The following is a 56073-nucleotide window of genomic DNA, read 5'->3' as shown; positions in this document are numbered from 1 at the left end:
GGGACATCAAGATCTCGGTGAAGCACAACGACCCGGTGGTGATGGTCCGGGCCTACCGGCAGCTCGCCGAGCAGTGCGACTACCCGCTGCACCTGGGGGTCACCGAGGCTGGGCCGGCGTTCCAGGGCACGATCAAGTCGGCGGTCGCCTTCGGTGCGTTGCTGGCCGATGGGATCGGCGACACGATCCGGGTGTCGCTCTCCGCCCCGCCGGTCGAGGAGATCAAGGTCGGCGCGGCGATCCTGGAGTCGCTGGGGCTGCGTGAGCGGGGCCTGGAGATCGTCTCCTGCCCGTCCTGCGGCCGGGCCCAGGTGGACGTCTACAAGCTGGCCGAGGAGGTCACCGCCGGCCTGGAGGGGCTGCCGGTGCCGTTGCGGGTGGCCGTGATGGGCTGCGTCGTCAACGGGCCGGGGGAGGCCCGGGAGGCGGATCTCGGCGTCGCGTCCGGTAACGGCAAGGGCCAGATCTTCGTACGGGGCCAGGTGATCAAGACCGTACCCGAGGCGCAGATCGTGGAGACCCTGATCGAGGAGGCGCTGCGGTTGGCCGACGAGATGGGTGCCGAACTGCCTGACGACCTTCGTGACCTGGTGCCGGGCGGCGCGACGGTGACGGTGCACTGACCCGTACTCGATTGGTTTTTTGATTGCCTTGAGGAGGGCTGACCCGGAGGAACGGGTCGGCCCTCCTTTCGTATCCCGGGATCGACTTTACAAACCGTACGTCCGTCTTGTTAGAGTCCTGGCGTGCTGCGACGACTCCTTCCCGAACCGGGTGCGGCCCGGATCCTCACCCTCGCCACCGCCGTCAACACGGTGGGAAACGGTGTCTGGCTTACCGCGAGCGCCCTGTTCCTGACCCGCTCGGTCGGGCTGTCGGTGGCACAGGTCGGTCTCGGGCTCAGCGTCTTCGCACTGGTCAGTCTCATTGCCAGCACCCCGATGGGTTACCTCGCCGACCGGTACGGCCCACGGCGGATCCAACTCACCGCCCTGATCGTCGGTAGCGGAACGACCGCCCTGCTGGCCACCGTACGGTCGTTTCCGGAGTTCCTGGCGGTCGGTGCCGGCACCGCCCTGGCCAACGCCGCCTACCGAGGGGCCCGGGGCGCCGTGATCGCCGGAGCCATACCCGCCGATCAGCGGGTCCGCACCCGCGCCTACCTGCGGGCCACCACCAACGTCGGGGTCTCGGTCGGTGCCGCCCTCGCCGGAATCGGCATCGCCACCGACACCCGGGCCGGGTACGTGACGCTGATCCTGATCAACGCGGTGAGCTACCTCGGGGCGGCGGCGATCCTCACCCGCCTCGCCCCGATCCCGCCGGTCCCGGCACCAGCGCACGGCCCCCGGCTGATCGCCCTGCGGGACCGTCCGTTCCTCGCGTTCACCGTGCTCGACGGGCTGATGTCGATGCACTTCGGGCTGCTCAACATCGCCCTGCCGCTGTGGATCGCCCAGCACACCTCCGCCCCGCGCTGGCTCATCTCCGTACTGATATTGGTGAACACCACCATGGTGGTGCTCTTCCAGGTCCGGGCCTCCCGGGGCACCGAGCAGCTCACCGGGGCGGCTCGCGCATCCCGCCGAGCCGGGCTGGCGATCGCCGCCGCCTGCGCGCTCTTCGCCGCCAGTGGCTCGGTGCCGACCGGTATCGCCGTAGTGCTACTCGTCGCCGGGGCGCTCGTCCACGTGATCGGCGAACTGTGGCACTCCGCAGCCGGCTGGGGCATCTCGTTCGGGCTGGCCCCGGCCCACGCCCACGGGCAGTACCAGGGGGCGTACGCGATGGGCATGGAGCTGGGCGGGATGCTCGCCCCAGTCGTGGTGACCGCGCTCGCCGTCGCCTGGGGTGCGCCGGGCTGGTTGGTGCTCGGCGTCCTGTTTGTCGGGCTGGGTCTCCTGATACCGCCGGTGGTGCGCTGGGCGGCGCGTACCCGGCAGCTGGAGCCGGAGGCCGAGCCGGTCGGGGTGGCCTGACCAGGAACGTCGCCGGAATGGGCCGCCCTGCACGGCGTCGGCCCTGTCTGGCCGCTACCGATCTGGCACCCTGAGAGGGTGCTGACGGTGCCGGTACGGCAGTTGGGGGAAACCGAACGCGGAGCGGTCGAGAAGCTTCTCGATCTCGATCCGATCGCGAGTGCCCAGGTGGCTGAACAGGTCGCCGCGAACGGTCTGTCCTGGTGGCGGGCCGAAGGTCGGGTCTTCGGCTACGGCGCCCGCCGCCGGGTCGAGGCGCTCTGCTGGTTCGGCGGCCACCTCACACCGGTGCTCGCCGACACGCCAGCGATCGCGGCGTTCGCGGAGCTACTCGCCGCCGAAGACCGGATCTGCTCGTCGATCGTCGGCCGGGCGGACGCCGTACTGGATCTTTGGGGTCGGTTGTCCCCCCACTGGGGGCCGGCCCGGGACATCCGCCCCAACCAGCCGCTGCTGGTCGCGGATGCCGTACCGGAGATCGCTGCCGATCCCGAGGTGCGCCTGGTGCAGCCGGCCGAGGTCGACCTGCTCCTGCCGGCGGCGGTGGCGATGTATACCGAGGAGGTGGGCGTCTCGCCGTTCGCGGAGGACGGCGGGATCGGCTACCGGCGGCGGGTTACCGACCTGGTACGCACCAAGCGGGCATACGCCCGATTCGTGGACGGTCAGGTGGTCTTCAAGGCGGAGTTGGCCGTCGTCACCCGACGTACCGCCCAGATCCAGGGCGTTTGGGTGGCACCCGAGTGGCGAGGGCGCGGCGTGGCCGGGCCGGCGATGGCAACGGTGGTACGCGACGCGTTGGCCCGGGTGGCGCCCACCGTCAGTCTCTACGTCAACGACTACAACGCCCCGGCCCGTCGCGTGTACGAACGGTGCGGATTCCGCTCGGCCGGCAGCTTCGCCACCGTACTGTTCTGAGCTTCCAACGTGAGCCCTGCGCCCTGAGCCGCGCGCCATGGCGTTGCGCGGCGTGCGGCGTAGCGGGGCGCGCGGCGTGCGGGGTGCGGCGTTGTGCGTTAGGAAGGGCCCCTTCCTATGCAAAAAGCGATAAGAAGGGGCCCTTCCTAACATCAGGCGGGGGTGGGGGCTGGGATGTCCGGTCGGGTGGGGGCGGAGGCGGGAGCCTCCTCGTCCAGCTCGCGCCGGCCGGCCGAGTCGTACGCGGTCCGATCCAGGATGCCCTCCCGAGCGGCGACCACGGTCGGCACCAGCGCCTGCCCGGCGACGTTCGTGGCGGTACGGATCATGTCCACGATCGGGTCGATCGCCAGGAGCAGTCCGGCCCCGGCCAGCGGCAGGCCCAGCGTGCTGAGGGTGAGGGTGAGCATCACGATCGCCCCGGTCAGGCCGGCGGTGGCGGCCGAGCCGACCACCGACACGAAGGCGATCAGCAGGTAGTCGACGGGCTGTAGTGCCACCCCGAAGACCTGGGCGACGAAGATGGCCGCCAACGCCGGGTAGATGGCGGCGCAGCCGTCCATCTTCGTGGTGGCCCCGAAGGGTACGGCGAACGAGGCGTACTCGCGGGGAACGCCGAGCCGCTCCACCGACCGCTGGGTCACCGGCATGGTGCCCACCGAGGAGCGGGAGACGAACGCCAACTGGATGGCCGGCCAGGCCCCGGCGAAGAAGCGCAGCGGGTTGAGCCGGCCGGCGGCGATCAGCACCAGCGGGTAGACGACGAAGAGCACGATCGCGCAGCCGACGTAGACGGCGGTGGTGAAGGTCGCCAGTGGGGCGAGCAGGTCCCAGCCGTACGCCTCGACGGCGTGGCCGATCAGCCCGAGGGTGCCCAGCGGGGCGAGCCGGATGACCCACCAGAGCGCCTTCTGGACGATCTCCAGCAGGGCCCGGTTGAGGTTCACGAACGGTTCGGCGGCCTGGCCGACGAGCAACGCTGCGAATCCGACCACCACGGCGAGGAAGACGATTTGGAGCACGTTGCCTTCGACGAACGCGCCGACCGGGTTGGTCGGGATGATGCCGGTGAGGAAGTCGGTCCAGGATCCGGTCTTCTTGGGCGCGGTCGCGCCGGCGATGTCCAGGGTGACGCCCCGACCGGGGTTGGTGATCAGGCCCAGGCCGATGCCGACGGCAACCGAGACCAGGGCGGTGATGGCGAACCAGAGCAGGGTCTTACCGGCCAGCCGGGCGGCGTTGGTCACGCCGCGCAGGCTGACCACGCTCACCACGATGGCGGTGAAGACAAGCGGGGGTACGGCGAGTTTCAGCAGTTGGACGAAGAGGCTGCCGATGGTGTCGAGGGTGGTGCCGAGCCAGGAGATGTCGTTGGCTCGGGCCAGATAGCCCAGGCCGACGCCGAGCAGCAGGCCGAGCAGGATCTGGAGGGAGAAGGGCACCTTGCGAAAGAGCGAGGGCACCCTGCGGGTAGCAGCGGCCGAGGAACCGGTGGACATGTCATCCCAAGAAGTCTGGTCCGGAAAGGCGTCCGGAGGCGGCGAGGTCAGCGGTCAGCGGGGTGGCTGAACGCGACAGATGCCGCTGGCCTGTAGTCGCAGATCGACATACAGGCGGGTGGTGAGAGACCAGACATTGAGCATCGTCGGTGATAGTACGTGACGATGCCCCTGGTCGGAAGGGACAGCGGCCGTGAGGCTCCTTACTGCGATTCGTGGAACAACCGCCCCGCCGATCGGTGTTGGCTCATCTCCGTCCCGCCGACCGGTGTTGGATCATTTCCGTCCCACCGGTCGGTGTTGGATCACTTCCGTTTCGTCGGTCCGCGTCGGATCATCATTTCCGTTCTGCCCGTCCGCGTTGAACTATTACCGTGGCGGCGGCGATCACCCAGAGCATGATCAGCGCCAACAGCAGCCGCTCCACCACGCCGACCAGCATGCCTCGGCCGACCAGCAGGATGCCCAGGCCGACCGTCGCCGACAGCGGCAACGCTATGGCGGCGGCACCGCCGGAGAGCAGACGCAGCGCCCGGGACGCAGTGGGCGACACCAGCACCGCCAGCATGGCGAGTACCGCCGCCGCCACTGCGGCGATGCTCGCCCCACCGTGCACCAGGTCGGCGACGGTGGCCCGCTCGAACGGTGGCAGGGGGCAGCCGTCGGAGCAGGTCACCGCTCCGGAGACCACGGTCAGTAGGCCGCCGGTCAGCAGCAGGGCGGCGGCCAGCCGCGCCGCCGGCCGGAGCACGGTGCCGAGCAGGAGCAGGGCGGCGGCGAGGCCGAAGATGCCCAGCCGGAAGGTCGTCGCGTACGAACTGGCCGCCACGCCAGCCTCACTGACGTACCCGGTCAGGCCCGGACCCGGACCGGCGACCACCGCGACCACCACCGCGACGCTGCCGCCGACCGCGCAGCCGGCTGCCGCAGCGGCCATGATCCGGGTACGGATGCCCGGCGCAGCAACCCCCCGAGTACGGCTGCCGTCAGCATGCCCGCTGTCAGTACGGCCGCAGTCAGCCCCACGCCTGCGGTCAGCCACGTCCGTGCGGGGTGACCCAGCCAGACTCGTCGGGACCCAACGGCACGATCCCGGTCGGGTTGATCGCCGGGTGGGTGCAGTAGTAGTGCGCCTTGATCTGGTCGAAGTCGACAGTGTCGCCGAAGCCGGGGGTCTGGTACAGGTCCCGGGCGTACGCCCACAGCACCGGCAGTTCGGTGAGCTTGTTGCGGTTGCACTTGAAGTGGCCGTGGTAGACGGCGTCGAACCGGACCAGCGTGGTGAAGAGCCGGATGTCGGCCTCGGTGATCGTGTCGCCCATCAGGTAGCGGCGGTCGGCCAGCCGGTCGGAGAGGGCGTCGAGCCGGGCGAAGAGCTGCCGGTACGCCTCGTCGTACGCGGCCTGGGAGGTGGCGAAGCCGCACCGGTAGACGCCGTTGTTGACGTCCTGATGGATCTGGGCCATCAGCTCGTCCATCTCCGGGCGCAGCGCCTCCGGGTAGAGGTCCGGGGCACCGGGCCGGTGCAGGCTGCGCCACTGGGTGGAGAGGTCGAGCGTGATCTGCGGGTAGTCGTTGGTGACCACCTGGCCGGTGACGGTGTCGACCAGGGCCGGGACGGTGACCCGGCCGGCGTAGTCCGGGTCGGTGGCCAGGTAGACGTCGGCGAGGTATTCCACCCCGAGCACCGGGTCCCGGCCGTCCGGGTCGAGGCTGAACCGCCAGCCGCGATCGTCGCGGATCGGGTCGACCGTGCCGAGGGAGATCGCCTCGTCGAGGCCGAGTAGCCCTCGGACGATCCGGGTACGGTGCGCCCACGGGCAGGCCCGGCACCAGATCAGCCGGTAGCGGCCCGCCTCCAGTGGCCAGCGGCCCTGCTCGTCGGGGCCGCCGCCAGGCGGGGACTGGGAGTCGGGGGTCACCCGTCCGGTGAACCGGTTGGGCTGCCGGACGAACTCACCGCTGCGTGACGTTTCCCGGGCGAACTGGGGCTGAGCCATGCCGACAAATCTATCCCGACTGTCGGCCCACCACCGGTGTCCCCAGTTCCCGCCGGAGCGGGCACCGGGCCTGACGTCCGGATATCGCATGGCTATCGTGCCTGACATGACTGCGGCATTTCTCGTTTCCGGCGTACGCACCCCCATCGGCCGGTACGCTGGCGCGCTGGCCGGGGTACGACCGGACGATATGGCGGCCCACGTGATCCGGGAACTCGTGTCCCGACACGCCTCGGTGGACTGGGCGAGCGTCGACGACGTGGTGTTCGGCTGCGCCAACCAGGCGGGCGAGGACAACCGCAACGTGGCCCGGATGGGCGCGCTGTTGGCGGGGCTGCCCGAGGAGGTCCCGGGCGTGACGGTCAACCGGCTCTGCGGCTCGGGGTTGGAGGCGCTGGCTTCGGCGGCCCGGTCCATCGTCGCCGGGGAGGCCGACCTGGTCGTCGCCGGTGGTGTGGAGAGCATGAGCCGGGCACCGTTTGTCATGCCCAAGGCGACCAGCGCGTTTGCCCGTACCGCCGAGGTCTATGACACCACCCTCGGCTGGCGGTTCGTCAACCCGCTGATGCAGCAGGGGTGGGGGACCGACTCGATGCCGGAGACGGCCGAGAACGTGGCGGCGGAGTACGGCATCGACCGGGCCAGCCAGGACGCGTTCGCGCTGCGGTCGCAGCAGCGGGCCGCCGCCGCGCAGGCCAACGGCCGGCTGGCGCAGGAGATCGTGCCGATCGAGGTGCCCGAGGGTCGTCGCGGCACCCGGGTAGTGAGCGCCGACGAGCACCCCCGGGAGACCTCGCTGGAGCGTCTCGCCGCGCTGCCCACCCCGTTCCGCGAGGGCGGTACGGTCACCGCCGGCAACGCCTCCGGCCTCAATGATGGTGCGGTGGCGTTGTTGGTGGCGAGCGAGGCGGCGGTGCACCGGTACGGCCTGACTCCGCTGGCCCGGGTTGTCGGCGCGGCTGCCGCCGGGGTGCCGCCGCGGGTGATGGGCGTCGGCCCGGTGCCGGCGACCAACCGATTGTTGGGTCGGCTAGATCTACGGATGACCGACGTCGACATTATCGAATTGAACGAGGCGTTCGCCGCGCAGGCAGTGGCGGTGCTACGGGAATTGGGCGTGCCGGAGGATGCCGAACACGTCAACCCCAATGGTGGCGCTATCGCCCTCGGCCATCCGCTGGGGGCCAGCGGGGCCCGGTTGGCATTGACCGCCGCCCTGGAATTGCATAATCGCGGAGCCCGTCGCGCACTCTGCACCATGTGCATCGGAGTCGGCCAGGGCATTTCCCTGCTCCTTGAATCTGCCTAGACCTACCCAGCCCACCCCTCCCCGTTGATCACCCCGTTCTCCCCGTTGATCAAGAGATTTAGGTCAGAAAGAGTCGCCCCGCATGACGCAAACCTCTTGATCAACGGGGAAGGCAGGGGAGGCGGAGGAGGTGGGGAAGGCGGGGAAGGCGGGGAAGAAGGCGGGAAGAAGGTGGGGCGGGGTGGTTAGGACGGTGGGCGGATGTGGACGGTCCAGTAGGGCAGGTCGGAGTGGTGCTCGACCAAGGTGACCGGCTCGCCGCAGGCATCCTCGATGACGTCGACCGCATCGTCCAGGTCAAGGGCGTCGTGTGCCAGATCGTCATCCAGGTAGACCCGTAGGCCCACGTCGTACCGGTGTTGTCCCAGCGACTCGGCAGCATCGGGGGAGACCAGCACCACGGTGTATCGGGCGGCTTCCCGTTCGGCATTGCTCGGCGCTACCGGCCGATCCGGCCGCCACCGGAAGCGTTCCACCACGGACGGAATCGGCCCGGGGGAATTAGCCGGATCGTACGGCTCGGCCCAGGGGATCAATACGCGCCTCGGCATCTGCTTTTCCGTCGCCGTCCGGTCGTCGTTCTTCACCTGCTCGCCACGTGCCGGCGGTGCGCCGTCTGCCTTTTGCCCGTCGGACGCCAATTGATCAATCGGCAACTTGGGTCCCTCCAATCGCTGACCAAAGCCCTATTGCGTTGTCGTGCAATTCCTGTTTAGGGTTTCGTCCGCACGCATCGGAGTCAACGGATTGCGGAGGGTGCAAAATGGTGCGGCAACATTTGCCCACGGTGGTCGGCCGAGGGCTCGGCGGTGAGTTGCGGCAGCTCCGCAAGGCACGGAGCCTGACCGCGCTGGTGGTGTGCAAACAATTGGGCTGGCAGCCATCGCGGCTGTCCAGAATGGAGACCGGGCAGCAGAGCATCCGTCCTGAGGATGTCGCCTCGCTGCTGGTGGTCTATGGCGTGATCGGGGCGGAACGCAAACGGCTGCTGGCCATGACCGAGCGGGCGCACGAGCGCGGCTGGTGGGAGCAGCTCGGCCCGGGGCTCACCTCGTGGTCGAAGACCTTCTTCCAACTGGAGACACAGGCCAGTCGGCTGGCGGATTGGGAGCCGATGCTGGTGCCCGGCCTGCTGCAAACCGAGGACTACACCCGGGCGGTGATGCGGGCGATTGGCATTCCGGAGGCCGAGGCGCGGGTGCGGGTGACCGCCCGGCAGAGCCGGCGGGCGATCCTCAAACGTCCGCAGCCACCGCAATTTCACGCCATTGTGGACGAGACTGCGCTGCGCCGGGTGCTCGGTGATCGGCGGGTGATGGCCCGGCAGTTGCGGCACCTGATCGAGCTGGCGGAGAGTCCGTACGTAAGGCTGCAGGTGTTGCCGTTCGGCGTCGGCGGGCACCCCGGGCTGGACGGGCCATTCCTGATCCTCGACTTCGAGCGCGAGCCGTCCGTGGTGCACCTGGAGCAGAAGATATCCAGTGGGTTCCTGGAGGAGCCGGAGCAAGTGGCCACCTTCCGGCAGGTGGCGGATAGACTGGCGCGGATGGCGCTTAGCCCGGCCCGGTCGGTCGATTTTATTGCGCGGGTCGCAATCGAGCACGAGCGAGAGTGAGCCCGAGATGATCACTCCAGAGCTGTCCGGTGCGGTGTGGCGCAAGTCCAGCCGCAGCGCAGGCGACACCAACTGTGTCGAGGTGGCCGAGGTGCCGGCGGTGTGGCGCAAGTCCAGCCGCAGCGGCTCCAACGCTAACTGTGTGGAGGTGGCCGAGCTGGTGCAGGCGGTCGCCGTACGTGACTCCAAGGACCCGTCCGGGCCGGTACTCGCCTTCGCGCGTGACGCCTGGGCGAACTTTGTCGCTGGCGTACCCGATGGGGGTTTGGACAGCGGGCGACCTACGGCTTGACCCTCGACCCGGTCGAGGCCCGATTCTCTCCCCGGACGAGTTGACCGACCGGAGGAGCGGGCAGTGAGCGACAAGCCAGACGAGATCATCGCCGAGATGGGCGCAGCGGTCGAGCTGGGACGGGCGGGGCAGACCGGGCCGGCTCGGGAGCAGCTCACCGCGCTCTGGGAGCGGGTCGGGTCCGACGGTGACCCGTTCCACCGGTGCGTGGTGGCCCACTATCTGGCTGACCTGCAGGACGACCCCGCCGACGAACTCGCCTGGAATTTGCGGGCCCTCGAAGCGGTCGACACCCTCACCGACGAGCGGGTACGGCAGCACCACGACTCGTTGGCGGTCCGAGGACTTCTGCCGTCGTTGCACCTCAACCTGGTCGAGGACTACCGCCGGCTCGGCCGGCTCGACCAGGCTCGCGAGCACCTGGACCGCGCCCAGGAGAGTCTGTCGGCGCTGGGCGAGGACGACTACGGCAACATGATCCGCGATGGGGTCCGACAGGCCGCCGAGGCGCTGACGGCGAACCTGCCGGGTGGCAGGTCGAGCTGAATTCCGTGTAATGAGTGGTTGTTGATGGAGTCCTTAGGAGCAGGGCTAGGGTTTACCTCCGTGGACGCCGCTGATCTTGATTACCGGGCCCGGACGCTCACTGGCTGCATTCCCCCGGACCTGGTCTCCCGACTTGTCGAACTCGGCCTTATCCGGGAGGTGGAGTTCCAGGCTGGCCGCGGGGAGTGGTTCTGCGCGAGAGAGTGGGCACGGCTACTTGCCGGACAGGACCGGCAAGCGGAGGCGTTGGAGGTGCTCGCTCCGTACGTCGCCACCGGTTGGTGGAAGGCTGCCGAGACCATGGCTGAGCTGTTGGAGGGGTGGGGTAGGACCGAAGAAGCGATTGCGCTGGCCCGCCCGTATGCAGAGGCCGGAGACCGGCTGGCGCTGGACTTCTTCGCCCGTCTGCTTGCCCGGCACGGTCGAGGTGATGAAGCGTTCGCCCTGCTCCGCCCGCATATCAAGGACTGGTTCCTCGCCACTGCCCTGGTTGACATTGCCGAGGGCGCGGGCCAGGACGAGGATGCGGCCGCGCTGCTGGCCGCCCGCATCGAGGCAGGACAGGAACACGAATGCAATGCCCCGTCGTGCCGCCGCCGCGACGTCGAACCGTGGGACGCCGTCGACCTGCTCGCCGCGATCCGGGAACGCCAGGGTCACATCGACGAAGCGATCACCCTGCTGCACACCCGAGACACCACCTCGGTCAACGGCCGCGACCAGCTGGCCGACCTGCTGGCCCGGCACAACCGGATCGACGAGCTGCGGACGTATGCAGCAACCGAGTACCACGGGCACGCCGCGCAGCGTCTCGCGCAGTTGCTGGAGGAGCGTGGGGACGTGGAGGGTGCGATCGCCGTGTACCGGCAGCCGGGGGACTCGCCGGCTCGCCAACTCCACGGGGCAGTGCAGCTCGCACAGCTTCTGGTACGGCATGGCCGGGGTGACGAGGCGACGGAGGTATTGCGCTCGCTCGCGGACTCGCCCGGCGGCGCGGAGGACTGGATCGTTGACGAGCTGTGCACCCACTACGCCGACCAGGGGCGCGCCGAGGACGGCCTGGCCTACCTTGACGCCCTCAAGGTGCGCAGTGGCGGAGAGGATTGGGAATTCTTTCGGATGCGGCTGCCTCTGATGGTCGCGTGTGGCCTACGCGAGGAGGCAATCGAGCAGGCGCGAGCGCACCCCGAAGGCGGAACCTGGTATGCGTCCTCGTCTATCGCCGAGCTACTGGCCGCCGCTGGACGCATCGAGGAGGCCGTCGCCATCCTCGAACAGCAGAAGCGCGGTGTCAGTAGCGTTCTGGCCAGGCACCTTATCGACCTCGGCCGTGTCAAGGCCGCCATTGCGCTTCTCCAACAGCACGAGCCCAGGCCTGCCAAGCAGCTCTGGACTGGCGAGCCCGCCGACGTACCCCCATTCTGATCCGCGATCATTTCGACGCAGCACGAGTCGAACGTCATGTCGCTCAGCCCGGTGTCCATACGAGAATCCCTGAACGGACACCCGCCCACCATCCACCCCTCTGCTTCGAGAGCGACTTTCAGCCCTGAGTGATGCGGTTCTTTCCGGATCCCTGGAGGCTGGAGGCCCGTGGGTTCAGGGTGAACTCGTTGGGTTGTGCTGCTCGGCGAAGGCGCATAACTGGTCGATGACGCAGTGCTCGTATGCCGGATCGAGCTGCAGCCATGGCAGGTGGGCGACCCACCTTTGCCAGAGTCCGCCGGGCGCGAGATACCGGTCGGCGTGGTGGGTGCCGTGCCGTGCGTCGAGGTGGAGGAGGGCTCCCAGGGCGTCGGGCTGGTCGTAGCGGTGGTCCAGTTCGGGGAGGTGGTGGTCGAGGTAGCTGATCAGGATCGCAGCGTCTTCGTGGGTGCCGAACCTGGCCAGCGCGAAGCAGTAGCCCTGGCCGGCGTAAACGACCTCGCTGGCCAGGAGTAGTTCTGCGATGAGTGGCCGGAACGTGGTTCTGTGGGCCATCCCGACCAGCCAGGCGGCTGTGATGCGTTCCCGCCAGCCGCCTTCGAACAGCACCCTCAGGTCATCGTCGCTGATCGCGGCGGCGTCCTGGGCGAGTCGGCGGCCGACTTCGGCGGCGTCCTGTTCGTGGAGAGTGAGGACTCGGTAAGAGAGCAGTTCATAGCGGCGACCGGGCACTACGTAACGGTGGACGAGGTCGCGGAGCTGGGGGTCGGAGTGCGCGAAGCGCATCATCGAGTCCTCGGGAGCGAGTCATTAGTTTCGGCAGCGTACTTCTCCGCTGTGACCATCGGCAGGGCGTGAGGTGTGCGGCGGCGCGGAGCGGGGCGTCGGCACGGCGAACCGCCATGCGGGTGTGAGAGAGGTGACTACGCCCCGCGCCGCCGCGCGGTGCCGGGCTTCCGAGGACCCGGCGTCGGACCCGGGGAGGGGTCCAGGGGGTGGGCCCGGGGAGGGGCCCGAGGGTCGGGCCGGCCGGGGCGCGCTCAGTCTGGCGCGGAATCACCCGGCAGGACCACGACCCCGGTACGCCGCCGTGCTCGGCAGCGGCGCGTGGTGTCGTACGCCTGTGGTGTCACGCCTATGAGCATGCCGGCGGCGGCGACGCGGAGCAACGCAATTACCGGCTTTCTGGCCGGCGGGTATTGACCATCTTGATCCCCGGGTCAAGACTTTCCCCTAGTCGCACCGATGCGCCGACCCATGTGAGGAGGTGCGCGGTGGCCGTTACGCCCGAGACCGTCGCGGGGCAGCCGATGGACGACGACAGCCGGCGGCTCGCCGAACTCGGCTACAAACAGGAGCTTCGGCGTACGTGGAGCGGCTTCTCCAACTTCGCCATCTCGTTCTCGATCATCTCGATCCTGGCCGGCTGCTTCACCACGTTCGGCCAGGCCTGGAACAACGGCGGACCGGTCGCCATCTCCTGGGGCTGGCCGCTGATCTCGCTCTTCATCCTGGTCATCGGGTTCTGCCTGGCCGAGCTGGTCTCCGCCTACCCGACGGCGGGCGGGATCTACTGGTGGGCGGCGAAGATGGGGCGGCCGGTGCACGGCTGGTTCACCGGCTGGCTCAACCTGATCGGCCTGGTAGCGGTCACCGCCTCGGTCGACTACGGCTGCGCGACCTTCCTCAACCTGACCCTGTCGGCGCTCTTCGACGGCTGGGCAGGCACACTCCAGCAGGCGTTCGGCCTCTTCGTGGTCATCCTGGTACTGCACGGGCTGATCAACATCTTCGGGCACCGGATCATCGACCTACTCCAGAACGTCTCGGTCTGGTGGCACGTTGCCGGAGCGACGGTAGTGGTGGCGATCCTGGTGTTCGTACCGGACGATCACCAGAGTTTCCAGTTCGTCTTCACCGAGCGGTTCAACAACTCGGGATTCGCCGACGGCGGCACCGGCGGCTGGACGTTCTGGTTCTACATTCTGCCGCTGGGTTTCCTGCTCACCCAGTACACGATCACCGGGTTCGACGCGTGTGCCCACGTCTCCGAGGAGACCCGGGGCGCGTCCCACGCGGCGGCCCGCGGACTCTGGAAATCGATCTTCTATTCGGCCATCGGCGGCTGGATCCTGCTGCTGGCCTTCCTCTTCGCGGCCACCGACGTTGACGCGATCAACGCGGCCGGCGGATTCTCCGGAGCGATCTTCGAAAGCGCGCTGACCCCGTTCTTCTTCAAGACGGTCATCATCATCTCCACCGTCGGCCAGTTCTTCTGCGGGATGAGCTGCGTGACCAGCATGAGCCGAATGGCGTACGCCTTCAGCCGCGACCGGGGCGTCCCCGGCTGGCGAATCTGGTCCAAGGTGGACCGCAACGGCACCCCGGTCAACGCGATCATCGGCGCGACCGGTGCCGGTCTGCTGCTGACCCTGCCCGCGCTCTACTCCAGCGCCGCCGGGGTACCGGTCGCCTTCTACGCCGTCGTCTCGGTCGCCGTCATCGGCCTCTACCTGTCATTCGTCATCCCGATCGCGTTACGCCTGCGGCTCGGCGACCGGTTCACCCCCGGCCCGTGGACGCTGGGCCGCCGATACAAGATCCTCGGCTGGATCGCCGTGATCGAGATCGCCGTCATCTCGGTCTACTTCGTCCTGCCGATCGTGCCGGCCGGAGTGCCCGGCAACGCCGGGTTCAGCTGGTCCGCCGTCAACTACGCCCCGCTCGCCGTCGGCGGGGTGCTGCTGCTGGTCGCCGTCTGGTGGTACGCCTCGGCGCGTACCTGGTTCACCGGCCCCCGCCGTACCGTCGACGACGAGGAGACCGCATGAGACGTACTCCGGCACTGACCCTCGAAGAACTGCGGGTGGCGGTCGACGGCGGCGAAATCGACACGGTGGTCCTCGGCCTGGTCGACATGCAGGGCCGTCTCCAGGGCAAACGGTTCCACGCACCCCACTTTCTCGACGAGGTGGTCGAGCACGGTGGCGAAGGATGTAACTATCTGCTGGCCGTCGACGTCGAGATGAACACCGTCGACGGGTACGCGATGTCAAGCTGGGACCGCGGCTACGGCGACCTCACCATGCGGCCGGACCTGACCACCCTGCGCCGGATCCCGTGGCAGCCCGGCACCGCGCTGCTGCTGGCCGACCTGGTCTGGTCGGACGGGTCGGCCGTCGTCGCCTCGCCCCGACAGGTCCTGCGCCACCAACTGGATCGGCTCGCCCGACACGGGCTGACCGCCTTCGCCGGGACCGAACTGGAGTTCGTGCTCTACCGAGACTCGTACGAGGACGCCTGGCGGCGCGGCTATCGCGACCTGACCCCGGCCAACCTCTACAACGTCGACTACTCGTTGCTGGGCACCGCCCGAGTCGAGCCGCTGCTGCGCCGGATCCGGGTCGAGATGGCCGGGGCCGGGCTGGTGCCCGAGGCCGCCAAAGGCGAGTGCAACCTCGGCCAACACGAGATCACCTTCCGGTACGCCGACGCGTTGACCTGCGCCGACAACCACGCGATCTACAAAAATGGGGCAAAGGAGATCGCCGCGCAGGAGGGCATGGCGATCACCTTCATGGCCAAGCCCAACGCCCGGGAGGGCAACTCCTGCCACATCCACTTTTCGTTACGGTCCACCGACGGCCAGCCGGTGTTTTCCGGTACGTCCCGTGACGGTCAGACGAGGCTGCCCGCTTCGTCGGCCGGCGGGTCGGGGCTCTCCGAGATCGGGCAGCGGGCGCTGGCCGGACTACTGGCCACCATGGGCGACTTCAGCCTGCTCTCCGCCCCGAACATCAACTCCTACAAGCGTTACCAGTCGGGCTCGTTCGCCCCGACCGCGCTGCGCTGGGGCACCGACAACCGCACCTGTGCACTGCGGCTGGTCGGCCACGGGCCCGGACTGCGGGTAGAAAACCGGGTACCCGGGGCCGACGTCAACCCGTACCTGGCGCTGGCCGGGTTGGTCGCCGGGGTCGTACATGGCATCGAGCATGATCTCTCGCTGGAACCCGAGTTCAACGGCAACGCGTACGACGACACGACCGCGCCCCGGGTGCCCGGGACGTTACGGGACGCGCTCGCCCGCTGGGAGGAGTCGCCGATCGCGCGGGCCGCCTTCGGCGACGAACTGGTCGCGCACTACGCCAACAACGCACGGGTGGAGTTGGCCGCCTTCGACGCGGCAGTGACCGACTGGGAGATGTTCCGTGGCTTCGAACGCCTCTGAAGTGGTTGTGAATGCCGCTGAGCAGGCGTCGGCCGGGATGGTGGCGCAGCCGTCGATCGAGGTGGTCGACCCGGCCACCGGGCAGCCCATGACGACTGTGCCGGCGACCACGGTCGAGGAGACCGACGCCGCGATCGGCCGCGCCCGTACCGCCTTCGAGAAGTGGCGGAAGGTGACCCCGGGCGACCGGGCCCGGCTGCTGCGCCGGTTCGCCGCCGAAGTCGACGCACACCTCGAGGAACTGGCCCAGTTGGAGGTGGGCAACTCGGGGCACACCATCGGCAACGCCCGCTGGGAGGCGGGCAACGTCCGCGACGTACTCGACTACTACGCCGGGGCACCGGAGCGGCTGACCGGCCGGCAGATTCCCGTACCAGGCGGGTTGGACGTCACCTTCCACGAGCCGCTCGGGGTGGTGGGGGTGATCGTGCCGTGGAACTTTCCGATGCCGATCGCCGGCTGGGGATTCGCTCCGGCGCTCGCGGCCGGCAACACGGTGGTGCTCAAGCCGGCCGAACTGACCCCGCTGACCGCGATCCGACTCGGCGAACTGGCCCGGGACGCCGGCCTGCCCGAGGACGTCCTCACCGTACTGCCAGGTCGGGGTGCGGTGGTGGGGGAGCACTTCGTCAGCCATCCCGAGGTCCGCAAGCTGTGCTTCACCGGCTCGACCGAGGTCGGCAAGCGGATCATGGCCGGCTGTGCCGCCCAGGTGAAGCGGGTGACCCTGGAGTTGGGCGGCAAGAGTGCCAACATCGTCTTCGCCGATGCCGACCTGGAACGGGCGGCGGCCAGCGCGCCGTACGCCGCTTTTGACAACGCCGGCCAGGACTGCTGCGCCCGCTCTCGACTACTGGTCCAACGCCCGGTCCTGGACCGCTTCCTGGCGCTGCTCGAACCGGCCGTACGCGGCTTCCGGGTGGCGGACCCCAGGCTGGAGTCCACCGAGATGGGCCCGCTGATCTCGGCCAGCCAGCGGACCCGGGTCGCGCCGTACGTCATGGACGCGGAGACCGCCTTCACCGGCTCCTGCCCGGCCGGCGATGGATTCTGGTTTCCGCCGACGGTCCTGCTGGCCCGGTCGCCGGCCGACCGGCACTGGCGGGAGGAGATCTTCGGGCCGGTCATCTCGGTGCTGCCCTTCGACGACGAGGCCGAGGCCGTCGCGCTGGCCAACGACACCGAGTACGGCCTCTCCGGCTCGATCTGGACCCGGGACGTGGGCCGGGCGCTCCGGATGGCCCGCGCGGTGGATTCGGGCAACCTGAGCGTCAACTCCCACTCGTCGGTGCGCTACTGGACCCCGTTCGGCGGGATGAAGCAGTCCGGCCTGGGCCGGGAACTCGGCCCGGACGCGCTGCACGCCTTCACCGATGTCAAGAACGTCTTCGTCGCGACCGACGAGTGATCAATGAGCGGCCAACGAGTGGCCCGACGAGTGACCGGGGAGTGAGTGTGCGGGATCGACTGGCGGACCGGGTGGCGGTGGTCACCGGAGCGGGCAGCGGGATCGGGCTGGCCACCGTACGGCGGTTTGCCGCCGAAGGCGCGCGCGTGGTGTGCGTCGACATCGATGCTGGGTCCGGGCAGGCCGCCGCCGAGGAGGTCGGCGGGGAGTTCGTGGCCTGTGACGTGGCCGACGAGACCCAGGTGCGGGAGCTGTTCGACGGGGTGGCCGAACGGCACGGCCGGGTCGACATCGCCTTCAACAATGCCGGCATCTCCCCGCCGGACGACGACTCGATCCTGGTCACCGGTCTGGAGGCGTGGGAGCGGGTGATCCGGGTCAACACGACGAGTGTCTACCTCTGCTGCCGGTACGCGATTCCGCACATGCAACGACAGGGCAAAGGGTCGATCATCAACACCGCGTCGTTCGTGGCGTTGATGGGTGCGGCCACGTCACAGATCGCGTACACCGCCAGCAAGGGTGGGGTGCTCGCGCTGACCCGGGAACTGGGCGTCCAGTTCGCCCGGGAGGGCATCCGGGTCAACGCGCTGTGCCCGGGACCGATCGCCACCCCGCTGCTGCTCGACCTGTTCGCCAAGGATCCGGAGCGGGCCGCCCGCCGGCTGGTGCACGTACCGATGGGCCGGTTCGGTGAGCCGAGCGAGATCGCCGCCGCCGTGGCCTTCCTGGCCAGTGACGACGCGTCGTTCATGACCGCTGCCCAGTTCGTCGTCGACGGCGGCATCACCGGCGCGTACGTCACCCCACTCTGACCGCGCTCGCTTGCGAGAAACCGCGACCGCACTCGCTGGTTAGGAAGGGGCCCTTCCTAGGCAGAATGCGATAACAAGGGGCCCTTCCTTCGCAGGGGGTGGGGTGGGCGGCGATAGGCTGGCGGCATGACCGTCCGCGCGCCACTCACCCCAGGAACGCTCTCCCCATGGCGACCCGTGCCGTCGCACATCGTCCGACCGGAGTACGTGGGTAAGAAGCGGCCCAAGGAGTGGCGCGGCTCGCACGTACAAACGCCCGAGACGGTGGAGAAGATGCGGGTCGCCAGCCGGCTCGCCGCACAGGCCACCCAGCTCGCCGGGGAGCACTGCAAGCCGGGTGTCACCACCGACGAGATCGACCGGGTGGTGCACGAGTTCCTCGTTGACCACGATGCCTACCCGTCCACCCTCGGCTACAAGGGCTACCCCAAGTCGTGCTGCACCAGCCTCAACGAGGTGATCTGCCACGGCATCCCGGACTCGACGGTGATCCAGGACGGCGACATCGTCAACGTCGACGTCACGGCGTACATCGGTGGGGTGCACGGCGACACCAACGCCACCTTCTGCGTCGGTGAGGTCGCCGAGGAGGTCAGCCTGCTGGTCGAGCGCACCCGCGAGGCGATGATGCGGGGCATCCGGGCGGTCGCCCCGGGCCGGCAGATCAACGTGATCGGCCGGGTGATCGAGTCGTACGCGAAGCGGTTCGGCTACGGCGTGGTACGCGACTTCACCGGCCACGGCATCGGCGAGTCCTTCCACAGCGGCCTCTACGTGCCGCACTACGACAGCCCTCGGCCGACCGACGTGATGGAGCCGGGGATGACGTTCACCATCGAGCCGATGATCACCCTCGGCACCTACGAATATGACATGTGGGACGACGGCTGGACGGTGGTCACCAAGGACCGCCGCTGGACGGCACAGTTCGAGCACACCATCGTGGTCACCGAGGATGGCCACGAGATCCTGACCCTGCCGTGACCGAAGCGACCGAAGTGACTGAGACTCCTGCGGCTCTGATCGAGCACCACCATGCCGACGTGTCCGGCGGCTGGCTGCGGCCGGCCGTCTTCGGGGCAATGGACGGCCTGGTCACCAATATTGCACTGATCGCCGGCGTGGGTGGTGGCGGCGTCTCGCCGCGCAACATCGTGCTGACCGGCGTCGCCGGGCTGGTCGCCGGGGCCATCTCGATGGGCCTCGGGGAGTACACCAGCGTCCGCTCGGCCAACGAGCAGGTCGCCGCCGAGGTGGCCAAGGAACGCCGCGAGCTGGAGCGTCATCCCGAGGCCGAGGCTCAGGAACTGGCCGACATGTGGATCAAGCGTGGTCTGCCCCGGCACCTGGCCGAGCAGGTCGCGACGGTGATCAGGAACAACCCGGAGGAGGCGCTGCGGGTACACGTCCGTGAGGAGTTGGGCGTCGACCCGGACGATCAACCGAGCCCATGGGCGGCGGCCATCTCCTCGTTCGTGTGCTTCTCGATCGGGGCGTTGATCCCGCTGGCGACGTACCTGCTCGGCTTCACCAACCTGTGGTTGGCGCTCGGCGTCGGTGGTCTCGGCCTGTTCGCGGCAGGTGCCATCGTCGCCCGTTACACCAACCGGAGCTGGTGGATCAGCGGCACGCGGCAGTTGCTGCTGGGTGGGGCCGCGGCCATCATCACGTACGGGGTGGGCAAGCTGATCGGGGTCAGCGGCGCGATCGGCTGAGCGCCGTCCCGTAACGGGGTGGCGCGGGTCTCAGCCGAAGCGGCGTAGCTCCGGCCAGAGCTGTGACCAGGGACGGTCGAGCCCTCGGCAGAGCCAGATCGACTGGCCCTGCTCCTCGTTCTCCACGCCGTACCCGTTGTCGTGGCGGGCCACCACGGTCGCCGAAGCGCAGTGCGGGGCCAACTGCCGGCCAACCCGCTCGCCGACGGCGATCACCGGCCCGGTGGCACTGTCCGCCGGGGGACCCCACCGCCAGAAGTTCAAATGACCGCTGTACGGGGTGGGCAGCCCGAGCGGCCGTCCGTACCTGTCGATCGCACCGGCCTCGCCGTAGTTGCTGGTCAGAATGACGGCGGTGGCCTGTTCGGCGGCGGGCAGCGAGCGGTGCACGTCCGCCACCGTGGCGACCAGTTCCGGCCAGCCGACGGTCTCGCCAGCGTCGTAGTTCATCATCGCCTGTGGCGTGTGCGGCAGCACCCGGACCGGATAGATCGGCAGCGCGATGGCGATGTTGGCCACGGTGTTGAGGACCAGGCCGCCGGCCAGCACCACCCGGCGGGCCTGGCCACCCCGGGCGAGCCAACCGACGGTGGCGATCGCCCCGGCGGCGAAGAGCGCCGGGTACGCCCCGGCCGGGTAGTACTCCCGTCCGCCGGTGGCCAGGACCAGCCCGAGCACGATCAGGTACGCCCAGCCGAGGAAGCGGTACGGCCGGGCGTCAGCGGTGCGGAGCAGCCGCCAGAGTCCGGCGATCCAGATCACCGCCAGCGGCGGCCCCATGATCAGAAACTGCGATGCGAGCACGCCGAGCGGACCGTCGGTGTCCGCCCGGATCACCTCGGACATCTCGAGTTGCGGCCAGCCGTGGGTGGCCTGCCACCACAGGTTCGGTGCCCACAGCAGGACGGCGATGGCCGCCGCGACCCACACCGCCGGCCGGCGCAGGAGTTCCCGGGGTCCGCTGATCAGGACCGCGACGGCGAGCCCGGCCGCGAACAGCAGGGGCAGGCTCTTGGCCAGCAGCCCGATGCCGAGCACCGGACCCAGGGCCAGCAGCAGTCGGTCCTGGCGGGTACGCACCCATCGGGCCAGCAGCCAGGCGATGCTGGTCCAGCAGAGGATGTCGTACGGAGTCGTGCTGAGCAGGTGTCCGGAGACCAGGGTCACCCCGGTGGTGGCCCAGGCGATCGCGGCGAGCAGTTGCGCCCGGCGATCGCCGCCCAGTTCGCGGGTGAGCAGGCCGACCAGAAACACCGTGACCCCGACGACGAGGGCAGTGGGCAGCCGCAGTGCGGTCAGGGAACCACCCGACAGGCTGTCGGTCAGTCGGGCCAGGGCCGGCAGCAGCGGTGGCTGGTCGTCGTACCCCCAGGCCAGGTGTCGCCCGGCGACCCGGTAGTAGAGCTCGTCGCGGTGGTAGCCGTACCGGCCGCTGGCGGCCAGGAGCACCGCGCTGGTGAGCCCAGCGGCGGCGACCAGCGGGGCCATCTCCTGCCAGGCCTGCTTTCGCATGCCCGGAATTATCGACGACCGTCGTCCTAACTGGAAGACGTGCCGGTCACCGAAGCGAGCTGGAAGCTGCGTCCGTCACTTCGGGGCGAGGCGGAACACCCGGATCTGTCGACCCTCGGCACGCTCCACATAGGTCTGGTAGGCCGGCCAGCGGGTGATCAGCAGCTGCCACAGGCGATCCCGCTCCGCCCCGGTGGCCAGCTGTGCCCGTACCGGGATGGTGCGGCCCTTGAGGGTGACGGTGGCTGACGGATCGGCCAGCAGGTTGAGCACCCAGGCCGGCTGATGCGGCTGCCCCCAGTTCGAGCCGACCACCGCGAACCCGTCGCCGTCGCGGACGCACACCAGCGGGTTGCTCCGGGGCTGCCCGGACTTGCGGCCGGTGGTGGTGATGATCAGCGACGGGACGAGTCCCAGGCCGACCACTCGACCCTTGGTGAGCCGCCCGACCAGGCGGTCGACGGGCATCAAGAACTTGCCAGTGGCGGCGAACCATCGCTGGTGGCCGAGGCGGCGGACCAGGCTTCCGAACGCGGACATCGGCCCAGTGTGCCGGGCGCGGGTGGGCGCGTCGAGCCGGGCGGCCGGTCGTCCTTGTTTGAGAGGCGGCCTCCGCCCTTGTTCGACGGGCGTCAGGTCAGGACTGCCGGCCGGGGAAGGGGACGGTGGCCGGAGTAGTGCCGGCCTGCTTCCGGAACCGGGTGGCTCGGACCGCGCAGTCGGTGAGGCCGGTCAGCGCCTGGGCGCGATCGGCATCGGTGGTCGTCGGCAGGGCGGCCCGCCAGGCGGCGGCCGTCCGTTCCTCGACCGTGATCGCAAGCCGTAGCGCGCTGGCCCGGTCGGTCACTGGGAACGGCAGGGTGTACGCCGGTTCCGGAGCCGGCGGGGTGGACCCGTCCCGGGTGAGCAGGGTCACCAGCGCGTCCCGCCGGTTGCGGTGCGCTGTCTCCGCCGCCCGGGCCTCCCGCCGGGCCGCTCCGGAGAGGCGTACGCCGATCGGCCCGTACGCGAAGATCGCCGCGTGTTCGGCGGCGAGCGCCGCAGCGAGTTGCTCGTTCATGACGCGGTCCCGTTTCCCCTGGTTCCTACAGTCGCCACACCGGCTTGTGCGGTCGCCACAGCACCTCGTGCGGTCGTCACAGCAACTCCAGATGGGTGGCGCGGGCGGCGGCGATGCTGCCGACCAGTGCTGCCCGCTGGGCCGGGGCGGTGCGGCACGCGGCGGCTGCGGCTTCCTGCCCCTGTTGTTCGGCGGTACGTAGGGCGGCGAGCAGGCTCTTCCGGTCACCGGTCGGCAGTGTCGGGCTGACGGTCGGCGCGCCGCTGGGCAGGGTGACCCGGGTCACCCGGGCCAGTTCCTCGGCGTGCGCGCGGTGGGCCTGGGCGATCGGGGTGAGCCGGTCGGCGAGCGTCGGATCGGCGGCGACCGCCGCTTCGTACCGGGCGGCCAGGTCTAACGACTCGGCGAGCAGGGGAGCGAGCGCGTCGGGCTCCGGCTCATCATCGTCGAAGAGCCCGCAGGCAGCCAGCGGAGCGGCGGCGGCCGCCAGTGTCACCAGGCCCACTGCTCGCAGGATTGAACGCCGGGATCGCAGGATGGAAGGTCCGGATCGTTCCCGCAAGTCGCGATTCTTGCCCGTGTCTGCGCTCTGCACCCGGACAAGTCAACACCATACGTGCGGGGCGTTGGGTGACAGTCGGCCCCGCGCGTCCTCGGGGCGTCGGTGCGCCGGCCGCTACCTCTTCCGTCCAGCGCGTTACGCTCTGCGCAAGCCGCCGGACGTTTGTTAGGTCCGGTGGCGTGCTGGCATGGGCTGCCCGTTAGGGCGCCGAGGATCGTGAAATGGGGTGCGGAAATGACGCAGCGTGGTCGTGCTGCCGCCCGTCCGGCGGCTGGCCCGCGCGCTGGCGGGCGTCCCCGGTCCGACCTGGGTGCGCGCCGGGCCCGGTTGCGCGCCGTAATCGAGCCGGTGGTGACCGCCGCCGGTTACGACCTGGAGGAGGTGTCGGTGTCCCGGGCTGGGCGCCGACACGTCGTACGGGTGATCGTCGACGGCGACGGTGGGGTGAGTCTCGACGCGGTGGCCGAGGTGTCTCGCGCGGTCTCCGCTGCCCTCGACACCGCTGAGGAGACCGGCGGCGACCTGGTCGCCGGGGAGTACCAGCTGGAGGTCAGCTCACCCGGTGTGGACCGGCCGCTGACCCTGCCCCGGCACTGGCGGCGCAATGTCGGTCGCCTGGTGAAGGTCACCGTGCGCGGCGCGGGTGGCGTACCTGGCCAGCGTGCCGCAGACCAGCCACCGACGGACCGGCAGATCACCGCCCGGGTGGTCGCGGCCGACGACGACCGGGTCGTGTTCGACCTGGACGGCCAGCAGGATGGATGGACCTATCCGGATCTCGGGCCGGGTCGGGTGCAGGTGGAGTTCAACCGCCTGGACACCGTGACCGACGAGGATCTGGACGAGTTCGACGACTTTGACGACGACGAAGATGTGGAGGGCGAGGAGAGGTGAACATCGACCTCGCGGCGCTGCGCGCACTTGAGCGTGAGCGGGAGATCCCGCTCGACACGATCCTCGCGGCAATCGAGTCCGCGTTGTTGACCGCGTACCGGCACACCGAGGGCGCGCAGGCACACGCCCGCGTGGAGATCGACCGTAAGACCGGGGTGGCACTCGTCTACGCCCAGGAGGTCGACGAGGAGGGCACGGTCGTACGCGAGGTGGACGACACCCCGCACGACTTCGGTCGGATCGCCGCCATGACCGCCAAGCAGGTGATTCTCCAGCGGCTGCGGGAGGCCACCGACGAGGTGCACTTCGGCGAGTACGTCGGCCGGGACGGTGACCTGGTCACCGGCGTGGTGCAGGCGCACGAGGCGCGGGCCGAGAAGGGCATCGTCAGCGTCGACCTGGGAAAGGTCGAGGCGGTGCTGCCCCAGTCCGAGCAGGTGCCCGGCGAGCGGTACGAGCACGGTGAGCGCATCCGGTGCGTCGTGGTGCACGTGGCGAAGGGCATGCGGGGACCGCAGATCACCCTGTCGCGTACCCACCCCAACCTGGTGAAGAAGCTCTTCGCGCTGGAGGTGCCGGAGATCGCCGACGGCACCGTCGAGATCGCCGCGATCGCCCGTGAGGCAGGTCACCGGACCAAGATCGCCGTACGTTCGACGGTTCCCGGTGTCAACGCCAAGGGTGCCTGCATCGGGCCGATGGGACAGCGGGTACGAGCCGTGATGAGCGAATTGCACGGCGAGAAGATCGACATCATCGACTGGTCAGAGGATCCGGCCACTTTTGTCGGCAACGCACTGTCGCCGGCCAAGGCGCTGCGGGTTGAGGTGGTCGATGCGGCGAGTCGTACCGCTCGGGTCACGGTGCCCGATTTCCAGCTCTCCCTGGCCATTGGTCGGGAGGGACAGAATGCCCGGCTTGCAGCCCGGTTGACCGGTTGGCGAATCGACATCCGACCCGATGTCGAGCAGACTGCCAACCCGGTGCCGAACGCTGCCCGGGGCGGTGCTGATCACGTTCCTGAACCGGGCGGAGCGATCTCGACCGGCTAGGGGTAGACTTTGTCAGTGGTACGACGTGCGTCGCCGGTGCGCACCTGTGTGGGATGCCGGCAACGTGCGCCGGCTCATGAGTTGCTGCGGATTGTCGCGGTCAGCGATGGGGCTGGTCACAGCCTTCGACCCGATCCGGCCCGCAGACTGTCGGGTCGGGGAGCACATCTGCATCCCGAGCCGGCTTGCCTCGCGTTGGCACAGCGGCGTCGCGCCTTCGGGCGGGCGTTGCGGATCACCGGTGTTCCTGACATGGGTGAGCTGACCGGGCATATCGACGCGTTAGCCACTACGCCCGATCATCCGACCGGGCGAGGGTCGCACAGCAAGCAAGGTAGGACGACCGACATGAGCACACGATGAAGTCCCAGAAATGACCAGGCTTCAAGTGCACGAGTGAGGTCGCTGCGGGTGCTGCCCGCACGACCTCGGAGTGAGGAGTGCAGTGGCAGGCAAGGCCCGCGTACACGAGCTGGCAAAAGAGCTCGGGGTCGAAAGTAAGACCGTTCTCGCCAAGTTGAAGGAAATGGGCGAGTTCGTGAAGTCCGCATCCAGCACCGTCGAGGCGCCGGTCGCCCGTCGGCTACGTGGTGCGTTCGTCGCGTCGTCGGGTTCAGCTTCCCCGGCGCCGACCGCCCCACCGGCGGCGGCTCCGGTCACCCCGACGCCTCCGCCGCCGAGCCCCGGCGAGCCGAGGGTTTCCGCCAAGCCCGGACCGCCGCGTCGGCCCGGACCGCCCCCGGCCAAGCCCAAGGGCCCAGTTCCCGGCCCGCCGCCGGCAGCTGCCGCCCCGGCCAAGCCGGCGAGCGCGCATGACATCGAGGTGGCGGCCGCCGAGGCGCGCGCCACAGCCCTCAAGGCTGAGCAGGAAGCGGCCGTGAAGGCCGCCCAGGCAGCCCGGCAGCGGGACACCGTCCGCCGGGAACCGCCAGCCGACGGCACCTCCCGCCCGAAGCCGGGTCCGGGTGCCATCCCGCCGCGTCCGGGTTCTCCGGCTGCGGCCCGTCCGGGCACCCCGGGTGCGCCGACGCCCGGCCCGGGCCGTTCCGGCGGTCGGCCGCCGGCGCGTAGCGGTGGGAACAACCCGTTCGGTATCACACCGGGCGGCCAGCGTCCGGCAGCGGCCGGCGGTCCCCGTCCCAACCCGGCGTCCATGCCGCCGCGGCCCAGCCCGGCCTCCATGCCGCCGCGGCCGAGCCCGGCGTCGATGCCGAGCCAGCGCCCCGGTCGCCCCGGCGGCCCCGGTGGTGCCGGTACCGGTCGTCCCGGCGGTGGCGCCGGTCGTCCGGGTGGCGGCGGTGGCGGCGGTTACCGTGGCGGCCCTGGTGGTGGCGGCGGTGGCGGTGGCTACCGTGGCGGCCCTGGTGGTGGCGCCGGCGGTGGCGGTGGCTACCGTGGCGGCCCTGGTGGTGGCGCCGGCGGTGGCGGTTACCGCGGTGGTCCCGGTGGCGGGGCTCCGGCCGGTGCGGGTGCCGGCGGTGCCGGTCGCCCCGGTGGCGGTGGCCGTGGTCGCGGCGGCGGTGCCGCGGGTGCCTTCGGGCGTCCGGGTGGCAAGCCGGCCCGCGGTCGCAAGTCCAAGAAGCAGCGCAGACAAGAGTTCGACAACCTGTCCGCGCCGACCATGAGCTCGGGTGCCCCCCGGGGTCAGGGCCAGGTCGTACGGTTGTCGCGCGGTGCCTCGCTGTCGGACTTCGCCGACAAGATCAACGCAAACCCGGGTTCGCTGGTCCAGGAGATGTTCAACCTGGGCGAGATGGTCACCGCGACCCAGTCGTGCTCCGACGACACCCTGCTGCTGCTGGGTGAGCACCTCGGTTTCGATGTGCAGATCGTCAGCCCGGAGGACGAGGATCGCGAGCTGCTCGCGCAGTTCAACATCGACCTGGACGCCGAGGTGGCCAGCGACCGGCTGGTCAGCCGGCCGCCGGTGGTGACCGTGATGGGTCACGTCGACCACGGTAAGACCAAGCTGCTCGACGCGATCCGTAAGGCGAACGTGGTCGAGGGCGAGGCCGGTGGCATCACCCAGCACATCGGTGCCTACCAGGTACACGTGCCGCACGAGGGTGTCGACCGGGCGCTGACCATCATCGACACCCCGGGTCACGAGGCGTTCACCGCCATGCGTGCCCGTGGTGCCCAGGTCACCGACATCGTGGTGCTGGTGGTCGCCGCCGACGACGGCGTCATGCCGCAGACGATCGAGGCGCTCAACCACGCCAAGGCGGCCGACGTGCCGATCGTGGTTGCGGTGAACAAGATCGACAAGCCGGAGGCCAACCCGGACAAGGTCCGCCAGCAGCTGACCGAGTACGGCCTGGTCGCCGAGGAGTACGGCGGCGAGACCATGTTCGTCAACGTGGCGGCCAAGCCGGGCATCGGCATCGAGGACCTGCTCGAAGCGGTGCTGCTGACCGCCGACGCCTCGCTGGAGCTGACCGCTCCGATCGACGGCCCGGCCCAGGGTGTGGCCATCGAGGCGCACCTGGACAAGGGTCGCGGTGCGGTGGCGACGGTGCTGGTCCAGAAGGGCACCCTGCGGGCGGGCGACTCGATCGTCGCCGGTGGGGCGCACGGACGCGTACGGGCCATGCTCGACGAGAACGGCCAGCCAGTGACCGAGGCGGGTCCGGCCCGTCCGGTGATGGTGCTCGGTCTGACGGCCGTACCGGGCGCGGGGGACACGTTCCTCGCGGCCGAGGACGACCGGACCGTGCGGCAGATCGCCGAGCAGCGCCAGGCGCGTCGCCGGGCGGCGGCGTTCGCCAACTCGCGCGGTCGGGCCACGCTGGAGACGCTCATGGAGCAGCTCAAGGAGGGCGAGAAGACCTCGCTCAACCTGGTGCTCAAGGGCGACGTCTCCGGTTCGGTCGAGGCCCTCGAGGACGCGCTGTTCAAGATCGATATTCCGGAGGAGGTCCAGCTCAGGATCATCCACCGGGGCGTCGGCGCGATCACCGAGAGCGACGTCAACCTGGCAAGTGCCTCCACCGAGGCGGTCACGATCATCGGCTTCAACGTGCGGGCCTCCAACAAGGTCCGCGAGATGGCCGACCGCGAGGGCGTGGAGATCCGGTACTACACCGTCATCTACCAGGCCATCGAGGAGATCGACGCGGCGCTCAAGGGCCTGCTCAAGCCGGAGTACGAGGAGGTCGGGCTGGGCAGCGCGGAAATCCGCGACGTCTTCCGCTCGTCCAAGATCGGCAACATCTCCGGATGTATCGTGCGGTCCGGCATCATCCGCCGCAACGCCAAGGCGCGGCTGCTGCGCGACGGGGCGGTCGTGGCGGACAACCTCACGATCAGCTCGCTCAAGCGGTTCAAGGATGACGCCACCGAGGTCCGCGAGGGCTTCGAGTGTGGTCTGACCCTGGGTGGTTACAACAACGTCCAGGTCGGCGACATCATCGAGACCTTCGAGATGCGGGAGAAGCCCCGCGTCTGACCGTAGGGTCTAACTGATCAAGGGGTTTACGCCTACGGGCGTAAACCCCTTGATCATGTGTCGGCTACAGCGGGTATTCTGCGTCACGATGTTTACCGGAACCGCGGTTTTCGACATTCTGTTGCCTGGCGACTCGCAATCGCTGAAGGCGAAGAGATCGTACGTACGACCCATCGTGGCCGCCCTGCGCCGGTTCGAGGTCTCCGTCGCTGAGGTGGGCGCGCTCGACCTCCATCGGCGGGCCGAGATCGCGGTGGCGGTGGTGGCCGCCGAGGCCGGCCACGTCCGCGAGGTGCTCGACAATTGCGAGCGGCTGGTGGCGGGTCGGCCAGAGATCGAATTGCTGTCCGTACGGCGTCGGTTACACGGCGCCGACGACTGATTGCGCACCGGTAAACCCACCGGATCGACCGGTGGGCGGGATGCGCGTGCCCCGCCACGACGCGGGTAGTGTTCCAGACGATGGCCGGTCCGGCTCCGGCGACGCGTTGACGTCGCCGGTTCCGGCCGGGAGCAAGATGCCGTGGAGGTGCGGAGATGACGGACCCGGCCAAGGTGCGCCGGCACGCGGAACGCGTGCGTGAACTGGTGGCTTCGGTGGTGCGTACCCAGATCAAGGATCCCCGGCTCGGCATGATCACCATCACCGACGCGCGGATCACTCCCGATCTGCGCGACGCTACGGTCTTCTACACCGTGCTCGGCGACGCGGCAGCCCAGGCGGGCACCGCCGCCGCGTTGGAGAGCGCCAAGGGGATGCTGCGCAGCACCGTCGGCAAGGCCCTGGGCCTGCGCCACTCGCCGACCCTGACCTTCGTGCTCGACAACGTGCAGGACCAGGTCAAGCACATCGACGATCTGCTCGCCGCAGCACGTAACGCCGATGCCGAGGTGCAACGACTGGCCGCCAAGGCGGAATACGCCGGCGAGCCGCAGCCGTACCGCACCGAGGACGAGGAAGCCGAGGGCGAGGAGGCCAACGGCGACGACCGCCCCCCGACGGGTGCCGCCGAGGACCGGCGGTGACCGAGATCGGTGGCGCCGCCGGGGCGGCCCTCGCCGAACGGCCGGTGTCGGACGGGGCCGGCCCGAATGAGGCAGATTGGGCGGCGGCGGTCACGGCCGTACGGGAGTTGACGCCGGACAGCCGGGTGCTGCTGATCTGCCACGTCAATCCCGACGGGGACGCGCTGGGCAGCATGCTCGGCTTCGCGTTCGGCCTACGCCGATTGGGCGTCCGGCACCTACAGGCCACGTTCTCCGGCGCGCCGGAGGTGCCCGAGCCGCTGCGCGGCATTCCCGGCATCGAACAGCTGGTGCCAGCCGACGAGGTCTGGTCCGAGCCGGACCTGGTGATCTGCTTCGACGCGGCGAGTGCGTCGCGGCTCGGCACGCTGGCCGACCGGCTCGACCAGGCCGGTAGGACGACCGTGGTGCTCGACCACCATGCCTCCAACACCGGATTCGGTGGGATCAACCTCATCGACCCGTCGGCGGCGGCCACCTCGGTGGTCGCGGAGGGGCTGCTCGCCCGACTCGGGGTGCCCCTGGACGCCGAAATCGCCGAATGTCTCTATGTTGCGCTGGCCACCGACACCGGCTCGTTCCGGTTCGCGATGACCACCCCGGCGGTACACGAGATGGCCGCGCGCCTGCTGGCCACCGGCATCCGACCGGGCGAGATCTCGCGTCAGATATTCGACACTCGCCCGTTCGGCGCGATCCGGCTCTACGGGGACGTGCTCAGCCGGGTGCAACTCGATTCGGCTGCGGCGTGCGGTCTGGGGCTGGTCTGGACCTTTGCCACCCTGGACGACCTGACCCGGCACGGGCAGCGTCCGTACGTCCTGGAGCCCTTGATCGATTCGGTTCGCTGTGCGGCCGAAGCTGACGTGAGCTGCGTAATCAAGCAGGTCGCCGAGGACGAGTGGGCGGTCTCCATGCGCAGTAAGGGCGGTGTCGACGTCAGCCAGGTCGCCGTCGTACTCGGGGGTGGGGGCCACCGGTCGGCGGCCGGTTTCACTGGACGTGGCTCGGCCACCGAGGTGGTCGACGCCATTCGTGACGAGCTGGACCGAGCGGTCATTTCGCCCGAAGATCAGGCTTGATCCGGGGAGTGTCGGCCTTTCCGGTGCTCCCAGCCTCGGGAACAATCGGATAATGGAGCAGCCGCAGGAGATCACCGCCGCTGAGGTGCCGCGGACGTGGGACAGACCGGTCGTGTCGATTCCGGTCATCGCGGGCCTGTCCCTGGTGGGCGGCCAGTTCCAGTCCTTCTCCACCTCGGCCAACCTCTATGCACTGGGCACCGGTGGAGCGCTGATCTGGCTTGGGCTCTCCAACCGGATGCCACGCCGTCCGGCGCCGGCCCGACTGGGCGCGGGCAGCATCTGGTGGCTCCTGCCGGTGGTCATGTTCGGCCTCTTCGAGGGGACCACGTTCATCGCCAACGCCGGGGACGACTTTCCCACCTTCTCCCGGCTCGCCGACCCTCTACTGGAGGACGAACTGGTCCGCTCGGTCGCCTATTTCGGTTGGCTGATGGCGTTCTGGGGGCTGGTGCGGCGATGACTGGGTTGCAGATGTTGGCCATCGGCGGGTTCGTGGTGGCAATCGTTCTGTTCGCCGTCGTCGAGTGGGCCGCCCGTCGGGAGGGATCTCGGATTCCCACCTTCGGGGATATCTGTGCCTATGTCATGCAGTACGAAGTCGGTCCGGTGCCGGTGGGGCGGATCGGGGTGTTCGGCTTCTGGTGGTGGGTGGGGTGGCACTTCTTCGCCCGCTGAAGCGGCATTTCTTTGGCCGCTGAGGTAGCACTTCCGCGCCGTGCGGCCGGTGCAGGCCGGTTGTCCAAAATCCGGGAAGAACCACGAACAGTGTCGACCTGAACGATAACTTGGGAGTGGATCCGAGGGCAGCGTTGGTGCCCTTGTTCCGGGTGGTGGCGCATATCCCGGTTCCGCCTCCCTCCAGGGTCGATCGACCCGGGCCTATGCTGCCCCGGCCAGCCGCTCCGGTGATCCCGGACCGGCCAGCCACCGGCACCAGCAACCGCCCGTCGGGCCGCCAGTGCGGTGGCTCGCACCTGGAAGGAATCGCCATGCCGGCCAAGCCTCAGCCCGAGAACAAGAACACCGACGACGACGGACGCGAGCAGGCGCGTCGCGCGCTCCAGACGTCGATGGACACCCGTCAGTAAGACGGCCTGCGCTGGCGGTACTGGCTGTCACCTCACGGTTGTGCCTGCTTCGGCAAGGTGAGAATTTCGGCTCCGTCGTTGGTGATGGCGATCGTGTGCTCGCTGTGCGCTGTCCGGCAGCCGGTCGCGCTTCGAAGTGTCCAGCCGTCGGCATCGGTGACGAGCTTGGCGGTGTCCGCCATGACCCATGGCTCCAATGCCAGCAGCAGACCAGGGCGCAGCTTGTATCCGCGACCGGGTCGCCCCGTGTTTGCGACGTGCGGATCCTGATGCATCGTCGAACCGACGCCATGACCGCCGAACTCGGTGTTGATCGGATATCCCGCCGCGCTGAGAACCGAGCCGATGGCATGGGAGATGTCACCGATGCGAACTCCGGGGCCGGCTGCGGCTATCCCTGCGCGCAGTGCGCGCTCGGTCGCGTCGATCAGCGCAACGCTCTCCGGGGGCTTCACGTCGCCCACGATGAAGCTGATGGCGGAGTCGGCGACAACGCCGCCTTGGCAGACAGCGAGGTCGAGTGTCAGCAGGTCGCCGTTGGCAAGCGGGTAGTCGTACGGCAGTCCGTGGAGCACTGCGTCGTTGACTGAGGTGCAGATGTAGTGGCCGAATGGCCCGCGTCCGAAGGACGGCTCGTAGTCGACGTAGCAGGACTGCGCCCCGGCCTCGGTGATCATGTCGTGGGCCCACTGGTTGATGTCCAGGAGGTTTGTGCTGACGGTGCTGCGGATCTTCAGGGTCTGGAGTATGTCGGCGACCAGGGCGCCGGCGTCCTTTGCTCGCAGCAGGTCGGTGGGGGTCAGGATCTCGATCATGCGGCGCCTTTACTCGTGTGACCAATAAGTATCCCGGCAATATTATCCCGGTACTAGAATCGGGGCCATGGTCAGGTTGCCGCTCAGTCCCGAAGAGGTCGAACGCGGACAGCGCCTCGGCGCCCTCCTGCGTCGCGCCAGAGGGGAGCGCTCGATGCTGCACACCGCGCTGAACGCAGGTGTCTCGCCGGAGACGCTTCGGAAGATCGAGTCCGGTCGGGTAGCCACCCCTGCCTTCTCGACCATCGCCGCGATCGCCGCCGTTCTCGGCCTTTCCCTCGACGCCGTGTGGTCGGAGATCAACCAGTCGAACGGCAGGGTCGAACTCGCACGATCATCGGGTCGCGCCGTAGGCGGGCGGTTGGCCTCGTAGGTCTCGACTTCGCAGCTGGCAGCCCAGCACGGTGTCGCCCCGGGACCCGGCCAGCCTCACAGTCAGTTCAGTGGTGGTGGAAACTGCACGGTCAACTCCAGGCCGCCGCCACGAATGGGGTGGGCGGTGATCCCGGCGTCGTGGGCGCGTGCGATGGCGGCGACGATCGACAGCCCTAGTCCGGCGCTGTCGGCTGACCCGGTTCGTGCCGGATGCAGTCTGCGGAACGGCTCGAACAGTTCGGCGATCCGGCTCTCCGGTATCTCCGGGCCGCTGTTCCGGACGGTCAGACGACCGGAGGCGGTGAGATGGATGTCGACCACGCCATCGGTTCGGTTGTACTTGACGGCGTTGTCCACCAGGTTGGCCACGAGCCGGTGCAACAGCACCGGGTCACCGGTGACCATGACCGGCTCGATCTCCAGCCCGATCGTGCGGCCGTTGGCGGGTGTTTCACCCACCACTCGGCGTACGAGGAGATCGAGGGCTACTGGCTCGGTCGTGGTCAGCCCATGCTCGCCCTGGGCGAGGAGGAGTAGGCCGTCGATCAACCGTTCGTTGCGCCGATTGACCTCCAGCAGTTCCGCCCGGACCCGGGCCAGCCGTTCCGGCGAAGGGGCATCGAGACCGATCTGGATCGCCGCCCGTTGGATGGCCAACGGGGTACGCAGTTCATGGGAGGCGTTGGCGATGAACCGACGCTGACTCTCCACGGACCGTTCCAGGCGCTCCAGCATGGTGTCGAAGGTGTCGGCCAGCTCGGTCAGTTCGTTGCGGGGGCCGGTGAGCGCGATCCGTTCATGCAGGTTGGACAGGGACAGCCGCCGTGCGGTAGCCGTGATGTGGTGCAGTGGGCGCAGCAGCCGGCCGGCCAGCCACCAGCCGATGACGATCGAGGCGAGGGTGAGTACGACGATCGTGACCCCCGCGATGGTCCACTGGTACGCGAGCACCTCGTCGGGCAGAACCCGAAGTTCTCCCGCCGGTAGGTGCGGAGGCACAGCTGGCGGATCGGTTGGCAGGCCGGCGGACGGTTTGGTCGGCGGGCCAGTCGACAGACCGCCAGGTGCCCCTGCCAGCTCCTCCGGGGTATGGATGAAGATGCCCTCGAACCGCCTCTGCAGGTTGACCTTCAGCAGCAGGTTGGTCGTGACGAGCAGAACTGTCGAGGTGGCGAGGAAGAGCCCGGTGTAGACGGCGGTCAACCGCACCCGCACCGTACGCCGGATCACAGTCGGTATCCGACGCCAGGGACGGTGTGGATGCAGGATGGGTCGCCCAGTTTGGCGCGCAGCCGGCTGATGATGACGCGGACCACGGTCGTGAACGGGTCGACGTTCTCGTCCCAGGCCAGTTCGAGCAGGGTCTCCGCGCTGACGACCGCACCGTTCGCCCGCATCAGCACCTCCAGTACGGCGTACTCCTTCACTGAGAGCGACAGGTGGCGTCCGTTGCGACTGACCTGGCGGCGCGGAGAGTCGAGCACGATTCCGGCTCGTTCCAGGACCGGCGGAACCGGGGCCTGGCTGCGTCGTCCCAGGGCCTGCACCCGGGCCACGAGTTCGCTGTAGTCGAACGGTTTGGGCAGGTAGTCGTCGGCACCGAGCGCCAGCCCGGCGACCCGCTCGGGTACCGAGGCGGCGGCGGTCAACAACAAGATTCGGGTACGCACGGCAGCCTGCGCCAACTCCCGGCAGATCAGGTCGCCGTGCACTTCCGGCAGGTCACGATCAAGTACGAGTACGTCGTAGTCGTGCACGGCAAGGTGTTCCGATGCGGCCGCGCCGTCGTAGACCACGTCCACCGCCATGGCGTGTCTGCGTAGCCCCTCGGCTACCAGATCGGCGAGCATCTTCTCGTCCTCGGCCACCAGAATGCGCATGCCATCTCTGTACCAGGCGTGTCGCTACGTCGGCGTTAACGGTTTCGGTTACGCCCTGGCAACAGCGCGACCGCGAAGGTGAGCGGCATGAGGAACAAGAAATCGTTGGCCGTCGCGGCCGTGTTGGTCGTGTCGGCCGCAGTCTTCGGTTACGGCATAACCACCGTGGCCGCCACGGCCACTACCGCCAACCCGGCCAGCAACCGTTCACCAGCATGTGCGACCCTGCCGCCACCGTCCGCGCCATCGTCACCTGCACCCTCCTCGCCCTCTTCGCCGTCACCCTCTGTCCCGTCCTCGCCGCCTCCGGCGAAGCCCACCACGGTCACCACCATCGGGTCGGCGTACTACTGCATCTTCGACAACTACTACGGCGGACCGGTGCTGGATCCTCGTACGTTGCTGGTCCCGGCCTTCGCGGCGCTCACTCAGGAGCTGCAACGTCGTGGGCTGGACCAGCCACAGGCCACCATGCCGGCGCTGACCGGCAGGAAGGACGCCGACTGGACCGCGTTCCGCCGCGTCTACGAACAGATCACCGCAGGACTGCCAGCCGATCCGACAGTCCGCCAGGCAGTCGCGGAGGCCACCATCCAGGGCATGGTGAGGAGCCTCAACGACAACCACGCACGCTGGATGCGTCCGTCGTCGTCATCGAAGGAAGCGGCACCGGTCGGTCTGCGGCTCTCCGGCCTGCAGCCCGATGGTCCCGATCCGGCGAGCACGCCGCCGATATTCGTCACGGCGGTTGCCCCGGGCAGCGGGTCGGAGAGCGCTGGGGTCAAGCCGGGTGACGAGGTCGTCGCCGTCAACGGCGTACCGCTGATCGTCAATGGGGTGGTGTCCGATGGCGTCATCGACTGGTTCAGGACGGCCACGAAGGACAACCCGGTACGGCTCACCCTGCGCCGCCCGGTCACCGGAAAGACCTTCACCGTCACGGTGACGCCCGTCCCCATTCCACGGGAAACTCCGACGGTCGAGTCCCGGCTGCTGCCTGGCGACGTCGCCTACGTCCAGATGCCGGCCTTCGCACCCGGGATGGCTGACCAGGTGCTGCGGGCGATCGCGGACCTGAGGGCGGGTAGGACGTTGCGAGGGGTCGTCCTCGACCTGCGCGGCAACGGTGGTGGCAGCCCGACGGAGGTGGCCAGGCTGCTCGGCGCCTGGGCGCACGACAAGACCACCAGCTACTGGTGCGATGTGCGTGGAGAGTGCACGGCGAACCGGACCGACGACTCGGTGCCGCTGCTGAACCTGCCCCTCGTCGCGCTCACCGATCGGACTTGCGCCTCGGCCTGTGACTCCTTCACCAGCGCGGTCAAGGATCTCCGTCTCGGCACCCTGGTCGGTACCCGTACCGCTGGTGCCGTGTCCGGCCCGGGGGAACCGTTCCAGCTCGACGACGACAGCATGATCATGCTGCCGAAGCGCCACGAGATCGGCGCGAACCGGGAGATCGTCAACACCATCGGCGTGGCCCCGGACCATCAGGCCCCGATGACCGCTGCGGATCTGTCGGCCGGACGTGACCCGGGGGTCGAGAAGGCGCTGACCCTGCTGAGGTAGGCGCCGTCCGGATGATGCGCCATACCGGGGCTCGTCAGCCCAAGTGGGTGCTGGCGAGCCCCGAGGGCAGCGCGTTGGTAAGCCATGATCTGCATTGCGTCCCTTACTGTGGCGTGCCAGGATGATCCTTCATGGGACAGCTCACCGCGCCGCTCGACCGTGGCACCAGCGCATCCGTACGGCGCATCGCCGGGCTGGCCCTGCCGGCGCTGGTGGTGCTCGCGGCCGAACCGCTCTACGTGCTGGTCGACACCGCCGTGGTGGGCCACCTCGGTCGGATTCCACTGGCTGCCCTCGCCATCGGCGGCACGGTCATGACCATTGCCGCCTGGCTCGGCACGGTGGTGGCGTACGGCACCACCGGCCGAGCCGCCCGGCGATTCGGCTCCGGTGATCGACCGGCCGCAGTGGCCGAGGGCGTGCAGGCGGCCTGGCTCGCCCTGATCGCCGGCCTGGTGCTGGCGGTCGGGATGCAGTTCGGAGCCGGCGCGCTGGCGCGTACGCTCACCGGGGCCGGCTCCGACGTGGCCCACGAGGCGGCTCAGTGGATGCGGATCGCGGCCCTCGGCGCTCCGGGTCTGATGCTTGCCGCAGCGGGTAACGGCTGGATGCGCGGGGTCCAGGACACCCGCCGGCCGCTGTTGTTCGTGCTTGTCCCGAACCTGCTCTCGGCGGTGCTCTGTCCGCTGTTGGTCTACCCCGTCGGACTCGGACTGGTGGGCTCGGCGGTGGCCAACGTGGTGGCGCAGACCCTCTCCGGGGCGCTCTTCGTCGGCGCGCTGGTTGCCGAGCGGGTGCCGTTGCGTCCCCGGCCCCGGGTGATCGGCCAGCAACTCGTACTCAGCCGGGACCTGTTGGTACGCGGGTTGGCCTTCCAGGCCAGTTTCCTGTCGGCCACCGCCGTGGCGGCCCGGTTCGGTGCCGCGACCGTAGCCGCCCACCAGATCGCCATCCAACTCTGGTTCTTCATCGCCCTGGTGTTGGACGCGTTGGCCATCGCCGCCCAGTCCCTGATCGGTGCCGCACTCGGCGGGAACGACGACTCCGGAGCCCGTTGGCTGGCGCGTCGGATCACGATGATCAGCGGGGCGTGCGGGGTTGGCTTCGCGGTACTGATCGGGGTGGGGGCCGGGGTGATTCCCACCTTGTTCAGTGCCGATCCACTGGTACGGGACCAGGCGATGATCGCCTGGCCCTGGTTCGTGGCGATGCTGCCGGTGGCGGGTCTCGTCTTCGCCCTGGACGGGGTGCTGATCGGTGCCGGTGACGTCCGTTACCTGCGCAACGTCACCATCGCCGCCGCAATAGGTGCCTTCCTGCCGGCGATCTGGATCGGCTATCTCCTCGACCTCGGGCTCGGTGGGATCTGGGCTGGTCTCTCGCTGTTCATGGTGGTCCGCCTGGCCACCCTGCTCTGGCGGATCCGGTCCGGCCGGTGGGCGGTCGTCGGCGCGGTCCGCTGAGCCCACCCGCGTACTCTGCGGGCCGGGTGGGCGAGGGGGGCGGACCGGCGTCTGGCAGGCTTGCGGCGTGAGTTCGGATGGTCTGATCGTGGTCGACAAGCCCGGCGGCATGACGTCGCACGACGTGGTGGCACGGATCCGCCGGCTGGCCCGGACCCGGCGGGTCGGGCACGGCGGCACGCTGGATCCGATGGCCACCGGGGTGCTGGTCATCGGGGTCGGTAGGGCGACCCGGCTGCTCACATACGTTATCGGCGCGGGCAAGTCCTACACCGCCACCATCCGGTTGGGGCAGGCGACGATCACCGACGACGTCGAGGGCGAGGTGACCGCGACCACCCCGGCGGGTGGGGTCACCGACGAGGCCATCCGCGCCGGACTCGCGGCGCAGACCGGGGAGATCGACCAGGTGCCCAGCGCGGTCAGCGCCATCAAGATCGACGGGCAACGGGCCTACAAGCGGGTACGCGACGGCGAGACCGTCGCCCTGGCCGCCCGCCGGGTGACCATCTCCCGGCTGGACGTACTCGCCATCCGCCGGGACACGCCGGACGTGGTGGACGTGGACGTGGACGTGACCTGCTCGTCCGGGACGTACATCCGGGCGATCGCCCGCGACCTGGGAGCCACGCTCGGGGTCGGCGGGCATCTCACCGCGCTGCGCCGGACCGCCGTGGGCGGGTTCACCCTGGCCGAGGCGGCGACCCTGCCCGAGCTGGAGGAACGCTCCCCGGACGTGGTCAACCTACCGATCGGGGCGGCGGCCCGTCGGTTCTTCCCGGCCCGGGAGGCCAACATCGACGAGGCGAAGGTGCTCTCCCACGGTGGACCGCTGGATCCGGCCGGCATCGACGGGCCGTACGCGGTCTTCGGCCCGGACGGCGACCTGATCGCCATCGTCCGGGAGCGGGGCGGCCGGGCGCGGGCCGAGATCGTGCTCGCGCCGGCCTGACCAGCGTCGGCGACGGTACGCGCAACGACGGGGAGCGCCGGCGACGGGCCGGTGGGAACGAGCACAGGGCAGGGGGACACGCGCATGCAGCGGTGGCGGGGGTACGAGGCGGCACCGGGCGGCTGGGGCCGGTCGGTGGTCACCATCGGCGTCTTCGACGGCGTGCACAAGGGCCACCAGGCGACCATCGGGCACGCGGTGAAGCGGGCCCGGGACCTGGGGGTGCAGTCGGTGGTGGTCACCTTCGACCCGCACCCGGCGGAGGTGGTCCGGCCCGGCTCGCATCCGGCCGTGCTGACCGAACCGGCTCGCAAGGCGGAGTTGATCGAGGCGCTCGGCGTGGACGTGCTCTGTGTGGTGCCGTTCACCCCCGAGTTCTCCCGGCTGTCGCCCGAGGCGTTCGTGCACGACATCCTGGTCGAACATCTGCACGCCGCGCTGGTCGTGGTGGGGGAGAACTTCCGCTTCGGGCACCGGGCGGCGGGTGACGTGGCGCTGCTGGAACGACTGGGCCGGACCTTCGGGTTCGGGGTCGAGGCCCCACCGCTGGTGGCCGACGACGGCACGGTCTTCTCCTCGACGTACACCCGGGCCTGCGTCGATGCCGGGGACGTGGTGGCGGCGGCAGCGGCCCTGGGGCGGCCGCACCGGCTGGAGGGCGTGGTGATCCGGGGGGACCAGCGGGGACGCGAGCTGGGCTTCCCGACGGCCAACCTGCTCTGCCACCGGTACGCGGCGGTGCCGGCCGACGGCGTGTACGCCGCCCGGCTGATCCGGCCCTTCAACCGGACCGCGGATGGTCGGGCGGCAGCCGGTGGGTCGGTGGCACTGCCCGCGGCGGTGTCGATCGGCACCAACCCGACGTTCTCCGGGCGGGAGCGCCGAGTCGAGGCGTACGTCCTCGACTTCGACGGTGACCTCTACGGCGAGCGACTCGCGCTGGACTTCGTCGCGCACCTGCGGGAGATGCGCCGCTACGACACCATCGAGCCGCTGATCGCCCAGATGAACGAGGACGTCGAGCGGGCCCGCCAGGTGCTCGGTTGAGCCGGGCGCGAGCCAGTGGTGCTGCTCTGTCGAGCCGGGCGCGAGCCAGTGGTGCTGCTCTGTCGAGCCGGGCGGCGGGCCAGTGGTGCTGCTCGGTCGAGCCCGTCGACGGGGCTCGCCGTGACCTTCGAATTGCCGCTGCGTGGTGAGCTGGTAACCTGACGGGGACGTCGGATCACCGACGGGGCCCCGCGTGCCTGCACGACGCCGCGGGTGCGGGGTCATCCGTGCAGCGGTCTCCGGACCGGGCGCGGATCTCAACGACACACCCACCGAAACAGGGAGAAAATGGCGCTCGACCAGGAAGCCAAGGCCAAGATCCGGCAGGACTACGCGACCATCGAGGGTGACACCGGTTCGCCCGAGGTGCAGGTCGCGGTGCTGACCAAGCGGATCGCCGACCTCACCGAGCACCTGAAGGTGCACAAGCAGGACCACCACAGCCGCCGTGGTCTGCTGCTGCTGGTCGGCCGGCGCCGGCGGCTGCTGAACTACCTGCAGAAGAAGGACATCAACCGCTACCGGTCGCTGATCGAGCGACTCGGCCTGCGGAGGTGACGTGATCGGGGGAGCGGCTGACGCAGCCGCTCCCCCGATGGCATGACCACCCGATAACAGGGGCCAGCGCGACACCCGATGCGGAGCAGTCAGCGCACCGGTCTCCGGTAGTGGCCTCCGGGCCGGCCGGCACCACGCCGACCCACCCCGGGCGCTTCAATCGAAGACCGGCCGCCTGAATCGCTCCACAGGTCGTGCGCCCCATGACCGAAGGAGTGCGAAACACTCATGACCGAGCAGACAAATCTCGGCACCCAGCACAGCAAGGCAGTGATCGACAACGGGTCCTTCGGCACCCGTGAGATCGTCTTCTCCACCGGCCGCCTCGCCCGCCAGGCCGCCGGCTCCGTTCTCGCCCAGCTCGGCGAGACGGTCGTCCTCTCCGCCACCACGGCCAGCAAGCAGCCGAAGGAGCACTTCGACTTCTTCCCGCTGACCGTGGACGTCGAGGAGCGGATGTACGCCGCAGGCCGCATCCCCGGCTCGTTCTTCCGCCGCGAAGGTCGGCCCAGCGAGGACGCGATCCTCACCTGCCGCCTGATCGACCGGCCGCTGCGCCCGTCGTTCGTCAAGGGCCTGCGCAACGAGGTCCAGGTCGTCGAGACCGTCCTGGCGCTCGACCCGCAGCACCCGTACGACGTGGTGGCGATCAACGCCGCGTCGCTCTCCACCAAGCTCTCCGGCCTGCCGTTCTCCGGCCCGATCGGGGCGACCCGGATGGCCCACGTCGACGGCCAGTGGGTGGCCTTCCCGACCCACGAGGAGCTGGGCCGCGCCACCTTCGACATGGTCGTGGCCGGCCGGACCCTGCCGGACGGCGACGTCGCGATCATGATGGTCGAGGCCGAGGCCACCGAGCACACCGTTGCCCTGGTCGCCGGTGGCGCCACCGCGCCGACCGAGGAGGTCGTCGCCAGCGGCCTGGAGGCCGCCAAGCCGGCCATCCGCGAGCTGTGCCGCGCGCAGAGCGAGCTGGCCGAGGTGGCGGCGAAGCCGGTCGCCGAGTTCCCGGTCTTCCTGGACTACTCCGACGACGTCTACGAGGCGGTCGCCACCGCCGGTCGGGACGAGGTCGCCGAGGCGCTGAAGATCGCCGGCAAGGCGGAGCGCGAGGACGCCCTGGACCGGATCAAGGACAAGGTGTACGAGCAGCTCGCCGCCCAGTTCGAGGGCCGCGAGAAGGAGATCGGCGCGGCGTTCCGCTCGCTGAACAAGTCCGAGGTGCGCTCCCGCGTACTGCGCGAGCAGGTCCGCATCGACGGCCGGGGCCCCCGGGACATCCGGCCGCTGACCGCCGAGATCCAGGTGCTGCCCCGGGTGCACGGCTCGGCGCTGTTCGAGCGGGGCGAGACGCAGATCCTCGGCGTCACCACCCTCAACATGCTGCGTATGGAGCAGTCGCTGGACACCCTCTCTCCGGAGAAGTCCAAGCGCTACATGCACAACTACAACTTCCCGCCGTACTCGGTTGGTGAGACCGGCCGGGTGGGCGCGCCGAAGCGGCGCGAGATCGGCCACGGGGCGCTCGCCGAGCGGGCCCTCATCCCGGTCCTGCCCGGCCGGGAGGAGTTCCCGTACGCCATCCGTCAGGTTTCCGAGGCGCTCGGCTCCAACGGCTCCACCAGCATGGGCTCGGTCTGCGCCTCGACCCTGGCGCTGCTCTCGGCCGGTGTGCCGCTGAAGGCGCCGGTCGCCGGCATCGCGATGGGGCTGATCTCCGACGAGGTGGACGGCAAGACCGAGTACGTCACGCTGACCGACATCCTCGGTGCCGAGGACGCCTTCGGTGACATGGACTTCAAGGTCGCTGGCACCCCGGAGTTCGTCACCGCGTTGCAGCTCGACACCAAGCTCGACGGCATCCCGTCGGACGTGCTGGCCGCCGCGCTCAAGCAGGCGCACGAGGCTCGGTCCACCATCCTCGGTGTCATGCAGCAGGCGATCGAGTCGCCGGCGAAGATGTCGGACTACGCGCCGCGGGTGACCACGGTCAAGATCCCGGTCGACAAGATCGGTATGGTGATCGGCCCCAAGGGGCAGACCATCAACGCCATCCAGGACGAGACCGGCGCCGAGATCTCCATCGAGGACGACGGCACGATCTACGTCGGCGCGACCAACGGCCCGTCGGCCGAGGCCGCGGTCGAGCGGATCAACGCCATCGCCAACCCGACCCTGCCGAAGGTCGGTGACAAGTTCCTCGGCACCGTGGTGAAGACGGCGGCGTTCGGCGCCTTCGTCTCGCTGCTGCCGGGCCGCGACGGCCTGCTGCACATCTCCAAGGTGGGCGACGGCAAGCGGGTCGAGCGGGTCGAGGACTACCTCAACGTGGGCGACAAGGTCGAGGTGCAGATCGCCGACATCGACGCCCGGGGCAAGATCTACCTGGACAAGGTGCGGCCGGAGGGCGAGGAGGCACCAGCCGAGGAGGCCGGTGGCGAGCGTCCGGCCAGCCGGGACCGGGGCGACCGGGGCCCGCGCGACCGGGGTGACCGGGAGCGCGGCGAGCGGGGGCCGAGCCGGGGCGACCGCGAAGGCGGCGAGTCCGGCGGTGAAGGTGGCGGTGAGGGCGGTCCCCGTCGTCGCCGCAGCCGGCACAGCTGACCCCATCGGGTCATTCCCCGTTTCGTAATCCCTGCTGTCCTGTCGAGCTAGGAGTCGTGGTCTCTTGAGTCGGGCGAACCGGTCACCGTTTTCCCTGGAAGAACGTGGGACGGCGGGGCCGGTTCCGGCCGGCGCGCATCGAGGACCAGGGCAGCAGGGGACGTCCCATCGGGCCCGTGGGGCCGGATCGTCCGGGGCCGGTGCTGACGCACCGGCCCGGGCGGTCACCCGTACCCTGACCACCGATCCGCTGGGCGGCACCGTACGCCGTACGGTCCTGCCCAGCGGGTTGCGGGTGATCACCGAGGCGATCCCGGCGATGCGCAGCGTGTCGTTCGGGATCTGGGTGGGTATCGGCTCGCGGGACGAGACCGGCTCCCTCTCCGGCGTCTCCCACTTCCTGGAACATCTGCTGTTCAAGGGGACCCGGAAACGGACTGCCCTGGAGATCTCCGCCGAGATCGAAGCGGTCGGCGGGGAGACCAACGCCTTCACCACGAAGGAATACACCTGCTACTACGCCCGAGTCCTCGACGCCGACCTGCCGTTGGCGATCGACGTCATGTGCGACCTGGTCGCCGACTCGGTGCTGGATCCGGCCGACGTGGAGACCGAGCGCGGCGTGATCCTCGAAGAGATCGCCATGCACGACGACGAGCCGGGTGACGAGGTACATGACCTCTTCGCCCAGGCCATCTACGGCGATCATCCCCTCGGCCGGCTCATCTCGGGCACCGAGGAGACCATCACCCCGATGACCCGGCGGCAGATCCAGGGCTTCTACCGGCGTCGCTACACGCCCCCGACGATCGTCATCGCCGCCGCCGGCAACCTGGACCACACCACCGTGGTCAAGCAGGTTCGGCAGGCCCTGCAGGGGACTCCGTTGGACACCGAGCCGGCCCAGCCGGCCGTGCCCCGACCAGCCAGCACACCGGTCCGTACGTTGTCGGCCCGGACCCTGGTCGAGCGCAAGGACACCGAGCAGGCGCACGTCGTACTCGGCTGCCCCGCCATCGACCGGCTGGACGAGCGGCGGTTCGCCCTCGGCGTACTCAACAACGTGCTCGGTGGCGGCATGTCCAGCCGGCTCTTCCAGGAGATCCGCGAGCAGCGTGGACTGGCCTACTCGGTCTACTCCTACGCCAGTCAGTACGCCGACAGCGGCGTCTTCGCCGTCTACGCCGGCTGCGCGCCGGGCAAGGTCGACGAGGTGCTGGACCTGGTCCGCGCCGGGCTGGCCGAGGTCGCCGCACACGGCATCACCGAGGCCGAGCTGGCCCGAGGCAAGGGCATGGCGAAGGGCTCGTACGTGCTCGGCCTGGAGGACACCGGGTCCCGGATGAGCCGCCTGGCCAAAGGGGAACTCCTCTACGGCGACCTGCTTTCGGTCGACGAGCTTCTTGCCCGGGTGGACGCGGTGACCGCCGAAGAGGTGAACACCCTCGCGGCTGAGCTGCTGGCCCGCCCGATGTCGTTGGCGGTGGTCGGCCCGTTCGGCGAGGGCGACTTCGCCGACGTCGAACCGGCCTAGGCGGTTACCTCCAGCTCCAGCTCCAGCTCCGGCTGTGGGCTGCGGCTGTGGGCTGCGGCTGCGGATGACACCCGGTCCAACTTGCCGATACTGATTGTGCTCGGCGCTCGCGCACGCTAACGTACAACCAAATGGTTGTAGATGAATCGGATGCCGCAGACGTGGACCGCATCTTCCAGGCCCTGGCGGACGCCACGCGTCGAGACATCATCACCCGCGTCCTGCGCGCGGAGCAGTCGGTGTCTGCCCTGGCCCAGCACTATTCGATGAGCTTCGCGGCAGTCCAGAAGCACGTCGCGGTCCTGGAGCGGGCTGCCCTGGTCAGCAAAGAACGACGTGGGCGGGAACAGGTCGTACACGCGGACGTCACGTCGCTTCGACGTGCGGCGCGGCTGCTCGCGGCCTACGAGCAGCTCTGGCGGGATCGCGTTGGCGGTATCGAACAACTCCTGGCAGAAGATCGAGAGAGGCAGTGACCCGATGACCGTGATCAGTGTCCACAAGGACGAGCAGGCGCTTTCGCTCACCTTCGTCGCCGAGTTCGATGCCGGCGTCGAACGGGTGTGGCAGGTGTGGGAGGACCCGCGACAGCTGGAGCGGTGGTGGGGGCCGCCGACCTGGCCGGCCACCTTCAAGCGGCATGACTTCGTGGTCGGTGGGCAGTCGCGCTACCACATGACCGGCCCGGATGGGCAGCTGGCGCATGGCTGGTGGACGATGACCGCGATCGAGGCGCCGCACCGGCTGGCGTTCGACGATGGCTTCGCCGGTGAGGACGGCGAACCCGTTGCCTCCGCACCGGTGGTCACGATCGCCGTCACCATCGAAGGGACCGAGACCGGGGCGCGGATGACGACGGTCAACCGGTTCAGCAGCCTTGAGGATCTCGAGCAGATGCTGACCATGGGGATGGATGAAGGTATGCGCCTGGCGATGGGACAGATCGACGATCTGCTGACCAACCCCTCCCGTTGACCGTGCCTGCCCAGGTGCGGCGACTGCCGTTGGGATAAGTTGTGCTCCGTGGGTGACGAGCGTGAGCTGGTGGGCAGGTCGGCACGGTTGCGGGTCGGGGTGTTGGGCGCGCGGGGCCGGATGGGCGCCGAGGTGTGCAAGGCCGTCGAGGCCGCCGACGACCTCGAGCTGGTGGCGATGATCGATCAGGGCGACCAGTTGTCCATCGCCGCCGATGCCGGTGCTGATGTCGTGGTCGACTTCACCACCCCCGACACCGTCATGGACAACCTGCGCTGGTGCATCGACCAGGGCGTCCACGTGGTCGTCGGGACCAGTGGCTTCACCGCGCAGCGCCTGGACCAGGTGCGCGGCTGGCTGTCCGACAAGCCCGAGGCCGGGGTGGTCGTCGCCCCCAACTTCGGCATCGGGGCGGTGCTGATGATGCAGTTCGCCGCCCGCGCCGCGCGCTACTTCGAGTCCGTCGAGATCATCGAGCAGCACCATCCGAAGAAGCTCGACGCGCCCAGCGGCACCGCGACGCACACCGCCCGGCTGATCGCGCAGGCCCGCGCCGAAGCCGGGCTGGGCACGTCGCCGGACGCCACCACCGACGAGGTGCCGGGTGCGCGGGGGGCCGACATCGACGGCGTACGCGTACACGCGGTGCGGGCCACCGGCCTGGTCGCTCACCAGGAGGTGCTCTTCGGTACGACCGGCGAGACACTCACCATTCGACACGACTCGTTCGATCGCGCCTCGTTCATGCCCGGGGTGCTGCTGGCCGTCCGCTCGGTGCCGAAGCGGCCCGGTCTCACCGTCGGCCTGGACGCCCTGCTCGACTAGCGCCAGGGCACCTCGGTCAGCGTCAGATCAGCTCGGCCATTGGCGGCGCGAAGTGATCACTCCGATGGGGTAGGTCCGTCGGTGGCCGGGGCCAATGAGACGTGCAGACGGAGCTGGGGAACCAGCATGTCGTCGACGTCGAGGGCCCGAGCCGCCCCGTCCGGCTCCCAGCCGGTGCTGGTCAGGAACTTGCGGGTGGCCTGGTCGCCGTCGAACGCCCAGGCCACCGCACTGGCCTGACCGTCCTCGCGCCACAGGTCCACGCTGGCCGCGAGTAGCCGGCTGCCGTGCCCGCGCCGACCCCAGCGGGGCTCGACCAGCAGGTCGGTGATCGCGACCACCCCGGTGGCGAGGGCATCGGCCGGTTCGCCGGGGGCCAGGGCCTCCTCGTCGGCCGGACCAGATGCGGCAAAACCCACCAGATACGATTGTTCGGCCTGCTCGACGGCGACCAGCACCCGGTGCTGGGCGGACGGCGGCGCCTCGATGGCGGCGCTCCACCGTTGGCCCAGCCACGCCTCGTCCAGGTTGTCGAGCACGTGTCTGGGCAGCATGCGGCGATAGGCGACCCGCCAGGTCGCGAGTTGAATGCGTGCGATCTCGGCGGCGTCCTCCGGACGCGCCGGGCGGACGTACCCGAGAGCCATGACTGGTGAGCCTACGCAACGTGAGGGAGGCAACGATGCCGCAGGGTGCCCGATGGCGTACCCGGCATCAGGTCATCTTCGTGATCGCCCTGGTCGTCGGGGTGACCGCGTTCCTCGCCATCGCGGCGGTCGGACACGCGTTCTTCGATCTGAAGGTCTACTACGGCGCGATGCGTCACTGGGTCGTCGACGACGGGCAGCTCTACGACTGGCTCAAGCCCAACAGCAAGTACGGCTTCACCTATCCGCCCTTTGCCGCGCTCATCATGGCGCCCATGGCGTACGTCCCGTGGCTGGCGGCGATCGTGATCAGCGTGACCGCCAGCGTGGTGACCAGCGCCCTGCTGCTGTGGTGGCTGGTCGACCCGATCGCCCGCCGAGTCGGTTGGACCCGGTGGTTCGCCCTGGTCGTCGCGCTCTGCCTGGCGGCGGCCTTCGAACCGATGCGGGAGACGGTCGATTTCGGCCAGGTCAACATGCTGCTGCTCTTCCTCGTCGGGGCCGACCTGCTGCGCCTGGTCGGTCGGGGCAGCCGGTGGGGCGGGGTGGGCATCGGGTTGGCCACGGCCATCAAGCTCACCCCCGGGGTCTTCATCGTCTATCTCCTGGTCACCGGCCGATGGCGGGCGGCGTTCACCGCGATGGGTACGGCCGCTGCAGCCACCCTCTTCGCCGGGGCGGTCGCGCCAAACGAGTCCCGGACCTTCTGGACCGAGGCGCTGTGGAACACCGACCGGGTCGGTTCGCTGGAGTTCATCTCCAACCAGTCGCTGCGCGGCGTCGTCGCCCGACTGAACCCGAGCGAACCGAGCACGCTGGCCTGGTTGGTGCTGGTAGTCGTGGTCGTGGCGATCTGGGCGTGGCGCTGCCGGGCTGCGGTGGCCGCCGGGGACGAGGCGACCGGGCTGGCGCTGACCGGCGTGCTGAGCTGCCTGGTGAGCCCGGTGACCTGGGTGCATCACCTGGTCTGGCTGCTTCCGGCCCTGGTGCTGCTGGTCGACAACGCCTTCGCGGCCCCCGCCGGTAGCCGCCGCCGGCGCTGGCTGCTGGCCAGCGCGATCGTCGCGTACGGCTTCCTGATCAGCCGGTTCGTCTGGATCTTTGAGCGGGACTTCTCCGGGATCCTCGGCTTCCTGGGCGGCAATCTCTACGTCTGGATCAGCCTCGCCCTGCTGGCCCTGCCGATCCGGAGGTGGTCACCGCTCGACGACCGGATTGGGTCGGGTGGCGGGGCTGCTCGACCCGTCGACGGTCCGGAGAGCGTCGACCGATCCGTCGATCGGCCGGACGTCGGGGACCGGTCCGAGAGAGCCGGCGGTGGTCAGAGTGCTGAGCGCAGCGGCGTAGCGCAGCTCGACCAGCCCCACCGGCGGCCGTCCCCGCGACCACTGAAGTTTGAACACCGTACGGTCCCCGTCGGGCGCTAGCCCGGCCTGTTCGTAGAAGCGGCGGCCTCGGTTGTTCTCCGCCAGCACCCACAGTCGTAACTCGGAGCAGCCACGACCGGCCAGTTCGGTGCCGGCCGCCGCCAGCAGTGCCCGGCCGATCCCGGTGCCCCAGTGGGTCGGCTCGACGTACATGGTCAGGATTTCGCCGTAGCGGTGGTCGAGATCCGCTGGGTCCTGCGCGATGCGGTACGGGCCGACGGTGGCGAACCCGACGATTATGCCCTCGCTGTCGCCCTCGCTTGCGGTGGCGGTAGCGCTGGTGTTGCTGGCGCTTGCGGTGGCGGTGATGGTGGCGACGAGCGTGCGGAACGGATGTTCCGGCTCGGCAGTGCCCCGCTCACGGCGGCGCTGCGCCCAGGCGGCGATGTTGAGCCGGTCGAGTACCTCGGCGGGCATGATCCCGGCGTAGCCAGCCTGCCAGGCACGTACGTGCACCCCGGCGATCGCCAGCGCGTCATCTGGACGTTCCAGGCGTATCGCTACCATCTGTACAGTTTCCGTGGGGTTTGTCGGCTGGTCCAGTTTCCGCGCCGGGAGCCGACGTCGCGGTGCCGGTAATCGACGGCGCTACGCCCGTAGTCGACGTCGCTGTCGTACCCTTCGGCTAGCCTGCTGCCCGATGCCCATACCCGAATCGCTTTCCCCCGCCCAGGCGCGCCGCATCGCACTCACCGCCCAGGGCTTCGCCGACCCGTTGCCGACCGGCGTGCCTGACCGGCGGCACCTGCGCCGCGTACTCGGCCGCATCGGCCTGCTCCAGATGGACTCGGTCAACGTGCTGCAACGGGCGCACTACCTGCCGCTCTACAGCCGGCTCGGGCCCTATCCGACCTCGCTGTTGGACCGAGCCGCCTACCAGGGGCCGCGCGAGCTGTTCGAATACTGGGGGCACGAGGCGTCCCTGCTGCCGGTCGAGGCACACCCGGCGCTGCGCTGGCGGATGGCCGCAGCCCGTACGGAGGCCTGGGGCGGGATGCGGCAGATCGCCACCGAGCAGCCGCAACTGGTCGAGTGGGTACGCGACGAGGTGCGCGCCCGAGGCCCGTTGACCGCCGCCGAGATCGAACACGACGCGCCCCGGGAAACCGGCAACTGGGGCTGGAACTGGTCGGCGGTCAAGAAGGCGCTGGAGTTCCTGTTCTGGTCCGGTGAGGTGACCGCCGCCACCCGAACCACCGCCTTCGCCCGGCGCTACGACGTACCCGAGCGGGTGCTGCCCGCGGCGGTGCTGGACGCCCCGACGTTGGCCCCGCCCGACGCGTACCGGCAACTCGTCGCCGTCGCGGCCCGCGCGCTGGGGGTCGCCGCCGAGCCGGAGCTGCGTGACTACTTCCGGCTGCCGCTGGCCGGCACCCGAGTCGCCATCGCCGAGCTGGTCGAGGCCGGCGAGCTGCTGCCGGTACGGGTGCCGGGCTGGCCGAGCCCGACCTACCTACACGCCCAGGCCCGGCTGCCCCGGTGGGTCCGGGCCAGCACCCTGGTCAGCCCCTTCGACCCGCTGGTCTGGGAACGGGGCCGGACCGAGCGGCTGTTCGGCTTCACCTACCGGATCGAGATCTACGTGCCGGCGCCGCAACGCGTATACGGCTACTACGTGCTGCCGTTCCTGCACGGCGACCGGCTCGCCGCCCGGGTCGACCTGAAGGCCGACCGGAAGGCGGGGGTGCTGCTGGTACCGGCCGCCTGGATAGAGCCCGGCGTCGATGTGGCCGACACTGCGTTGGCGCTCGCCGCCGAGCTGCACCGGCTCGCCGGATGGCTCGGGTTGAGCGCGGTGGCACCGCCCGTCGCGGGCGATCTCGCCGGCCCGCTCGCCGCCGCGCTGGCCGGCATCACCGGTGTACGGTGAGACGACCGGCGGACGATGGGGCGGAGCGAGGATGACGAATGTTGGTGGACCGGCAGCCGACCCGGTCAGTGCCGGTCCAGATCCCGCCTACGCCGACGGTCAGCACCCCAGCTACGCCGACGGCCAGTACCCCAGCTACGCCGACGGCCAGTACCCCGGGGTGGTCTACCAGCCGGTCGAACCGGACCGGTTCACCCGGTTCTTCACCCGGCTCTACACCCGTTCGCCCCGGTGGGCGGCTCCGGTGGCGGCGCTGGCCTGCATGGCCGCCGGGGTGGGCTACACCCTGCTCACCGACCCGACCCGGAGCAGCGCCGACGCCATCCCCACCTGCCTGCTCAAGATGACCACCGGGCTGGACTGTCCAGGCTGCGGTGGCACCCGGGCGATGTGGTACGTCCTGAACGGTGACCTGCCGGCCGCCGCCCGACACCATCTGATGTTCGTCTTCGTGCTGCCGTTCCTGCTCTACCTCTACGTGGCGTGGGCCGTCCAGCACATCTGGGGTCGGCGGCTGCCCCAGTTGCCGGTGTCGAACAAGACGATCGGTGTGGTGCTGGCCGTCTGGATGGTCTTCAGCGTCGCTCGTAACCTGCCCTGGGCCCCGTTCACCTGGTTCTACGTCTGACCCGCCCCGGCCGGACCCGTCGGCTCCATCCAGCCCGATCGACGTCGCGGATCGGTGTCGTACGGCCGGCAGCTGGTGCGGCCGAGGTTACCCGGGTGGCAGTTACGTCGGCTGGGACTGGGGCAACTAGAGTTGCAGGAATGCCGGAGATCGTGCCGCCCCAGGTCAGCCTCATCGCATGGACAAATTTCGAGCCGCCCGCGGACGTACCGTGGTCGACCGACGCTGAGGGTGGGCAGGCGCTCGCCGAGTTCGCCGGCCGGGCCTGCTACCAGTCGTGGCGTAAGCCCAACCCGGCCACCGCCACCAACGCTGGCTACCTGGCCCACATCCTGGAGGTGGGTCACCTCTCCGTGCTGGAGCACGGCAGTGTGACCTTCTACTTCACCGGGGTGTCCCGATCGTTCACCCACGAGCTGATCCGGCACCGGCACTTCTCCTACTCCCAGCTTTCCCAGCGCTACGTCCCGGAGCGGGACGCCGCCATGGTCGAGCCGGCCGTCATCGCCGCCGACCCGGAGCTGCACAAGCAGTTCGTGGCCGCCACCGAGGCGAGTGTGCGCGCCTACAACGAGCTGCTGGAGGGGCTGGAGCAGCGGTTCGCCGATGTGGAGAACCCGACACTGCGCCGCAAACAGGCCCGCCAGGCGGCCCGCGCGGTGCTGCCCAACGCCACCGAGACCCGGATCGTTGTCACCGGTAACTACCGGGCTTGGCGGCACTTCATCGAGATGCGCGCCACCGAGCAGGCCGACGTGGAGATCCGCGAGCTGGCCGTCGAGTGCCTGCGCCAGCTCCAGCGGGTTGCTCCGAACGTCTTCGCCGACTTCACGATCTCCGCGCTGCCCGACGGTACCGAGGTCGCGACCACGGCGTACGCCGAGCAGTCCTGAGCCTTCCTCCGCGACAGTCCTGAGTCCTTCCCCAGCGGCGCTGCCGCGTCCTTCCGCTAGGTTGGTTGCATGACCCACGACCTTCCCGCCGGCTCCGACCGGCGGGCACTTCCGCGTCCCTTCGGACGCCTGTTGACGGCCATGGTCACGCCGTTCACCACGGATGGTTCCGTGGACTTCGACGGCGTGGCCCGCCTCGCGAACTACCTGGTCGATGAGCAGGCCAACGACGCGCTCGTGATCAACGGCACCACCGGCGAGTCACCGACCACCACCGACGCGGAGAAGGAACAGCTGATCCGGGCCGTGGTCGAGGCGGTCGGTGGCCGGGCCAAGGTCGTCGCGGGGGTCGGCACCAACGACACCCGGCACACCATCGAGCTGGCCGCCGCCGCCGAGAAGGCCGGGGCGGACGGGCTGCTGGTCGTGACGCCGTACTACAACAAGCCGCCGCAGGCCGGCCTGCTGGCACACTTCACCGCGGTGGCCGACGCCACCGGTCTGCCGGTGATGCTCTACGACATTCCGCAGCGCTCCGGTGTGCCGATCGCCACCGAGACCCTGGTCCGGCTCGCCGAGCACGACCGGATCGTCGCGGTGAAGGACGCCAAGGGCGATCTGACCGCCACCTCCTGGGTCACCAGCCGGACCGACCTGGCCTTCTACAGCGGCGAGGACTCGCTGACCCTGCCCGCGTTGGCCATCGGCGCGGTCGGCCTGGTCGGTACCTCCACCCATTTGACCGGCGCGCTCACCAAGCAGATGATCGAGGCGTACGACGCTGGCGACATTGCTACCGCGCTGGTGCTGCACCGGCGGCTGCTGCCACTGTTCACCGGGATCTTCCGGACCCAGGGCACCATTCTGGTCAAGGCTGCGATGGCCGCCCGTGGCCTACCGGCCGGTCCGGTACGTCCGCCGCTGGTGTCGGCCACGGACACTGAGATTGAGCAGTTGCGGCGGGACTGTGCCGACGCGGGCCTGGAACTGCCGGTATGAGTGAACGAATCAGCTGGTGCGGGTGCTACGTCGTCCCGCTGCGGAGCAAGGAGACGGCATGAGCAAGTGGGGCAAGGGGGCGGCATGACCGTGACGTACACCGAGGCGGATCTGCCGCCTGCACTGCCCGAGGGTGGTCTGCGGATCATTCCGCTGGGCGGGTTGGGCGCGATCGGCCGCAACATGACGGTCTTCGAGTACGACGGCAAGTTGCTGATCGTGGACTGTGGGGTGCTCTTTCCCGATGTCGAGCAGCCCGGTGTCGACCTGATCCTGCCCGATTTCACCCCGATCCTCGACCGACTCGCCGACGTGCAGGCGATCGTGCTGACCCATGGGCACGAGGACCACATCGGCGCGGTGCCGTATCTGCTGGCCCACAAGCCGGACATTCCGTTGGTCGGCTCGCAGTTCACCCTTGCCCTGGTGGAGGCCAAGCTCGCCGAGCGGCGGATCGAGCCCTACACCCTCACCGTACGGGAGGGGCGGCGGGAGCGGCTCGGCCCGTTCGAGTGCGAGTTCTTCGCGGTCAACCACTCGATTCCGGACGCGCTGGCGGTGGCGATTCGTACCCCGGCCGGTCTGGTGCTGCACACCGGCGACTTCAAGATGGACCAGCTTCCGCTGGATGGCCGGATCACCGACCTGGCCGGGTTCGCCCGGCTCGGGGCCGAGGGCGTCGATCTGCTGCTCTCCGACTCGACCAACGCGGAGATCCCCGGGTTCGTGACCCCGGAGCGGGAGATCGGACCGATCCTCGACTCGATCTTCGCCAAGGCCACCGGCCGGATCATCGTCGCCTCGTTCGCCTCGCACGTGCACCGGGTACAGCAGGTGCTCGACTCGGCCCGCGAACACGGCCGCAAGGTCGCCCTGATCGGCCGGTCGATGGTGCGCAACATGGGCATCGCCCGGGACCTGGGCCTGCTCAACATTCCGGCCGGCCTGGTCGTCGGCATCGACGAGGCGACGGCCCTGCCGCCAGAGCAGATCGTGCTGATGTCGACCGGTTCGCAGGGCGAGCCGATGAGCGCGTTGGGCCGGATGGCCACCGGCGACCACCGGCACATCACGATCGCCCCCGGCGACACGGTGGTGCTGGCCAGCTCGCTGGTGCCAGGCAACGAGACCTCCGTCTACCGGGTGATCAACCAGCTTTCCCGGGCCGGCGCGAACGTCATTCACAAGGACGTCGCCAAGGTGCACGTCTCCGGGCATGCCCCTGCCGGCGAGCTGCTCTACCTGCTCAACGTCGTACGGCCGAGCAACCTGATGCCGGTACATGGTGAATGGCGGCATCTGCGGGCACACGCCCGGCTGGGCATCGAGTCCGGGGTCGCCCCCGACCGGGTGGTGCTCTGCGAGGACGGTGACGTCGTAGACCTGGTCGAGGGCCGGGCGTCGCTGGTGGGCCACGTCAAGAGCCGGTACGTCTACGTCGACGGCCTGGCGGTCGGGGACGTGGGGGAGTCGCTGCTCACCGAGCGGCGGATGCTCGGCGACGGCGGGTTCATCTCGGCCACCGTGGTGGTCGACTCGGTGACCGGCAAGGTCGTCGGTGGTCCCACCGTCTCCGCGAAGGGCTTCTCCGACGATCCGGAGGCGTTCAGCCCGGTCATTCCGCTGATCACCGAGGCGCTCGGTCGGGCCGCCACCGACGGCATCACCGATCCGCACCAGCTCCAGCAGATCGTCCGCCGGACGGTCGGGCGCTGGGTGAACGACGCCTACCGGCGCCGGCCGATGATCGTACCCACGGTGGTGGAGGTCTGATCTAGGTTCGCGTACCCATGGCATCGCGCCGTCGGCTAACTAGCCTGGCCGGTGGGAGGTTCCATGGGTTACCGGTTGTTGACGACGCTGATCCTGGTGCTGCATTTCGGCTTCCTGGCGTACCTGGTGGTCGGCGGTTTCCTGGCCTGGCTGTGGCCCAGAACCGGCTGGCTGCACCTGGCTGCCGCCGGCTGGGGGGCCGTTGTGGTCGCGGCCGGGCTGGACTGCCCGTTGACCTACGCCGAGCACTGGTCCCGGCGGCAGGCGGGGGAGACCGGCGCGATGCGCGGTTTCATCGACCGGTACGTCGAGGGCGTGCTCTATCCCGAGCGCTATGCCGAGTTGGTGATGGCGCTGGTGGCGATCGTGGTGGTCGGCTCCTGGCTCGGCCTGTGGCTTTGGCGTCGCAATGTTAGGAAGGGCCCCTTCCTAGACAGAAAACGATAAGAAGGGGCCCTTCCTAACATCAGGGGCGCCACATTGGTTGCAGGTGTGGTCCGTTGTCGGGAAGCGCGATCGGGTCGCCCAGCGGCCGGAAGCCGTACCGCTCGTAGAGCGCGCGGTTGCGGGGGTTGCTCGCCTCCAGGTAGGTCGGCACTCCGGCGGCGTCGGCCCGGGCGAGCTGGTGACGCAGCATGGCCCCGCCGAGGCCACGTCCCCGGAACTGCGGGACGACCACCATCTGCTGCAGGTACCAGTGCGGTTCGGCTCGGGGATGGCGCTGCCCGGTCAACTCCAGCACGAGCATGATGCGCGGTGCGTACGGCCCGTAGACCTGTTCGAAGAAGTTGGTGAGCTCGGCGGGCGGCGCGGCCTCCGGCGTACCGTCCTGGAACTGCCACACCGAAATTCCGGCGATCTCCCGGGACGGGTCGCCGGCCGTGACGATCTCTCCGGTGGTCAGCGCTCCGGTCACCCAGGCGAGTTGCTGTTCGGTGCCGGCGGCCATCCATTCCCGTCGGGCCTGTTCGTCGGGGATCACCCAGCTGAACACCGCCTCATCGAATCCGGCTTCTTCGATTGTCGTCGCGATCGCCGGTACGTCTTCCGGTCTGCCCAGTCGTACCGTGATGCTCTCGGTCATGGGAACCTCCCGTCCGTCTATGCGTACACTGTACGCATAGACGGAGGTGTTCCGTCAAGCCTGAGCTGACCGAGCCGCGCCGACCGCGAAGGAGAACCGATGGGTGGGGAGCGGAGGGCCGATCCTGAGCCGGGGTTGAGTCTCGACCGGATCGTGCGGACCGCGATCGAGATCGCCGACGGGTACGGGTTGGACGGCTTGTCCATGCGGCGGGTCGCTGCCGCTCTCGACGCCGGCACGATGTCGCTCTATCGACACGTACCCGGCCGAGCTGAACTCGTCGACCTCATGGTGGACACCGCCTTCGGGGAGATCGACTATCCCGACCCCGGCCCGACCGACTGGCGCGCTCGGATCGAACTCGCCGCCCGGCAGGAGTGGGCGATGTACCGCCGACACCTCTGGGTCCTGCCCATCGTCGCCGGCACCCAGCGGCCTCCGCTCGGGCCACACGTGCTGGCCAGCATCGAGTGGATCCTGGCCGCCCTTGACGAGCACGGGCTGGACCCGGAGTCGATGATGCAGGCGTACCTCACGGTCAGCGACTATGAGAGACCGTCAGTAGGGCGTGTGCAGCCCAAGTAGCTGTTCAGGGGTAGCAAACAGGCACGGGATTGTCGATCATGTGAGTTCTCTACGCTCCGTGACCGACAAGGATTCCCGTGCCTGCGCTGCC

Annotated in this window: 56 protein-coding genes and 1 pseudogene (1 of these 57 only partly in view); 42 read left to right on the top strand and 15 right to left on the bottom strand. The window is 69.4% G+C overall.

Annotation, left to right across the window (positions count from 1 at the left end):
* The 3 genes from ispG to ACWDV4_RS15480 form a co-directional block, all read left to right on the top strand.
* Positions 1 to 623, top strand: the 3' portion of a protein-coding gene (gene ispG, locus ACWDV4_RS15490; RefSeq protein WP_449978835.1) for a flavodoxin-dependent (E)-4-hydroxy-3-methylbut-2-enyl-diphosphate synthase. It extends 553 nt beyond the left edge of the window; only the last 623 of its 1176 coding nucleotides appear in the window; the start codon falls outside the window, past its left edge; it ends in the stop codon at positions 621 to 623.
* Between the two features lie 123 nt (positions 624 to 746).
* Positions 747 to 1979: an MFS transporter gene (locus tag ACWDV4_RS15485; protein WP_449978833.1), complete on the top strand. Its 1233-nt coding sequence runs from the start codon at positions 747 to 749 to the stop codon at positions 1977 to 1979.
* A gap of 78 nt (positions 1980 to 2057) precedes the next feature.
* Complete coding sequence (locus ACWDV4_RS15480; RefSeq protein WP_449978831.1) at positions 2058 to 2897, top strand: GNAT family N-acetyltransferase; 840 nt, start codon at positions 2058 to 2060, stop codon at positions 2895 to 2897.
* 152 nt (positions 2898 to 3049) lie between these two features.
* Here ACWDV4_RS15480 and ACWDV4_RS15475 read toward each other — a convergent pair whose 3' ends face one another.
* The 3 genes from ACWDV4_RS15475 to ACWDV4_RS15465 form a co-directional block, all read right to left on the bottom strand.
* Positions 3050 to 4396, bottom strand: coding sequence for a dicarboxylate/amino acid:cation symporter (locus tag ACWDV4_RS15475; protein ID WP_449978829.1), 1347 nt, complete (start codon positions 4394 to 4396; stop codon positions 3050 to 3052).
* A 337-nt stretch (positions 4397 to 4733) separates the two neighbouring features.
* On the bottom strand, positions 4734 to 5438 hold the full coding sequence (locus tag ACWDV4_RS15470) for a DUF998 domain-containing protein (protein ID WP_449978827.1): 705 nt from the start codon (positions 5436 to 5438) through the stop codon (positions 4734 to 4736).
* A complete protein-coding gene (locus ACWDV4_RS15465; RefSeq protein WP_449978824.1) occupies positions 5431 to 6396 on the bottom strand; it encodes a glutathione S-transferase family protein in 966 nt (321 codons plus the stop codon). The genes ACWDV4_RS15470 and ACWDV4_RS15465 overlap by 8 nt, the downstream gene beginning before the upstream one ends.
* 106 nt (positions 6397 to 6502) lie before the next feature.
* Here ACWDV4_RS15465 and pcaF point away from each other — a divergent pair, with 106 nt between their 5' ends.
* Positions 6503 to 7705, top strand: a complete 1203-nt coding sequence (pcaF, locus tag ACWDV4_RS15460; RefSeq protein WP_449978821.1) for a 3-oxoadipyl-CoA thiolase — start codon at positions 6503 to 6505, stop codon at positions 7703 to 7705.
* A 185-nt stretch (positions 7706 to 7890) separates the two neighbouring features.
* Here the strand turns inward: pcaF and ACWDV4_RS15455 are convergent, their stop codons facing one another.
* Positions 7891 to 8256: a hypothetical protein gene (locus tag ACWDV4_RS15455; protein ID WP_449978818.1), complete on the bottom strand. Its 366-nt coding sequence runs from the start codon at positions 8254 to 8256 to the stop codon at positions 7891 to 7893.
* A gap of 212 nt (positions 8257 to 8468) precedes the next feature.
* Between ACWDV4_RS15455 and ACWDV4_RS15450 the strand changes: the two genes are divergently transcribed.
* From ACWDV4_RS15450 to ACWDV4_RS15435, 4 genes are all read left to right on the top strand, one after another.
* A complete protein-coding gene (locus tag ACWDV4_RS15450; RefSeq protein ID WP_449978815.1) occupies positions 8469 to 9320 on the top strand; it encodes a helix-turn-helix domain-containing protein in 852 nt (283 codons plus the stop codon).
* A gap of 7 nt (positions 9321 to 9327) precedes the next feature.
* Positions 9328 to 9612, top strand: coding sequence for a DUF397 domain-containing protein (locus tag ACWDV4_RS15445; protein ID WP_449978813.1), 285 nt, complete (start codon positions 9328 to 9330; stop codon positions 9610 to 9612).
* A 96-nt stretch (positions 9613 to 9708) separates the two neighbouring features.
* Complete coding sequence (locus ACWDV4_RS15440) at positions 9709 to 10158, top strand: hypothetical protein (protein WP_449979168.1); 450 nt, start codon at positions 9709 to 9711, stop codon at positions 10156 to 10158.
* A 60-nt stretch (positions 10159 to 10218) separates the two neighbouring features.
* Positions 10219 to 11583, top strand: coding sequence for a tetratricopeptide repeat protein (locus ACWDV4_RS15435; protein WP_449978811.1), 1365 nt, complete (start codon positions 10219 to 10221; stop codon positions 11581 to 11583).
* Between the two features lie 174 nt (positions 11584 to 11757).
* Here ACWDV4_RS15435 and ACWDV4_RS15430 read toward each other — a convergent pair whose 3' ends face one another.
* Positions 11758 to 12372, bottom strand: a complete 615-nt coding sequence (locus ACWDV4_RS15430) for a DUF6000 family protein (protein ID WP_449978809.1) — start codon at positions 12370 to 12372, stop codon at positions 11758 to 11760.
* Positions 12373 to 12857: 485 nt separating this feature from the next.
* Here ACWDV4_RS15430 and ACWDV4_RS15425 point away from each other — a divergent pair, with 485 nt between their 5' ends.
* The 6 genes from ACWDV4_RS15425 to ACWDV4_RS15400 all read left to right on the top strand — a co-directional run bounded on the left by ACWDV4_RS15425 (position 12858) and on the right by ACWDV4_RS15400 (position 19752).
* Positions 12858 to 14414 carry an amino acid permease gene (locus ACWDV4_RS15425; RefSeq protein WP_449978807.1) on the top strand — a complete coding sequence of 519 codons (1557 nt, stop codon included), beginning with the start codon at positions 12858 to 12860 and terminating at the stop codon, positions 14412 to 14414.
* Positions 14411 to 15814, top strand: a complete 1404-nt coding sequence (locus tag ACWDV4_RS15420) for a glutamine synthetase family protein (protein WP_449978805.1) — start codon at positions 14411 to 14413, stop codon at positions 15812 to 15814. The genes ACWDV4_RS15425 and ACWDV4_RS15420 overlap by 4 nt, the downstream gene beginning before the upstream one ends.
* 37 nt (positions 15815 to 15851) lie before the next feature.
* Positions 15852 to 17222, top strand: a complete 1371-nt coding sequence (locus ACWDV4_RS15415) for an aldehyde dehydrogenase family protein (RefSeq protein WP_449979165.1) — start codon at positions 15852 to 15854, stop codon at positions 17220 to 17222.
* 47 nt (positions 17223 to 17269) lie between these two features.
* Complete coding sequence (locus ACWDV4_RS15410; RefSeq protein WP_449978802.1) at positions 17270 to 18037, top strand: 3-oxoacyl-ACP reductase; 768 nt, start codon at positions 17270 to 17272, stop codon at positions 18035 to 18037.
* Between the two features lie 126 nt (positions 18038 to 18163).
* Positions 18164 to 19021, top strand: coding sequence for a type I methionyl aminopeptidase (gene map / locus ACWDV4_RS15405; RefSeq protein WP_449978800.1), 858 nt, complete (start codon positions 18164 to 18166; stop codon positions 19019 to 19021).
* Between the two features lie 14 nt (positions 19022 to 19035).
* The gene (locus ACWDV4_RS15400) at positions 19036 to 19752 is read left to right on the top strand and encodes a VIT1/CCC1 transporter family protein (RefSeq protein ID WP_449978798.1); all 717 of its coding nucleotides are present in this window, start codon (positions 19036 to 19038) and stop codon (positions 19750 to 19752) included.
* A gap of 30 nt (positions 19753 to 19782) precedes the next feature.
* Here ACWDV4_RS15400 and ACWDV4_RS15395 read toward each other — a convergent pair whose 3' ends face one another.
* The 4 genes from ACWDV4_RS15395 to ACWDV4_RS15380 form a co-directional block, all read right to left on the bottom strand.
* Complete coding sequence (locus ACWDV4_RS15395) at positions 19783 to 21264, bottom strand: ArnT family glycosyltransferase (protein ID WP_449978796.1); 1482 nt, start codon at positions 21262 to 21264, stop codon at positions 19783 to 19785.
* Between the two features lie 75 nt (positions 21265 to 21339).
* Positions 21340 to 21804, bottom strand: a complete 465-nt coding sequence (locus ACWDV4_RS15390; RefSeq protein ID WP_449978794.1) for a nitroreductase family deazaflavin-dependent oxidoreductase — start codon at positions 21802 to 21804, stop codon at positions 21340 to 21342.
* A gap of 97 nt (positions 21805 to 21901) precedes the next feature.
* A complete protein-coding gene (locus ACWDV4_RS15385; RefSeq protein ID WP_449978791.1) occupies positions 21902 to 22324 on the bottom strand; it encodes a ferritin-like domain-containing protein in 423 nt (140 codons plus the stop codon).
* Positions 22325 to 22400: 76 nt separating this feature from the next.
* A complete protein-coding gene (locus ACWDV4_RS15380) occupies positions 22401 to 22820 on the bottom strand; it encodes a hypothetical protein (protein ID WP_449979162.1) in 420 nt (139 codons plus the stop codon).
* A gap of 300 nt (positions 22821 to 23120) precedes the next feature.
* Between ACWDV4_RS15380 and rimP the strand changes: the two genes are divergently transcribed.
* The 9 genes from rimP (at position 23121) to ACWDV4_RS15335 (ending at position 31066) form a co-directional block, all read left to right on the top strand.
* A complete protein-coding gene (gene rimP / locus ACWDV4_RS15375; protein WP_449978789.1) occupies positions 23121 to 23780 on the top strand; it encodes a ribosome maturation factor RimP in 660 nt (219 codons plus the stop codon).
* Positions 23777 to 24832 carry a transcription termination factor NusA gene (nusA, locus tag ACWDV4_RS15370; protein WP_449978787.1) on the top strand — a complete coding sequence of 352 codons (1056 nt, stop codon included), beginning with the start codon at positions 23777 to 23779 and terminating at the stop codon, positions 24830 to 24832. The genes rimP and nusA overlap by 4 nt, the downstream gene beginning before the upstream one ends.
* Positions 24833 to 24847: 15 nt before the next feature.
* Positions 24848 to 25195: a YlxR family protein gene (locus ACWDV4_RS15365; RefSeq protein WP_449978784.1), complete on the top strand. Its 348-nt coding sequence runs from the start codon at positions 24848 to 24850 to the stop codon at positions 25193 to 25195.
* Between the two features lie 82 nt (positions 25196 to 25277).
* Entirely contained in the window at positions 25278 to 28280 is a 3003-nt protein-coding gene (infB, locus tag ACWDV4_RS15360; protein ID WP_449978781.1) for a translation initiation factor IF-2, read from the top strand.
* Positions 28281 to 28368: 88 nt separating this feature from the next.
* Entirely contained in the window at positions 28369 to 28662 is a 294-nt protein-coding gene (locus tag ACWDV4_RS15355; RefSeq protein WP_449978779.1) for a DUF503 domain-containing protein, read from the top strand.
* A 155-nt stretch (positions 28663 to 28817) separates the two neighbouring features.
* Positions 28818 to 29306: a 30S ribosome-binding factor RbfA gene (rbfA, locus tag ACWDV4_RS15350; RefSeq protein ID WP_449978776.1), complete on the top strand. Its 489-nt coding sequence runs from the start codon at positions 28818 to 28820 to the stop codon at positions 29304 to 29306.
* Between the two features lie 44 nt (positions 29307 to 29350).
* On the top strand, positions 29351 to 30388 hold the full coding sequence (locus tag ACWDV4_RS15345; protein WP_449979160.1) for a DHH family phosphoesterase: 1038 nt from the start codon (positions 29351 to 29353) through the stop codon (positions 30386 to 30388).
* Positions 30389 to 30440: 52 nt separating this feature from the next.
* The gene (locus ACWDV4_RS15340) at positions 30441 to 30851 is read left to right on the top strand and encodes a hypothetical protein (protein WP_449978773.1); all 411 of its coding nucleotides are present in this window, start codon (positions 30441 to 30443) and stop codon (positions 30849 to 30851) included.
* A gap of 5 nt (positions 30852 to 30856) precedes the next feature.
* Entirely contained in the window at positions 30857 to 31066 is a 210-nt protein-coding gene (locus ACWDV4_RS15335; RefSeq protein ID WP_449979157.1) for a DUF6186 family protein, read from the top strand.
* Positions 31067 to 31511: 445 nt separating this feature from the next.
* Here the strand turns inward: ACWDV4_RS15335 and map (ACWDV4_RS15330) are convergent, their stop codons facing one another.
* A complete protein-coding gene (gene map, locus ACWDV4_RS15330; protein WP_449978771.1) occupies positions 31512 to 32294 on the bottom strand; it encodes a type I methionyl aminopeptidase in 783 nt (260 codons plus the stop codon).
* A 67-nt stretch (positions 32295 to 32361) separates the two neighbouring features.
* Here map (ACWDV4_RS15330) and ACWDV4_RS15325 point away from each other — a divergent pair, with 67 nt between their 5' ends.
* On the top strand, positions 32362 to 32667 hold the full coding sequence (locus tag ACWDV4_RS15325) for a helix-turn-helix domain-containing protein (RefSeq protein WP_449978768.1): 306 nt from the start codon (positions 32362 to 32364) through the stop codon (positions 32665 to 32667).
* A gap of 62 nt (positions 32668 to 32729) precedes the next feature.
* On the opposite strand, the gene ACWDV4_RS15320 is transcribed toward ACWDV4_RS15325, so the two are convergent.
* Both ACWDV4_RS15320 and ACWDV4_RS15315 read right to left on the bottom strand, forming a co-directional pair.
* Complete coding sequence (locus tag ACWDV4_RS15320) at positions 32730 to 33899, bottom strand: sensor histidine kinase (protein ID WP_449978766.1); 1170 nt, start codon at positions 33897 to 33899, stop codon at positions 32730 to 32732.
* Complete coding sequence (locus ACWDV4_RS15315) at positions 33896 to 34549, bottom strand: response regulator transcription factor (protein ID WP_449978764.1); 654 nt, start codon at positions 34547 to 34549, stop codon at positions 33896 to 33898. The genes ACWDV4_RS15320 and ACWDV4_RS15315 overlap by 4 nt, the downstream gene beginning before the upstream one ends.
* Positions 34550 to 34636: 87 nt before the next feature.
* Here ACWDV4_RS15315 and ACWDV4_RS15310 point away from each other — a divergent pair, with 87 nt between their 5' ends.
* From ACWDV4_RS15310 to dapB, 10 genes are all read left to right on the top strand, one after another.
* Positions 34637 to 36118, top strand: coding sequence for a S41 family peptidase (locus tag ACWDV4_RS15310; RefSeq protein ID WP_449978761.1), 1482 nt, complete (start codon positions 34637 to 34639; stop codon positions 36116 to 36118).
* 131 nt (positions 36119 to 36249) lie between these two features.
* A complete protein-coding gene (locus ACWDV4_RS15305) occupies positions 36250 to 37581 on the top strand; it encodes an MATE family efflux transporter (RefSeq protein WP_449978758.1) in 1332 nt (443 codons plus the stop codon).
* Between the two features lie 109 nt (positions 37582 to 37690).
* Entirely contained in the window at positions 37691 to 38533 is an 843-nt protein-coding gene (gene truB / locus ACWDV4_RS15300; RefSeq protein ID WP_449979156.1) for a tRNA pseudouridine(55) synthase TruB, read from the top strand.
* 84 nt (positions 38534 to 38617) lie between these two features.
* Positions 38618 to 39580 (top strand): bifunctional riboflavin kinase/FAD synthetase, encoded by a 963-nt coding sequence (locus ACWDV4_RS15295; RefSeq protein ID WP_449978755.1) that lies wholly within the window; start codon positions 38618 to 38620, stop codon positions 39578 to 39580.
* A gap of 288 nt (positions 39581 to 39868) precedes the next feature.
* Positions 39869 to 40138, top strand: coding sequence for a 30S ribosomal protein S15 (rpsO, locus tag ACWDV4_RS15290; RefSeq protein WP_449978753.1), 270 nt, complete (start codon positions 39869 to 39871; stop codon positions 40136 to 40138).
* A 228-nt stretch (positions 40139 to 40366) separates the two neighbouring features.
* Positions 40367 to 42742: a polyribonucleotide nucleotidyltransferase gene (locus ACWDV4_RS15285; RefSeq protein ID WP_449978751.1), complete on the top strand. Its 2376-nt coding sequence runs from the start codon at positions 40367 to 40369 to the stop codon at positions 42740 to 42742.
* A gap of 235 nt (positions 42743 to 42977) precedes the next feature.
* A complete protein-coding gene (locus tag ACWDV4_RS15280; protein WP_449979154.1) occupies positions 42978 to 44276 on the top strand; it encodes a M16 family metallopeptidase in 1299 nt (432 codons plus the stop codon).
* A 131-nt stretch (positions 44277 to 44407) separates the two neighbouring features.
* On the top strand, positions 44408 to 44752 hold the full coding sequence (locus ACWDV4_RS15275) for an ArsR/SmtB family transcription factor (RefSeq protein ID WP_449978748.1): 345 nt from the start codon (positions 44408 to 44410) through the stop codon (positions 44750 to 44752).
* Positions 44753 to 44756: 4 nt separating this feature from the next.
* Positions 44757 to 45251, top strand: a complete 495-nt coding sequence (locus tag ACWDV4_RS15270) for an SRPBCC family protein (RefSeq protein ID WP_449978745.1) — start codon at positions 44757 to 44759, stop codon at positions 45249 to 45251.
* Positions 45252 to 45290: 39 nt separating this feature from the next.
* The gene (dapB, locus tag ACWDV4_RS15265) at positions 45291 to 46076 is read left to right on the top strand and encodes a 4-hydroxy-tetrahydrodipicolinate reductase (protein ID WP_449978742.1); all 786 of its coding nucleotides are present in this window, start codon (positions 45291 to 45293) and stop codon (positions 46074 to 46076) included.
* A gap of 56 nt (positions 46077 to 46132) precedes the next feature.
* Here dapB and ACWDV4_RS15260 read toward each other — a convergent pair whose 3' ends face one another.
* On the bottom strand, positions 46133 to 46723 hold the full coding sequence (locus ACWDV4_RS15260; protein WP_449978740.1) for an N-acetyltransferase family protein: 591 nt from the start codon (positions 46721 to 46723) through the stop codon (positions 46133 to 46135).
* 35 nt (positions 46724 to 46758) lie between these two features.
* Here ACWDV4_RS15260 and ACWDV4_RS15255 point away from each other — a divergent pair, with 35 nt between their 5' ends.
* A complete protein-coding gene (locus tag ACWDV4_RS15255) occupies positions 46759 to 48150 on the top strand; it encodes a glycosyltransferase 87 family protein (RefSeq protein WP_449979151.1) in 1392 nt (463 codons plus the stop codon).
* Between the two features lie 12 nt (positions 48151 to 48162).
* Here the strand turns inward: ACWDV4_RS15255 and ACWDV4_RS15250 are convergent.
* Positions 48163 to 48567 (bottom strand): annotated as a pseudogene (locus ACWDV4_RS15250) (GNAT family N-acetyltransferase); the annotation flags it as partial.
* Positions 48568 to 48790: 223 nt separating this feature from the next.
* On the opposite strand from ACWDV4_RS15250, the gene ACWDV4_RS15245 reads away from it, so the two are divergent.
* The 6 genes from ACWDV4_RS15245 to ACWDV4_RS15220 all read left to right on the top strand — a co-directional run bounded on the left by ACWDV4_RS15245 (position 48791) and on the right by ACWDV4_RS15220 (position 54760).
* Entirely contained in the window at positions 48791 to 50020 is a 1230-nt protein-coding gene (locus tag ACWDV4_RS15245) for a winged helix-turn-helix domain-containing protein (protein WP_449978738.1), read from the top strand.
* Positions 50021 to 50051: 31 nt separating this feature from the next.
* Positions 50052 to 50648, top strand: a complete 597-nt coding sequence (locus tag ACWDV4_RS15240; RefSeq protein ID WP_449978735.1) for a DUF2752 domain-containing protein — start codon at positions 50052 to 50054, stop codon at positions 50646 to 50648.
* Positions 50649 to 50788: 140 nt separating this feature from the next.
* Complete coding sequence (gene thyX / locus ACWDV4_RS15235; protein ID WP_449978733.1) at positions 50789 to 51541, top strand: FAD-dependent thymidylate synthase; 753 nt, start codon at positions 50789 to 50791, stop codon at positions 51539 to 51541.
* Positions 51542 to 51610: 69 nt separating this feature from the next.
* Entirely contained in the window at positions 51611 to 52540 is a 930-nt protein-coding gene (gene dapA / locus ACWDV4_RS15230) for a 4-hydroxy-tetrahydrodipicolinate synthase (protein ID WP_449978731.1), read from the top strand.
* Between the two features lie 84 nt (positions 52541 to 52624).
* On the top strand, positions 52625 to 54313 hold the full coding sequence (locus tag ACWDV4_RS15225) for a ribonuclease J (protein ID WP_449978728.1): 1689 nt from the start codon (positions 52625 to 52627) through the stop codon (positions 54311 to 54313).
* A 63-nt stretch (positions 54314 to 54376) separates the two neighbouring features.
* A complete protein-coding gene (locus tag ACWDV4_RS15220) occupies positions 54377 to 54760 on the top strand; it encodes a DUF2784 domain-containing protein (RefSeq protein WP_449978726.1) in 384 nt (127 codons plus the stop codon).
* 19 nt (positions 54761 to 54779) lie between these two features.
* Here ACWDV4_RS15220 and ACWDV4_RS15215 read toward each other — a convergent pair whose 3' ends face one another.
* Entirely contained in the window at positions 54780 to 55397 is a 618-nt protein-coding gene (locus tag ACWDV4_RS15215) for a GNAT family N-acetyltransferase (RefSeq protein WP_449978725.1), read from the bottom strand.
* 99 nt (positions 55398 to 55496) lie between these two features.
* Between ACWDV4_RS15215 and ACWDV4_RS15210 the strand changes: the two genes are divergently transcribed.
* Positions 55497 to 55982: a TetR/AcrR family transcriptional regulator gene (locus ACWDV4_RS15210; RefSeq protein WP_449978722.1), complete on the top strand. Its 486-nt coding sequence runs from the start codon at positions 55497 to 55499 to the stop codon at positions 55980 to 55982.
* Positions 55983 to 56073 lie beyond the last annotated feature (91 nt).

Source organism: Micromonospora sp. NPDC003197, assembly GCF_053590565.1.
Note: the sequence above shows the minus strand (reverse complement) of the source record. Positions and strands in the feature narration are given on the sequence as shown.

Coding starts and splice junctions, on each gene's coding strand:
- ACWDV4_RS15475 (WP_449978829.1), bottom strand. CDS start 4,396: ATGTCCACCGGTTCCTCGGCCGCTGCTACCCGCAGGGTGCCCTCGCTC.
- ACWDV4_RS15465 (WP_449978824.1), bottom strand. CDS start 6,396: ATGGCTCAGCCCCAGTTCGCCCGGGAAACGTCACGCAGCGGTGAGTTC.
- pcaF (WP_449978821.1), top strand. CDS start 6,503: ATGACTGCGGCATTTCTCGTTTCCGGCGTACGCACCCCCATCGGCCGG.
- ACWDV4_RS15455 (WP_449978818.1), bottom strand. CDS start 8,256: ATGCCGAGGCGCGTATTGATCCCCTGGGCCGAGCCGTACGATCCGGCT.
- ACWDV4_RS15450 (WP_449978815.1), top strand. CDS start 8,469: ATGGTGCGGCAACATTTGCCCACGGTGGTCGGCCGAGGGCTCGGCGGT.
- ACWDV4_RS15445 (WP_449978813.1), top strand. CDS start 9,328: ATGATCACTCCAGAGCTGTCCGGTGCGGTGTGGCGCAAGTCCAGCCGC.
- ACWDV4_RS15440 (WP_449979168.1), top strand. CDS start 9,709: ATGGGCGCAGCGGTCGAGCTGGGACGGGCGGGGCAGACCGGGCCGGCT.
- ACWDV4_RS15430 (WP_449978809.1), bottom strand. CDS start 12,372: ATGATGCGCTTCGCGCACTCCGACCCCCAGCTCCGCGACCTCGTCCAC.
- ACWDV4_RS15420 (WP_449978805.1), top strand. CDS start 14,411: ATGAGACGTACTCCGGCACTGACCCTCGAAGAACTGCGGGTGGCGGTC.
- ACWDV4_RS15415 (WP_449979165.1), top strand. CDS start 15,852: ATGGTGGCGCAGCCGTCGATCGAGGTGGTCGACCCGGCCACCGGGCAG.
- map (WP_449978800.1), top strand. CDS start 18,164: ATGACCGTCCGCGCGCCACTCACCCCAGGAACGCTCTCCCCATGGCGA.
- ACWDV4_RS15395 (WP_449978796.1), bottom strand. CDS start 21,264: ATGCGAAAGCAGGCCTGGCAGGAGATGGCCCCGCTGGTCGCCGCCGCT.
- ACWDV4_RS15390 (WP_449978794.1), bottom strand. CDS start 21,804: ATGTCCGCGTTCGGAAGCCTGGTCCGCCGCCTCGGCCACCAGCGATGG.
- ACWDV4_RS15385 (WP_449978791.1), bottom strand. CDS start 22,324: ATGAACGAGCAACTCGCTGCGGCGCTCGCCGCCGAACACGCGGCGATC.
- rimP (WP_449978789.1), top strand. CDS start 23,121: ATGACGCAGCGTGGTCGTGCTGCCGCCCGTCCGGCGGCTGGCCCGCGC.
- ACWDV4_RS15355 (WP_449978779.1), top strand. CDS start 28,369: ATGTTTACCGGAACCGCGGTTTTCGACATTCTGTTGCCTGGCGACTCG.
- rbfA (WP_449978776.1), top strand. CDS start 28,818: ATGACGGACCCGGCCAAGGTGCGCCGGCACGCGGAACGCGTGCGTGAA.
- ACWDV4_RS15340 (WP_449978773.1), top strand. CDS start 30,441: ATGGAGCAGCCGCAGGAGATCACCGCCGCTGAGGTGCCGCGGACGTGG.
- map (WP_449978771.1), bottom strand. CDS start 32,294: ATGATCGAGATCCTGACCCCCACCGACCTGCTGCGAGCAAAGGACGCC.
- ACWDV4_RS15325 (WP_449978768.1), top strand. CDS start 32,362: ATGGTCAGGTTGCCGCTCAGTCCCGAAGAGGTCGAACGCGGACAGCGC.
- ACWDV4_RS15315 (WP_449978764.1), bottom strand. CDS start 34,549: ATGCGCATTCTGGTGGCCGAGGACGAGAAGATGCTCGCCGATCTGGTA.
- ACWDV4_RS15310 (WP_449978761.1), top strand. CDS start 34,637: ATGAGGAACAAGAAATCGTTGGCCGTCGCGGCCGTGTTGGTCGTGTCG.
- ACWDV4_RS15305 (WP_449978758.1), top strand. CDS start 36,250: ATGGGACAGCTCACCGCGCCGCTCGACCGTGGCACCAGCGCATCCGTA.
- truB (WP_449979156.1), top strand. CDS start 37,691: ATGACGTCGCACGACGTGGTGGCACGGATCCGCCGGCTGGCCCGGACC.
- ACWDV4_RS15295 (WP_449978755.1), top strand. CDS start 38,618: ATGCAGCGGTGGCGGGGGTACGAGGCGGCACCGGGCGGCTGGGGCCGG.
- rpsO (WP_449978753.1), top strand. CDS start 39,869: ATGGCGCTCGACCAGGAAGCCAAGGCCAAGATCCGGCAGGACTACGCG.
- ACWDV4_RS15285 (WP_449978751.1), top strand. CDS start 40,367: ATGACCGAGCAGACAAATCTCGGCACCCAGCACAGCAAGGCAGTGATC.
- ACWDV4_RS15275 (WP_449978748.1), top strand. CDS start 44,408: ATGGTTGTAGATGAATCGGATGCCGCAGACGTGGACCGCATCTTCCAG.
- ACWDV4_RS15270 (WP_449978745.1), top strand. CDS start 44,757: ATGACCGTGATCAGTGTCCACAAGGACGAGCAGGCGCTTTCGCTCACC.
- ACWDV4_RS15260 (WP_449978740.1), bottom strand. CDS start 46,723: ATGGCTCTCGGGTACGTCCGCCCGGCGCGTCCGGAGGACGCCGCCGAG.
- ACWDV4_RS15255 (WP_449979151.1), top strand. CDS start 46,759: ATGCCGCAGGGTGCCCGATGGCGTACCCGGCATCAGGTCATCTTCGTG.
- ACWDV4_RS15245 (WP_449978738.1), top strand. CDS start 48,791: ATGCCCATACCCGAATCGCTTTCCCCCGCCCAGGCGCGCCGCATCGCA.
- ACWDV4_RS15240 (WP_449978735.1), top strand. CDS start 50,052: ATGACGAATGTTGGTGGACCGGCAGCCGACCCGGTCAGTGCCGGTCCA.
- thyX (WP_449978733.1), top strand. CDS start 50,789: ATGCCGGAGATCGTGCCGCCCCAGGTCAGCCTCATCGCATGGACAAAT.
- dapA (WP_449978731.1), top strand. CDS start 51,611: ATGACCCACGACCTTCCCGCCGGCTCCGACCGGCGGGCACTTCCGCGT.
- ACWDV4_RS15225 (WP_449978728.1), top strand. CDS start 52,625: ATGACCGTGACGTACACCGAGGCGGATCTGCCGCCTGCACTGCCCGAG.
- ACWDV4_RS15220 (WP_449978726.1), top strand. CDS start 54,377: ATGGGTTACCGGTTGTTGACGACGCTGATCCTGGTGCTGCATTTCGGC.
- ACWDV4_RS15215 (WP_449978725.1), bottom strand. CDS start 55,397: ATGACCGAGAGCATCACGGTACGACTGGGCAGACCGGAAGACGTACCG.
- ACWDV4_RS15210 (WP_449978722.1), top strand. CDS start 55,497: ATGGGTGGGGAGCGGAGGGCCGATCCTGAGCCGGGGTTGAGTCTCGAC.